General features: G+C 71.7%; 38 protein-coding genes and 2 rRNA genes. 11 read left to right on the top strand and 29 right to left on the bottom strand.

Features of this window, described 5'->3' with window-relative positions; all coding sequences use genetic code 11:
* Nucleotides 1-296: 296 nt before the first annotated feature.
* The 4 genes from smpB to ftsE form a co-directional block, all read right to left on the bottom strand.
* Entirely contained in the window at nt 297-785 is a 489-nt protein-coding gene (gene smpB / locus ACMATS_RS23350; RefSeq protein ID WP_390781981.1) for an SsrA-binding protein SmpB, read from the bottom strand.
* Between the two features lie 18 nt (nt 786-803).
* Entirely contained in the window at nt 804-2,051 is a 1,248-nt protein-coding gene (locus tag ACMATS_RS23345) for a S41 family peptidase (protein WP_414168929.1), read from the bottom strand.
* Nucleotides 2,052-2,129: 78 nt separating this feature from the next.
* Nucleotides 2,130-3,044: a permease-like cell division protein FtsX gene (ftsX, locus tag ACMATS_RS23340; protein ID WP_336416563.1), complete on the bottom strand. Its 915-nt coding sequence runs from the start codon at nt 3,042-3,044 to the stop codon at nt 2,130-2,132.
* A 39-nt stretch (nt 3,045-3,083) separates the two neighbouring features.
* Nucleotides 3,084-3,773: a cell division ATP-binding protein FtsE gene (ftsE, locus tag ACMATS_RS23335; RefSeq protein ID WP_171087956.1), complete on the bottom strand. Its 690-nt coding sequence runs from the start codon at nt 3,771-3,773 to the stop codon at nt 3,084-3,086.
* A 279-nt stretch (nt 3,774-4,052) separates the two neighbouring features.
* Between ftsE and ACMATS_RS23330 the strand changes: the two genes are divergently transcribed.
* Nucleotides 4,053-4,247 (top strand): hypothetical protein, encoded by a 195-nt coding sequence (locus ACMATS_RS23330; protein WP_336416562.1) that lies wholly within the window; start codon nt 4,053-4,055, stop codon nt 4,245-4,247.
* Nucleotides 4,248-4,384: 137 nt separating this feature from the next.
* Here the strand turns inward: ACMATS_RS23330 and ACMATS_RS23325 are convergent, their stop codons facing one another.
* The 4 genes from ACMATS_RS23325 to ACMATS_RS23310 all read right to left on the bottom strand — a co-directional run bounded on the left by ACMATS_RS23325 (nt 4,385) and on the right by ACMATS_RS23310 (nt 10,142).
* Nucleotides 4,385-5,425, bottom strand: a complete 1,041-nt coding sequence (locus tag ACMATS_RS23325; RefSeq protein WP_414168928.1) for a hypothetical protein — start codon at nt 5,423-5,425, stop codon at nt 4,385-4,387.
* A gap of 217 nt (nt 5,426-5,642) precedes the next feature.
* Nucleotides 5,643-6,749: a peptide chain release factor 2 gene (gene prfB, locus ACMATS_RS23320; protein ID WP_390781978.1), complete on the bottom strand. Its 1,107-nt coding sequence runs from the start codon at nt 6,747-6,749 to the stop codon at nt 5,643-5,645.
* Nucleotides 6,750-6,936: 187 nt separating this feature from the next.
* On the bottom strand, nt 6,937-8,208 hold the full coding sequence (locus ACMATS_RS23315) for a serine/threonine-protein kinase (protein WP_414168927.1): 1,272 nt from the start codon (nt 8,206-8,208) through the stop codon (nt 6,937-6,939).
* A 170-nt stretch (nt 8,209-8,378) separates the two neighbouring features.
* Complete coding sequence (locus ACMATS_RS23310; protein WP_414168926.1) at nt 8,379-10,142, bottom strand: serine/threonine-protein kinase; 1,764 nt, start codon at nt 10,140-10,142, stop codon at nt 8,379-8,381.
* A 508-nt stretch (nt 10,143-10,650) separates the two neighbouring features.
* On the opposite strand from ACMATS_RS23310, the gene ACMATS_RS23305 reads away from it, so the two are divergent.
* The 4 genes from ACMATS_RS23305 (at nt 10,651) to ACMATS_RS23290 (ending at nt 18,015) form a co-directional block, all read left to right on the top strand.
* Nucleotides 10,651-14,163 carry an FtsK/SpoIIIE domain-containing protein gene (locus ACMATS_RS23305; RefSeq protein ID WP_414170774.1) on the top strand — a complete coding sequence of 1,171 codons (3,513 nt, stop codon included), beginning with the start codon at nt 10,651-10,653 and terminating at the stop codon, nt 14,161-14,163.
* A gap of 270 nt (nt 14,164-14,433) precedes the next feature.
* A complete protein-coding gene (locus ACMATS_RS23300; protein ID WP_414168925.1) occupies nt 14,434-15,777 on the top strand; it encodes an ABC transporter substrate-binding protein in 1,344 nt (447 codons plus the stop codon).
* 13 nt (nt 15,778-15,790) lie between these two features.
* Nucleotides 15,791-17,131 carry a carbohydrate ABC transporter permease gene (locus ACMATS_RS23295; RefSeq protein ID WP_390781974.1) on the top strand — a complete coding sequence of 447 codons (1,341 nt, stop codon included), beginning with the start codon at nt 15,791-15,793 and terminating at the stop codon, nt 17,129-17,131.
* Nucleotides 17,128-18,015 (top strand): carbohydrate ABC transporter permease, encoded by an 888-nt coding sequence (locus tag ACMATS_RS23290; protein ID WP_390781973.1) that lies wholly within the window; start codon nt 17,128-17,130, stop codon nt 18,013-18,015. The genes ACMATS_RS23295 and ACMATS_RS23290 overlap by 4 nt, the downstream gene beginning before the upstream one ends.
* A gap of 18 nt (nt 18,016-18,033) precedes the next feature.
* Here the strand turns inward: ACMATS_RS23290 and ACMATS_RS23285 are convergent, their stop codons facing one another.
* Complete coding sequence (locus ACMATS_RS23285) at nt 18,034-19,548, bottom strand: glycosyltransferase family 39 protein (protein ID WP_414168924.1); 1,515 nt, start codon at nt 19,546-19,548, stop codon at nt 18,034-18,036.
* Between the two features lie 72 nt (nt 19,549-19,620).
* Between ACMATS_RS23285 and ACMATS_RS23280 the strand changes: the two genes are divergently transcribed.
* The gene (locus ACMATS_RS23280; protein ID WP_414168923.1) at nt 19,621-21,306 is read left to right on the top strand and encodes a glycosyltransferase family 2 protein; all 1,686 of its coding nucleotides are present in this window, start codon (nt 19,621-19,623) and stop codon (nt 21,304-21,306) included.
* 91 nt (nt 21,307-21,397) lie between these two features.
* Here the strand turns inward: ACMATS_RS23280 and ACMATS_RS23275 are convergent, their stop codons facing one another.
* Genes ACMATS_RS23275 through ACMATS_RS23250 form a run of 6 tightly spaced genes read right to left on the bottom strand, consistent with a single transcriptional unit; the run spans nt 21,398 to nt 30,085 of the window.
* The gene (locus tag ACMATS_RS23275; protein ID WP_390781971.1) at nt 21,398-22,537 is read right to left on the bottom strand and encodes a glycosyltransferase; all 1,140 of its coding nucleotides are present in this window, start codon (nt 22,535-22,537) and stop codon (nt 21,398-21,400) included.
* Nucleotides 22,531-25,341: a CDP-glycerol glycerophosphotransferase family protein gene (locus ACMATS_RS23270; protein ID WP_414168922.1), complete on the bottom strand. Its 2,811-nt coding sequence runs from the start codon at nt 25,339-25,341 to the stop codon at nt 22,531-22,533. Before ACMATS_RS23270 ends, ACMATS_RS23275 begins: the two co-directional genes overlap by 7 nt.
* A gap of 3 nt (nt 25,342-25,344) precedes the next feature.
* Entirely contained in the window at nt 25,345-26,619 is a 1,275-nt protein-coding gene (locus ACMATS_RS23265) for a glycosyltransferase family 87 protein (protein ID WP_414168921.1), read from the bottom strand.
* On the bottom strand, nt 26,616-28,130 hold the full coding sequence (locus tag ACMATS_RS23260; RefSeq protein ID WP_390781968.1) for a hypothetical protein: 1,515 nt from the start codon (nt 28,128-28,130) through the stop codon (nt 26,616-26,618). Before ACMATS_RS23260 ends, ACMATS_RS23265 begins: the two co-directional genes overlap by 4 nt.
* A 9-nt stretch (nt 28,131-28,139) precedes the next feature.
* The gene (locus tag ACMATS_RS23255) at nt 28,140-28,961 is read right to left on the bottom strand and encodes a polyprenol monophosphomannose synthase (RefSeq protein ID WP_414168920.1); all 822 of its coding nucleotides are present in this window, start codon (nt 28,959-28,961) and stop codon (nt 28,140-28,142) included.
* A gap of 44 nt (nt 28,962-29,005) precedes the next feature.
* A complete protein-coding gene (locus ACMATS_RS23250) occupies nt 29,006-30,085 on the bottom strand; it encodes a sugar phosphate nucleotidyltransferase (protein ID WP_390781966.1) in 1,080 nt (359 codons plus the stop codon).
* Nucleotides 30,086-30,253: 168 nt separating this feature from the next.
* Between ACMATS_RS23250 and ACMATS_RS23245 the strand changes: the two genes are divergently transcribed.
* On the top strand, nt 30,254-30,805 hold the full coding sequence (locus tag ACMATS_RS23245; RefSeq protein WP_390781965.1) for a GtrA family protein: 552 nt from the start codon (nt 30,254-30,256) through the stop codon (nt 30,803-30,805).
* Here ACMATS_RS23245 and ACMATS_RS23240 read toward each other — a convergent pair.
* The 4 genes from ACMATS_RS23240 to ACMATS_RS23225 all read right to left on the bottom strand — a co-directional run bounded on the left by ACMATS_RS23240 (nt 30,733) and on the right by ACMATS_RS23225 (nt 38,712).
* Nucleotides 30,733-31,890 carry a hypothetical protein gene (locus tag ACMATS_RS23240; protein WP_414168919.1) on the bottom strand — a complete coding sequence of 386 codons (1,158 nt, stop codon included), beginning with the start codon at nt 31,888-31,890 and terminating at the stop codon, nt 30,733-30,735. The genes ACMATS_RS23245 and ACMATS_RS23240 overlap by 73 nt on opposite strands.
* A 116-nt stretch (nt 31,891-32,006) precedes the next feature.
* Nucleotides 32,007-37,013 carry an NAD-glutamate dehydrogenase gene (locus ACMATS_RS23235; protein ID WP_414168918.1) on the bottom strand — a complete coding sequence of 1,669 codons (5,007 nt, stop codon included), beginning with the start codon at nt 37,011-37,013 and terminating at the stop codon, nt 32,007-32,009.
* A gap of 488 nt (nt 37,014-37,501) precedes the next feature.
* On the bottom strand, nt 37,502-38,176 hold the full coding sequence (locus ACMATS_RS23230) for an HAD family hydrolase (RefSeq protein ID WP_414168917.1): 675 nt from the start codon (nt 38,174-38,176) through the stop codon (nt 37,502-37,504).
* A gap of 35 nt (nt 38,177-38,211) precedes the next feature.
* Nucleotides 38,212-38,712 (bottom strand): DUF6912 family protein, encoded by a 501-nt coding sequence (locus ACMATS_RS23225; protein WP_390781961.1) that lies wholly within the window; start codon nt 38,710-38,712, stop codon nt 38,212-38,214.
* A 306-nt stretch (nt 38,713-39,018) separates the two neighbouring features.
* Between ACMATS_RS23225 and ACMATS_RS23220 the strand changes: the two genes are divergently transcribed.
* Nucleotides 39,019-39,474 carry an Rv3235 family protein gene (locus tag ACMATS_RS23220; RefSeq protein WP_414168916.1) on the top strand — a complete coding sequence of 152 codons (456 nt, stop codon included), beginning with the start codon at nt 39,019-39,021 and terminating at the stop codon, nt 39,472-39,474.
* 85 nt (nt 39,475-39,559) lie between these two features.
* On the opposite strand, the gene secA is transcribed toward ACMATS_RS23220, so the two are convergent.
* Nucleotides 39,560-42,391: a preprotein translocase subunit SecA gene (gene secA, locus ACMATS_RS23215; RefSeq protein WP_390781959.1), complete on the bottom strand. Its 2,832-nt coding sequence runs from the start codon at nt 42,389-42,391 to the stop codon at nt 39,560-39,562.
* A 200-nt stretch (nt 42,392-42,591) separates the two neighbouring features.
* Here secA and ACMATS_RS23210 point away from each other — a divergent pair, with 200 nt between their 5' ends.
* Both ACMATS_RS23210 and ACMATS_RS23205 read left to right on the top strand, forming a co-directional pair.
* Nucleotides 42,592-43,185: a GNAT family N-acetyltransferase gene (locus ACMATS_RS23210; protein ID WP_414168915.1), complete on the top strand. Its 594-nt coding sequence runs from the start codon at nt 42,592-42,594 to the stop codon at nt 43,183-43,185.
* A gap of 59 nt (nt 43,186-43,244) precedes the next feature.
* Nucleotides 43,245-44,456 (top strand): winged helix-turn-helix domain-containing protein, encoded by a 1,212-nt coding sequence (locus ACMATS_RS23205; protein ID WP_414168914.1) that lies wholly within the window; start codon nt 43,245-43,247, stop codon nt 44,454-44,456.
* 27 nt (nt 44,457-44,483) lie between these two features.
* Here ACMATS_RS23205 and ACMATS_RS23200 read toward each other — a convergent pair whose 3' ends face one another.
* The 7 genes from ACMATS_RS23200 to mtnA all read right to left on the bottom strand — a co-directional run bounded on the left by ACMATS_RS23200 (nt 44,484) and on the right by mtnA (nt 53,002).
* A complete protein-coding gene (locus tag ACMATS_RS23200; RefSeq protein WP_336416541.1) occupies nt 44,484-45,224 on the bottom strand; it encodes a response regulator transcription factor in 741 nt (246 codons plus the stop codon).
* 232 nt (nt 45,225-45,456) lie between these two features.
* Nucleotides 45,457-46,146 (bottom strand): ribosome hibernation-promoting factor, HPF/YfiA family, encoded by a 690-nt coding sequence (hpf, locus tag ACMATS_RS23195; RefSeq protein WP_336416540.1) that lies wholly within the window; start codon nt 46,144-46,146, stop codon nt 45,457-45,459.
* A 329-nt stretch (nt 46,147-46,475) separates the two neighbouring features.
* Nucleotides 46,476-47,201: a ComF family protein gene (locus tag ACMATS_RS23190; RefSeq protein WP_414168913.1), complete on the bottom strand. Its 726-nt coding sequence runs from the start codon at nt 47,199-47,201 to the stop codon at nt 46,476-46,478.
* Nucleotides 47,202-47,267: 66 nt separating this feature from the next.
* Nucleotides 47,268-49,133 carry an LpqB family beta-propeller domain-containing protein gene (locus ACMATS_RS23185; protein ID WP_391156624.1) on the bottom strand — a complete coding sequence of 622 codons (1,866 nt, stop codon included), beginning with the start codon at nt 49,131-49,133 and terminating at the stop codon, nt 47,268-47,270.
* Nucleotides 49,117-51,141: an MtrAB system histidine kinase MtrB gene (gene mtrB, locus ACMATS_RS23180; RefSeq protein WP_414168912.1), complete on the bottom strand. Its 2,025-nt coding sequence runs from the start codon at nt 51,139-51,141 to the stop codon at nt 49,117-49,119. The genes ACMATS_RS23185 and mtrB overlap by 17 nt, the downstream gene beginning before the upstream one ends.
* Before the next feature lie 2 nt (nt 51,142-51,143).
* Nucleotides 51,144-51,821: a two-component system response regulator MtrA gene (gene mtrA, locus ACMATS_RS23175; protein WP_160505376.1), complete on the bottom strand. Its 678-nt coding sequence runs from the start codon at nt 51,819-51,821 to the stop codon at nt 51,144-51,146.
* Nucleotides 51,818-53,002 (bottom strand): S-methyl-5-thioribose-1-phosphate isomerase, encoded by a 1,185-nt coding sequence (gene mtnA / locus ACMATS_RS23170; RefSeq protein ID WP_414168911.1) that lies wholly within the window; start codon nt 53,000-53,002, stop codon nt 51,818-51,820. The genes mtrA and mtnA overlap by 4 nt, the downstream gene beginning before the upstream one ends.
* 172 nt (nt 53,003-53,174) lie before the next feature.
* On the opposite strand from mtnA, the gene ACMATS_RS23165 reads away from it, so the two are divergent.
* Nucleotides 53,175-54,212, top strand: a complete 1,038-nt coding sequence (locus ACMATS_RS23165; protein WP_414168910.1) for a glycerophosphoryl diester phosphodiesterase membrane domain-containing protein — start codon at nt 53,175-53,177, stop codon at nt 54,210-54,212.
* A 136-nt stretch (nt 54,213-54,348) separates the two neighbouring features.
* Here ACMATS_RS23165 and rrf read toward each other — a convergent pair.
* Together rrf and ACMATS_RS23155 are read right to left on the bottom strand one after the other, a co-directional pair.
* A 5S ribosomal RNA gene (gene rrf, locus ACMATS_RS23160) occupies nt 54,349-54,465 on the bottom strand.
* A gap of 74 nt (nt 54,466-54,539) precedes the next feature.
* Nucleotides 54,540-57,661 (bottom strand): 23S ribosomal RNA (locus tag ACMATS_RS23155).
* Between the last annotated feature and the right edge of the window lie 10 nt (nt 57,662-57,671).

Genomic DNA, 57,671 nt, shown 5'->3' with positions numbered 1-57,671 from the left:
TGCTCAGCCGGTCCCCCGGCTGTGCGAGGCCCATCGTACGTGACCGGGGCCCGGCGGTGCCAGCGAATTCCCGCGGAGCGGGAAGCGCCCCGTCAGGGGCGCGGGGCTGTGACATATGCGGCTCCGCCGCGCGGGCGCGCTCAGCCGCCGACGGTCTGCAGCCGACGCACCACCCCAGGGGTCCGGGGCGCAGCCCCGAGAACCTCGACTGCGGGCGCGTCGTGGCTGGTCGCGCAGTTCCCCGCGCCCCTTCGGGGCGCCGTGGTGCCGCGCGACGGAGATCCGCCGGACAGGCACTACGCCGCGCGGGACCGCTGCCGCCGGCGCGCCGCCGAGATCGCGCGGTCCGACTCGCGCCGGTCCTGCTTCTCGCGGAGCGTCTGCCGCTTGTCGTACTCCTTCTTGCCCTTCGCCAGGGCGATCTCGACCTTGGCCCGGCCGTCCTTGAAGTACAGGGACAGCGGCACGATCGTGTGCCCCGACTCCTGCGCCTTGGACTCGAGCTTGTCGATCTCCATGCGGTGCATGAGCAGCTTCCGCTTGCGGCGGGCGCTGTGATTGGTCCACGTCCCCTGGCTGTACTCGGGGATGTGGACGTTGTGCAGCCACGCCTCGTGGCCGTCGATCTGCACGAAGCCGTCGACCAGGGACGCGCGGCCCTGGCGCAGCGACTTGACCTCGGTGCCGGTGAGCACCAGGCCGCACTCGTAGGTGGTCAGAAGGTGGTAGTCGTGCCGCGCCTTCTTGTTCTGCGCGACCAGCTTGCGCCCTGTCTCTTTAGCCATAGCGCTGTCATTCTCGCACTACGCCCCACCCCCGAGGCCAGCGAATACTGTGCGGGCCCGCTCCTCGGCGTCGCCTTCCTCGATCACGTCGGGCGCGATGCCGACGCCGTCGACGGCGTGCCCGTCTGGAGTGCGGTAGTGGCCCACGGTGAGCTCGGCGACGGAGCCGTCGGCCAGCCGGCTGGGCATCTGCACGGAGCCCTTGCCGAAGGTGCGACTGCCCACCAGGACGGCGCGGCCGCGGTCCTGGAGCGCGCCGGCCAGCAGCTCGGCTGCGCTCATGGTGCCGCCGTCGACGAGGACGACCAGCGGTCTGCGGGTGTCCCCGCCGTGCTCGGCCCGCAGCACGCAGTGGCGGCCGCGCAGGTCGTACGTGGCGATCACCCCGCCGTCGAGGAAGGCGGAGGCGGCCGAGACGGCCTCGGAGACCAGCCCGCCCGGGCTGCCGCGGAGGTCGAGCAGGACCCCCTCCCCCGGCCCGGCCTCCTGCACCGCGTCCCGGATGCGGGCCCCGGCGCCCTTCACCAGGGGGCCGACCCTGATCCGGGTGAGGGGACCGCCGGGCCCGTCCGGCCGGTCCACGGTCACGCTCTCGGTGACCAGACGCTCACGGAGCAGCGTGCGCTCCCACGCACGGCTCCCGCGCTGCAGACCGAGGCGCACGGGCGTGCCCGGGCGCCCCGCGCCCCAGGCTTTGTCGCCGCGCAGCCCGGCGACCACGTCCGTCACCGGACGGCCGGTGACGTCGTCGCCGTCGACGGTGCGCAGCCGGTCGCCGGGGGCGATGCCGGCACGTGCGGCGGGGCTGCCGGGCCGCACCTCCTCGATCTCCATCCGGCCGCCGCTGCCGCGCCGCGCGGAGAGGCCGACGCCGACGTAGGCGCCGTCCAGGGCCCGTTCGAGACCCTCGTACTCGGCGGCCGTGTAGACCGAGCTCCAGCGGTCGCCGCTGCGGCTGACCACCTCGGAGGCCGCCGCGGAGCCGGACTTGCCGTCCTCGACGGCCTGTCGGGCGGCGTCCTCGACGGCCCGGTCGTCCACGGCCCGGTCCGCGGCGGCCCGTTCTGCGGCGGTGCGTGGAGGAGGGTGATCGGCGTCGCTGTCGGAGGAGGCCTCGCGGTGGCGGGCCGGGGTGCGGGCGTCGTGCGGGCCCGTCGCCCAGGAGCCGGCGGCCGCGCCCGTCGCCAGCACTCCCACGAACACGAGGGTCAGTGCCGCCGCACGGCCGGTGCGGCGCTGCGGTACGAACATCGTCGGCCCGGGCATGAGCGGGAGTCTAGGACACCGAAGGGCGCCGTACGGGGAGTTGACCGTACGGCGCCCGTGGCGATCGTCCGGCGCGCGTTACACCTTGAGGTACTTGCGGAGCGCGACGAACGCCGCCAGCGCCGGCATCAGCAGACCGATGGCCAACACAAGCGGAAGCTTGGCCAGGACCGCGTCCCAGCCGATGAACTGGATCACGTCGATGTGGTGCGCGAGCCAGTTGTTCACCAGGAACTCCTGGCCGCAGACCAGCAGCACGCACGCGAAGCCGGCGCCCAGCAGACCGGCGAAGGCGGCCTCCATGATGAACGGAATCTGGATGTAGAAGCTGGACGCGCCGACCAGCCGCATGATCCCGGTCTCCCGGCGGCGGCTGAACGCGGAGACGCGGACCGTGTTGACGATCAGCATCAGCGCGACGACGAGCATCAGGCCCATCACGCCGAGCGCCGCGAAGTTCATGCCGTTGAGGAGATTGAAGAGGTTCTCCAGCAGGGTCTTCTGGTCCTGCACCTCCTGCACGCCCGGCCGCTGCGAGAACGCGCTGGAGATGACCGCATATTTGGACGGGTCCTTGAGTTTGACGCGGAAGGATTCCTGCATCTGGTCCGGGGTCAGCGAACCGGCGATCGGGGAGGATTTCCCGAACTGTTCCTTGTAGTGCTTGTAGGCCTCGTCCGCCGTCTCGAACTGGACTTTCTGGACGACCGGCATCTTCTCCAGGTCGGCCTTGATCTGCTTCTTCTGGTCCTCGGTGACGGCGCCCTTGGCGCAGGCGGGCTGCGACTCGACGTCGTTCTTGTTGCAGAGGAAGATCGAGACGTTGACCTTGTCGTACCAGTAGCCCTTCATCGTGCTGACCTGCTCGCGCATGAGCAGGGAACCGCCGAACAGGGCGAGCGACAGGGCGACGGAGACGATGACCGCGAAGGTCATCGTGAGATTGCGGCGGAGACCGACACCGATCTCCGACAGGACGAACTGGGCGCGCATGGCGTCTTCTCAGTCCCTTTCAGTGCCGTTCAGAGCCGATCAGTGCTGGTAGCCGTAGACGCCGCGCGACTGGTCGCGCACGAGACGGCCCTGCTCGAGTTCGATGACGCGCTTGCGCATCTGGTCGACGATCTGCTGGTCGTGGGTGGCCATGATCACCGTGGTGCCGGTCCGGTTGATCCGGTCCAGCAGCTTCATGATGCCGACGGAGGTCTGCGGGTCCAGGTTGCCGGTCGGCTCGTCGGCGATCAGCAGCAGCGGACGGTTGACGAACGCCCGGGCGATCGCGACGCGCTGCTGCTCACCGCCGGAGAGCTCGCCGGGCATCCGCTCCTCCTTGCCGCCCAGCCCGACCAGCTCCAGCACCTGCGGCACGGCCTTGCGGATCTCGCCGCGCGGCTTGCCGATCACCTCCAGGGCGAAGGCGACGTTCTGGCTGACGGTCTTGTTGGGCAGGAGCCGGAAGTCCTGGAAGACGGTGCCCAACTGGCGCCGCATCTGCGGCACTTTCCAGTTGGAGAGCCGGGAGAGGTCCTTGCCGAGCACATGGACCTGGCCGTGACTGGCCCGCTCCTCCCGCAGCAGCAGCCGCAGAAAAGTGGATTTTCCGGAACCCGAGGACCCGACCAGGAAGACGAACTCACCTTTCTCGATCTCAAGCGAGACGTCGCGGAGCGCCGGACGGTTCTGCTTCGGGTAGGACTTGGAGACGTTGTCGAATCGGATCACGAGTGCACCACGCTGCGACCTGGGGAGAGAGCGGCACGGAACGCCGCGTTCGCGGCTCCGTCGGTGTGCGTGACCATACGCGAACCACCGGTGCACGCGCAGTCGGCATCCGGGTTCGGCGTGAGTTGTCACGTTTCCGACCGACTGGGCGGGCCCCCGAGCGCCGCCGGCGGGCGCTTCACCGGAGCGGACGCGCCGGACGGCGGAAAAGCTGGCAGAGTGGTAAGGGGAACCGCGTGGCCGTCCCGCGCGTTGCACATACCGAAGGAAGGAAATCGCATGACATGCGACCGACTGGTGTGCGCCAACTGCGCGGGCCCCGTCAGCGAGGGCCGCTGTCCGGTCTGCCGGGCCAGCCGTGAGCGGCTGCAGCAGCAGGAGGGCGTCTTCGGCGCGCTGAACCCGGCGGCATTGCTGGTCCTGCTGGTGGCATTGGTCGCAGTGGCCGTACTCGCCCGCAGCTTCGCAGGGTGATAGCGCGATTACGCGCAGACGTTTTCCGGATTCTCCGGCGGTAATTCCCTTGATGTGTGCGCAGGGGCGCATGAACGCACGAAGGCCCGGAGTGCGCGGCGCGCACTCCGGGCCTTCGTGCTGCGGGGAGGCCGTCGTCAGGCCGCCGTACCCCGGTTGATCAGGCGCGGGAGCATCCGGAAGCCGATGCCGCCGGCGATCATCACCGCGGCGCCGGTGACCAGGAAGGCCGTCTGACCGGCACCGGTCTGGGCCAGCTCACCGGTCTGCGCGAGCTCCTCCTTGGGCTTGCTCTGCTGGACCGGCTGGGCGCCGACGTTGTCGGTGCCCGGGTTGTTGTTGCCGCCACCCGTGGCCGCGGCGCCGTTGTTGCAGTTGGCGCTGTCGGTGTCGACGGGGCAGGTGTGGGCGTCGTCGGAGCCGCCGGTGCTGCCGCCACCGGTGGCGGTGCCGCCCGTGGAGCCGTGGTCACCGGAGCCGCCGGTGGTACCGCCACCGGTGGTGGAGCCGCCGGTGGAGCCGGAGGTGCCACCGCCGGTCGTGCTGCCGCCCGTGGTGGAGCCGGAGGTGCTGCCGCCGGTCGTAGTGCCGGACGTGCTGCCACCCGTGGTCGTACCGGACGTGCTGCCGCCGGTCGTGGTGCCCGAGGTGCTGCCACCCGTGGTGGAGCCGCCGGTGCTGTCGCCGCCGGTCGAGCCGGAGGTGCTGCCGCCGGTCGTCGTACCCGACGTGCTGCCACCCGTCGTCGTACCGGACGTGCTGCCACCCGTCGTCGTGCCCGACGTGCTGCCACCCGTCGTGGTGCCGCTGGTGCTGTCGCCGCCGGTCGAGCCGGACGTGCTGCCACCGGTCGTCGTACCCGACGTGCTGCCACCCGTCGTCGTACCGGACGTGCTGCCACCCGTGGTCGTGCCCGACGTGCTGCCACCCGTGGTGGAGCCGCCGGTGGAGCCGGACGTGCTGCCGCCCGTCTGGCCGCCGGTCGGCTGCGGGATGGACGTCGGGTTGCCGGTGGGGTCCGTCGTGGGACCGCCGGTGTGCACGCTCACGTCGATGCCGGGAACGGACACGTCGACCCCGGCGGCTGCGGCCGCACCCGCGGCCGTCAGCGACGCACCCGCGGCCATCACGGCACCGGCCGCTATTCGCGCAACGCGCAGCCGAGTTGTCTTCGTCATCTGCCTGCTACCCCCTGTAGCTGAACTCGTCGATGGAGCAGCTATACACAGGGCCGTGGCCTTCTGGGGGTCGCGTGACCGAACCGGCGACCGAATCGCCGGGACGCTTACCCCCCATCACACGCGCCCCAGTGATACGCATGCCGGGCGCAAGCCTTGCGATTTTCGGGGGCGGCGTCAAGCCGGAACGATCCGGCCGACGCCGTTGCCGCTGCTTCTACTTCTCCTGCTGCTTGCGCCAGCGGATGCCGGCCTCGATGAAGCCGTCGATCTCACCGTCGAGAACGGCCTGCGGGTTGCCGACCTCGAACTCGGTGCGCAGGTCCTTGACCATCTGGTACGGGTGCAGGACGTACGAACGCATCTGGTTGCCCCAGGAGCCGCCGCTGTCGCCCTTGAGGGCGTCCATCTTGGCCTGCTCCTCCTGGCGGCGGCGCTCGAGGAGCTTGGCCTGGAGGACGTTCATCGCGGTCGCCTTGTTCTGGATCTGCGAGCGCTCGTTCTGGCAGGAGACGACGATGCCGGTCGGAATGTGCGTCAGACGCACCGCGGAGTCGGTGGTGTTGACGCCCTGGCCGCCGGGGCCGGAGGAACGGTAGACGTCGACGCGCAGCTCGGACTCGTCGATCTCGACGTGGTCGGTCTGCTCGACGACCGGGAGGACCTCGACGCCGGCGAAGGACGTCTGGCGGCGGCCCTGGTTGTCGAACGGGGAGATGCGCACCAGGCGGTGCGTGCCCTGCTCGACGGAGAGGGTGCCGTAGGCGTAGGGGACCTGGACGGCGAAGGTGGTCGACTTGATGCCGGCCTCTTCGGCGTACGAGGTCTCGTAGATCTCGGTCTTGTAGCCGTGGCGCTCGGCCCAGCGCAGGTACATGCGCTGCAGGCGCTCGGCGAAGTCGGAGGCGTCGACGCCGCCGGCCTCGGCACGGATGTTGACCAGCGCCTCACGGGAGTCGTACTCGCCGGAGAGGAGGGTGCGGACCTCCATCTCGTCGAGCGCCTTGCGGACGGCGGTGAGCTCGGCCTCGGCCTCGGCGAGGGCGTCCGCGTCGTCCTCGGCCTCGGCGAGCTCGAAGAGCACGCCCAGGTCGTCGATGCGGCCGCGCAGCGTCTCCGTCTTGCGGAGCTCCGCCTGGAGGTGCGACAGCTGACTGGTGATCTTCTGTGCCGCCTCGGGGTCGTCCCAGAGGGACGGGGCGGCCGCCTGCTCCTCGAGCACGGCGATGTCGGCCCTCATCTTGTCGAGGTCCAGGACGGCCTCGATCGACCCCATGGTCGAGGAGAGGGACTTCAGCTCTTCGGATACATCAACGACTGCCACGCACCCCAGCGTAACGGCTGCGCCGGGCTGCCAGGTCCTCGCGGTGCGGGCCCACTGCGTGGGGGCCTGCTTTCGCCCTGGTTGTGGGCAGGCGTTCCGCAGGGCTGGGGGCACCTCCCAGCGGTAGCTGGGGGAGGGTGGGCACAACCCGAACCACCGGCCGCAACCACCCCGCGGCACCCCCGGACTACGGCGTCCGCTCCGTCCGGTGCACACCGGGCTTCGCATCGCCCCCGCCATCGTGGTCGGCGGCGAACCAGCCGCCGACCCCGGCCGCGGCGGCCACCGCGACGGCCACGGCGCCCAGCCGGATCCGCTTGCGCCGCGCGGCGAGCTCCGCAGGAGTCCGGTGGCGGGCCGAGCCCGCCCGCGGCTCGCCCGCGGCGCGCGGGGTGCGGGCCGTGCCGTGCGGGCCGCCCGCGAGTTCCTCGGGGGCCGGCACCCGCATGCTGGTGTGCGTGTCCCGGCTGGAGTCGGGCACCCCGCCCGGCACCAGCGGCACCGCGCCCCGCCGCTGCGGCTCGCCGGATGCGGCCGGCGCGGGCACCGCGGCACCCGCATCCGGGCGGGCGGCGGCCGCCGGCTCCTCCGGTTCGTCGATGTCCAGCGGCGGCAGCCCGGCCAGCGACGGCAGCAGCTCCCGCAGCCGCGCCCCCAGCTCGGTGGCCCGCAGCCGTGAGGCGGGGGCCTTGGCGAGGCACTGCACGACGAGCTGCCACAGCTCGTCGGGGATGCCCGGCAGCGGCGCCACCGTCTCCGTCACGTGCCGCCGCAGCACCGCGCCCGGGTGTCCGCCGCCGAACGGCGTGAAGCCGGCCAGGAGCTCGTAGAGGACGGTCGCCAGCGCGTAGACGTCGACGGACGCGCGCGGCGGCAGGCCCTCGATGATCTCGGGGGCGAGGTAGTCCGGGGTCCCGATGATGCTGCGCTGGCCCGTGGAACGGCCGCCGGGGCCGCCGCCCGGGGAGTCGACGAGGCGGGCGATGCCGAAGTCCGTCAGCAGTGCCTGGTGCGCGCCGCCGGGGCCGAGCGGGCCCTGCATGTCCAGCAGGACGTTCTCCGGCTTGACGTCGCGGTGGATGATGCCGGCGGCGTGCGCGGCGGCGAGCCCGTCCGCGACGTCGGCGACGATGGCGACCGCGGCCTCGGGCGCGAGGCGGCGCTCGCGGTCGAGCCGGGTGCGCAGGTCCGTCCCGCGGATGAGGTCCATGACGAGCGCGAGATCGGCGCCGTCGACGACGAGGTCGCGGACGCCGACCACGTTCGGGTGGTCGAGACCGAGGAGGGCCGCGCGCTCCTGGACGAAGCGGCCGACGAGCTCCTGGTCGGAGGCGAGGTCCTCGCGCAGGAGCTTGATCGCGACCGGTCCCTCGGGACCGTCGCCGAGCCACACCGTCCCGGCACTGCCACGGCCCAGAACCTGGTGGGCGGTGTACCGGCTGCCGATCTTCCGTGCCAAGACTGTTCCCCGACTCCTCCGTCATCCGGCCGTCATCCGGCCGTCCTGCCACTGGCGCGCTGGCGACCAAGCTACTGCCAACCGTCACCGGCGATGCAGAAAAACCCCTGCCGGTGTCGACATATCGACGGCGTCACCGGCTGGACCGCCAGGTCGCGGGGCGTGCGGGGCTACCCGTGGGAACCGAGATTCGACACCCAGTCCTTGATGGCGGTGCCCCAGGTCCAGAGCGTGTCCCAGTACCCCTTGCCGTCGGCCACCCACGTCTTGAGCGGGGTGAACTCCCAGAGCAGCCAGGAGCCGACGACCAGCAGGACGATCATGAACAGACAGCCCTTGAGGCAGCCCAGACCCGGGATCCGCATGGGGTTCGCGCTGCGCTGCCGCGGCGGGCGCGGCTCCCGGCGCGGCACCGGCTCGGGGGCCTGCGGCGGGGCGTACGGCTGCGGGGCGGACTGCTGGTAGCGCGGCTGCTGCTGCCGCTGGGACCGCTGCGGCTGAGGCTGCGGCTGCTGCCGCCGGGGCGGACGCTGCTGCTGGGGCTGCGGCGCGTAGGGCTGCGGCTGGGGCGGGTACTGCTGCGCGTAGCCCTGCTGCCCGTACGGCTGCCCCGGCTGCCCGGACCGGCCGCCGTACTGCTGCTGTTGGGCCTCGCGGCGCGTGGGGCGGCGGCGCAGCGGGTCCTCGGCGGGATCGAGGTACTGCAGCTGCGTCTGCTCGTTGCGGTCGCGGGCGGCGGCCATCTGCGTCTGCCACGGGTGCGGGCCGTCGGCCTGCGGGGCCCCGGGCGGGACGGGCGGCATGACGCGGGTGGGGTCGCCGCCCTCCCCGCCGGCGGGGCCGGTGGGCGGCAGCACCTGGGTGGGGTCGGCGTTCGGGCCGGTGCTCGGCAGGACGCTGGTCGCGGCGTTCGGGTCGTAGCCGCCCGGCTGCTGCGCCGACAGCACCTGCGTGGGGTCGGCGTCGCCGGAGCCGGGGAGGCCGGCGCCGGTGCCCAGGCCCGTGCCCGGCACCGTGGCCGGCTGCGGGTCGGGCGCGAGGAGCGCGGCGACCCCGAGGGCCGCCTCGGCCTCGGCCGGGGAGGCGTGCACCCCGACGCCCGAGGCGACGACGCGCAGGGCGCGGGCGAGGTTCTCGGCGCTGGGCCGCACCTCGGGCCGCTTGCTCAGGCAGCGCTCGATGACCGTCCACAGCGGCTCGGGGACGGTGGTGGGGCGGCGCGGCTCGGCGCTGAGGTGCTGGTGCAGGACCTCGAGCGCGGTCGCGCCCGCGAACGGCGGGTGGCCGGTGACCAGTTCGTAGAGCAGGATGCCCGCGCCGTAGATGTCGACGGCGGAGGTCTGCGGACGGCCCTCGGCGGACTCGGGCGCGACGTACGCGGGCGTACCGACGAATTCGTGGGTGCGGGTGAGGCCCGGGGAGTCCGCGAGGCGCGCGATGCCGAAGTCGGTGAGCATCGGGTGCATCTGTCCGCCGTCGCTCCTGAGGAGGACGTTGGCGGGCTTGAGGTCGCGGTGCACGATGCCGTCGGCGTGGCTGGCGGCCAGGGCGTCGGCGATCTGGGCGGTGAGGAGGGCGGCGGCCACGGGGGTGAACGGGCCGTTGTCGCGCAGGTAGCGGTGCAGGTCCGGGCCGTCGATCAGGTCCATGACGAGCGCCAGCAGATCGCCCTCGACGACGAGGTCGCGGGTGCGGACGATATTGGGGTGGGTCAGCCGCAGCAGGACGGAGCGCTCGCGCAGGAACCGCATGACGACGTCGGCGTCATGGGCCAGCTCCTCCTTGAGGACCTTGATCGCAACGGTCTCGCCGGGCTGCCCGGTGACGGCGGCCTCGGCACCGGCCGCCTCCCGCTGGCGGGCTCGCCAGACGGTGCCCGTAGCTCCGCGCCCGAGCGGCTCCTCGAGCAGGTACTTGCTGCCTACCGGCCGCACGTCATGCGCTCCCTGGTCGTGATCTGCTGGATCGGACCGGTTCTCTCGCCCGGCCTTTCGCCCACTGTAGTGCCGGTCCGGGGGCCGTCGGCGGCCGTGATTCGGATGCGACGCCACGGGCTTACGGGGAAGACGCGACGGGAGCGGGGATGGTTGCCGACGGCGTGGCGGACGGCCGGGGCGACCGCACGGTTTCGGCAATAAAGCGCAAGAAACAAGCCTGTCCGCGGACACATGCAGCACACAGGAGAGAACAAATCGGCCACCGGCTGACAGTGGCGCGATAGTGCCTCCATCCTCGGAGGGTCGTTCAAGATCACGAATTGGCTCTCGCCGGGCGCGTTGTCGGCAGCAGGTGCGAGGATGCTCGCAGCACGGATGCGGCGGGGAGGGAGCGGGAGGCCCCGCGCGACGTGGTGACCTGTACGTGCCGACGCGCTCGTGCACGGCCGGAGGGGGAGAGCCGCCCCGCCCGGCCGGCGGGGGCAGGAAGGGACCGTTGACGGCGATGCAGATCCGGCTGACCGTCCTCGGGCCGCTCGGCGGCCACACCCACAGCGCCGCCGCGGCGGCCCACGTCTCGTGCGACGTGCTGGTCACGGCCCCCGTGGGCACCGCCCTCGCCGGTGTCGCGAGCGGCCTCGCGGCCGCCGTCGCCGCGGCCGGCTCCGACCTCGGCACGGGTGCCGTCGCGGTCTACGCCGGCACCGAGCGCCTCGACCCGCAGCGCTGCGCCCTCGGCGAGCCGCCGCTGATCGACGGCGCCGTCCTGTCCCTGAACGCCCCGGCGGACCCCGAGCGGCACGCGGGCGTCCTGCTGTCCGGCGTCCCCGAGTCCGCGGCCCGGCTGCACGTCGTCTCCGGCCCCGACGCGGGCGGTGTGCACCTGCTACACGGGGGCGAGGTGCGGGTGGGCCGCTCCAGCGGGGCGGACGTCCCGCTGGACGATCCGGACGTCTCCCGGCTGCACTGCGCGGTCACCCTGTCCGACGAGGACGGCAGCATCACCCTGCACGACCTGGGCTCGACGAACGGCACGGTCCTCAACGGCGAGCGCGTGGACGGCCGGGCCGTCCCCTTTCCTCCCGGCTCGCTGCTGCGGGTCGGCGAGTCGACCCTGATCCTCCACGCGGGGCCCGGCGGCGACGCACCGGAGGCGACTCCGCGGGTGCTGCCGGCGGTACCGGACGGCGAAGGGCATCTGCGCGTGGGGCAGTTGGCCTCGGCGGAGCAGTCCGTCAAGCTGCCCGGACAGCAGACCGCGACGGAGGGCCGCACGGGAACTCCCCTGCCGCACAGCCCCGTTCCCGCACCGGGCGGGAGAGAAGCACCCCTGACGGCCGCGGCCGTCCCGGGAGTGCCCGCACAGGCGACCGCCGCCGAACCGGCAGCGGTGCCCGCACCGATGCCCGCGCCCGAGGCGCAGCGGCCCCCGGCGGCGGCCAGGGCGACGATCCCCCCGCAGGCCGCCCCGCCCTCCGAACAGCCGCCCCGCACCGGCGACTTCGAGCAGCCCGGCCACCTGCCGTCCACCGCCCCCACCGGCTATGCCACCGGTACTCTCGGCTTCGACGGCGGCACCGTCCGCCGCCCCGCGCCCGCCCACTCCGGCTACGCCGGCCACACGCCCGGCGCCGCCGGGACCGTCCGCGGCGTCGGCTCCGCCTCCTTCACCCCCGGCGGCCACGACGACCCCAGCCCCGAGACCCTCGGCGGCCGCGGCCTGCCCCTCGCCGTCGACGCGGATCCGGACGTGGACGACCCCGCCGAGCCGCGGCGCGGCAAGCTCGGCCGCGGGATAGGGGCCTGGGCCCGGCGGCTCGCCACCGGGCGGGGCACGGCGCAGCGCGGAAGCGGCGAGGACCCCGAGGCGGACGGGCCGGAGAGCGAGGCCGGACAGGCACTCGCCACCGCCGCCGCACTGCGCGGGCGCTGGCCCGATCCGGCCGCCGTGCTGCTGACGGCCCTCGGGCCCGGGCCGCACCTGTGGGAGCGCGGCCCGCACCACCCCGACCTGCTCACCGTCCGGCTGGGCACGGCCGACCGCGGCCTGCTGCCCTCCGTGCCCGTCACCGTCTCGCTGCGTCAGGCCGGCGCCCTCGGCCTCGCCGGGCCGCGCGAGCGGCTGTCCGGGCTCGCCCGGTCCGTGCTGTCCCAGCTGGCCGCCCTGCACCGCCCGGCCACCCTGGAGTACGTGCTGATCAGCGCGGACCGCGCGCGCCCCGCCGAGGAGCGACTGGCCGAGTGGTCCTGGCTCGGCTGGCTGCCGCACACGCGGCCCGCGCACGGGCAGGACTGCCGGCTGCTCCTCGCGTACGACCGCGAGCAGGCCGAGGCCCGCACGGCCGAGCTCGTACGCCGCCTGGACGACGGCCCGCTGGGCCCCGGCTGGGCCACGGCGCCCCCCGAGGCGGTGGCCGCGGCGGCCGTGCAGCACCGCGGCCCGTACACCGTGCTGATCGTCGACGGCGACCCGGGCTCGACGGCGCTGCGGGACACCGTCGCCCGGCTGGCCGGGAGCGGCGCGGCGGCCGGCATCCACGTCGTCTGCCTGGCGGAGGCCCCGGCCACCACGCCCTCCTCCCCCGTGTCGGCCACCCTCGCCACGGCCCAGGCCGCCTCCCCCGCCTTCGCCCAGTGCGGGGCGGTGGCCCTGCTCAGCGGTGACGTGGCCACGGTGGTGCAGGTCATCCAGCGCGCCCCGGCGGGTTCGCAGGGCCCCGTCGTGCCGGCGGTGGTGCCGGCCGTCGCGGGCACGACACTCGTCGCCGCCGTGGACGCGGTGTCGGCCGCGTGGGCCGAGCGGTTCGCCCGGGCGCTGGCCCCGCTGCGCATGGCGGAGGGAGCCGGTGCCGACGGGGGCGCCCGCGTGGCGGCCGTACTGCCGCGCGCGGCACGGCTGTTGGACGAGCTGGGGCTCGCCCGCGCCACGCCCGCCTCGCTCACCGCCCGCTGGGCGGCCGCGACCGACCGCGGGGCCCGGCCCGGCGGCCGGGCCGTCGCCGTGCTCGGCGCCGGGCCGCACGGCCCGCTCGCCGTGGACCTCGCGGGCGACGGCCCGCACCTGCTGGTGGAGGGCGGGCCCGGCAGCGGCAAGACCGAGCTGCTGCGCTCGCTCGCCGCCTCGCTGGCGGCCGCCGACCGCCCCGACCGGCTGTCGCTCGTCCTCGTCGACGGCGCCGCCGCCGAGCGCGGCGAGGGCCTGCGCATGTGTACGGACCTGCCGCACGTGTCCACGTACCTGGCCGCGTCCGACCCGGTGCGCATGCGGGAGTTCGCGCAGGCGCTCGCCTCGGAGCTCAAGCGGCGCGCGGAGCTGCTGGGCACGCTCGACTTCTGCGCATGGCACGACCGGAACCCCGCTCCCCCGGCGCCCGACGCCCCCGGCGTCGTGGGCGCGCGGGGCGGCGACCTGGATTCCCCGCCGAGCGGCACGCTCAAGCTGCGGACGCAGCGCGGCGGTCCGACGCGGACAGCGGAGACGGCGCTGCCCCGGCTCGTCGTCCTCGTGGACGACTTCGACGCCCTGGTCGCCCCCGCCCTGGGCAGCACGGGCCGCCCGGCGGCCGGCTCGGTGGTCCGGGCACTGGAGGCGGTGGCCCGCGACGGCGGGCGACTGGGCGTGCATCTGATCGCCGCGTCCGGGCGTCCGGACCGTACGGCCGAGACGGCCGCGGTCGAACGGGCTGGGCTGCGGGCGACGCTGGAGATCGCCCCGGCGGCGGAAGGCACCGGCTCCGGAGCCGACGGCGAACCGGCGCCCGGCCGGGGCCGGTTGCAGCGGCCGGACGACGGAGGCGTGACACCGTTCCAGGCGGGCCGCGTCACGGGCCGCATCCCGCGCACGGCGACGCTCCGCCCGACGGTGGTGGCCCTGGACTGGCAGCGCATGGGCGACCCGCCGGCCCGCCGCCCGGTACGGGAACTGGGGAACGGCCCGACCGACCTGGCCCTGCTGGCCAGCGCGTTGCAGCGCGCTGCGCAGTCGGCGGGGGTACAGGCGGCTCCGCCGTTGCTGTGAGGGAAGTTGAGGCCCCGGTCCCACCCCTTCGCCGCTTCTCGGGGCTCCGCCCCGAACCCCGGTCCTCACCCCCCAGCCAACGCTGGGAGGTGCCCCCAACGGGCTGATTTCAGCCCGTCCGGCGTTTGAGGACGAGCGGCGGAGCCGCGACAACAGCAACCCCGGGGGCGGCAGCCTCCAGGAGACGGCACCCCGCACGCACTATTGCGGCAACCGCCTCCCCGGCGTACGACTTGTCGCACGGGAGTGCGGTCACGGGGAGGTCCGGTCATGCGTACGGCACCATTACTCGCTCTGGCCACGGCGGTCGTCCTGACCGCCGCCGGCTGCAGTAGCGGCAGCACCGACAAAGACACCAAGGGCGACAAGAGCGCATCCGCCGTCCCCCACACCCTCCAACTCCCCAGGCTCACCGGCCAGAAGCTCAAGGTCACCGCCGTCTGGACCGGCGTCGAGCAGCAGAACTTCACCAAGGTGCTGGACGAGTTCCACCAGCGCACCGGCGCCGACGTCTCCTTCGTGCCCAGTGGCGACGACATGTCGTCGTTCGTCGGCTCCAAGATCGCCGGTGGCGACCCGCCCGACGTCGCGATGCTGCAACAGCCCGGCGTCCTGCGCGAGTTCGCACAGAAGGGCTGGCTCAAGCCGCTCTCCGCCGGCACCACCGCCGAGCTGAACAAGAACTTCGCCAAGGGCTGGCAGGACCTCGGGGCGGATCGGGGCAAGCAGTACGGCGTGTACTTCAAGACCAGCAACAAGTCCCTGGTCTGGTACAACGCCAAGATATTCGGCGCCGCCGGCGCCAAGGAGCCCAGAACGTGGCCGGAGTTCCTGCGCACCGCGCAGGCCATCGCCGACTACGGGGTCTCCCCGGTCTCCGTCGGCGGAGCGGACGGCTGGACGCTCACCGACTGGTTCGAGAACGTCTACCTGTCCCAGGCGGGCCGCGAGAAGTACGACGCCCTGACCACCCACAAGATCAAGTGGACGGACCCGTCCGTCAAGGACGCGCTGACCACGCTGGGCCGGCTGTTCGGCAAGAAGGAGCTGCTCGCCGGCGGCAACGAGGGCGCCTTGCAGACGCAGTTCCCCACGTCCGTCACCCAGGTCTTCGCCGGTGGCGACAAGGCCAAGGCCGCCATGGTCTACGAGGGCGACTTCGCCGCCGCCAACGTCACCGCGGCCAAGGCGTCCATCGGCACCGACGCCAAGGTCTTCCCCTTCCCCGCGGTCGGGGCCGAGCCCCCGGTGGTGACCGGCGGCGACGTGGGCGTGGCGCTCAAGGACGGGCAGGCGGCGCAGGCCCTGCTGACCTTCCTGGCCTCGCCGGACGCGGCCGCCATCTGGGCCCACCAGGGCGGCTTCGTCTCGGCGAACAGGAACCTGGACCTCGCCGTCTACCCGGACGACGTCCAGCGCTCGATCGCGAAGGCCCTCGTCGGCGCCGGCGACGGCTTCCGCTTCGACATGTCCGACCAGGCGCCCGCCGCCTTCGGCGGCAAGCCGGGACAGGGCGAGTGGAAGGACCTCCAGGACTTCCTGAAGAACCCCTCCGACGTCGCGGGCATCCAGCAGAGACTGGAGGACGACGCGGCCAAGGCGTTCAAGAGCTGACGGGAGCGGTCCCGTGGCCTCCACCACGCACGGCACACGCGTCACACGAACCCGCAAGGCCCGCGGAGCGCTCGGCACCCGCCCCTGGGCGGCCGCCTGCTTCCTGCTGCCCGCGCTGGCCCTGCTCGGCGCCCTCGTCGTCTACCCCATCGGCTACTCCGTCTACCGCAGCCTCTTCGACGCCTCGGGCCACGGCTTCGTCGGCCTCGGCAACTACCACGAGGTCTTCTCGGACGACCGGATCCGTACGGCCCTGAAGAACAACGTCATCTGGGTCGTCGTGGCCCCGACCGTCGCCACCGCCCTCGGCCTGGTCTTCGCGGTGCTGACCGAACGGGTGCGCTGGGGAACGGCGTTCAAGCTGGTGGTCTTCATGCCGATGGCCATCTCGATGCTGGCCGCGGGCATCATCTTCCGGCTGGTGTACGAGCAGAACCCCGACCGCGGCGTCGCCAACGCCGTGTGGGTCGGCATCCACGACACCTTCGCCGCGCCCGCGCCCTACCCCGGCGCCCACCCGCGCCCGAACGCGGACCTCGCGGCGAGCAGCGGCGGTGCGTTCACGACGCGGACACCGGCCCACGCCGGCGCCCCCGTGCTGCTGCCCCTCGTGGCCGTCAAGCCGGAGGACGTGGGCGGTGCGCACCAGGCGGCCCCGGCGAAGGCGGTGCCCGGGAAGGTCACCGGGACGGTGTGGATGGACTTCACCCGGGGAGGCGGCGGGACGCCGGGCCGCATCGACCCCGGTGAAAAGGCCCTGTCGGGCATGAAGGTCGAGGCGGTGAAGGGCGCCACGACCGTCGCCTCGGCGACGACCGCCGCCGACGGAACGTTCACCCTGCCCGCCGCCGCGGACGGTGCGCAACTGCGCCTGCCCGCCGCGAACTTCGCCTCCGCCTACGGCGGGGTCGACTGGCTCGGCCCGTCCCTGGTGACGCCGTCCATCATCGGCGCCTACATCTGGATGTGGGCCGGCTTCGCCATGGTGCTGATCGCGGCGGGCCTGGCGAGCGTGCCGCGCGAACTGCTGGAGGCGGCGCGGGTGGACGGCGCCAACGAGTGGCAGGTCTTCCGCCGGGTGACGGTGCCGCTGCTGGCGCCCGTGCTGGCGGTGGTCGTCGTCACGCTCATGATCAACGTTCTGAAGATCTTCGACCTCGTCTACATCATCGCCCCCGGCTCCAGCCTCCACGACGCCAACGTCCTCGCCCTCCAGCTGTACCAGTCGTCGTTCGGCACGGACGTCAACCAGGGCGTGGGCAGCGCGATCGCGGTCTTCCTGCTGCTGCTCGTCCTGCCGGTGATGTACGTCAACCTCCGGCGGATCCGCAGGGAACGGGAGCAGCGCCGATGACCACCACGCACCCGCACACCACCGCGCCCGCCCGGCCGTCGCTGCCGGCCCGGATCGCCGCCCGCGCCGGCGGCGGACTGCTGCGCCTCTTCCTCGTCCTGACCGGCCTGTTGTGGCTGACGCCGACCGTGGGCCTGCTGCTGTCCTCGCTGCGCGACCGCTCGGACATCGCGGCCTCGGGCTGGTGGCAGGTCTTCGTCCACCCGGCACAGTTGACGACGTCCAGCTACAGCACGCTCTTCCACAACTCCAAGGTCATCCACTCCCTGCTGACCACCGCCCTGATCACCGTCCCGGCGACGGTGCTGGTGATCCTGATCGGGGCGCTCGCCGGATACGCCTTCGCCTGGCTGGACTTCCCCGGCCGGGACGGGTGGTTCATGGTGGTCGTGGGACTGCTGGTGGTGCCGGTGCAGGTGGCGCTGATCCCGGTGGCGAAGCTCTTCAACGCGCTGGGCATCTTCGAGACCACCCCCGGAGTGGTCCTCTTCCACACCGCCTTCGGGCTGCCGTTCGCGGTCTTCCTGCTGCGGAACTTCTTCGCCGAGATCCCCCGCGAGCTGCTGGAGGCCGCCCGGCTGGACGGGGCGGGCGAACTGCGGCTGTTCACCCGGGTGGTGCTGCCGCTGGGCGGACCGGCCATCGCCTCGCTGGGGATCTTCCAGTTCCTGTGGGTGTGGAACGACATGCTCGTCGCGCTGATCTTCGCGGACAGCGGCAACCCGCCGATCACCGTCGCCCTGCAGCAGCAGGTACGGCAGTTCGGCGACAACGTCGACATCCTCGCCTCGGGCGCCTTCCTCTCGATGGTCGTTCCGCTGGCGGTCTTCTTCGCCTTCCAGCGCCAGTTCGTCAGCGGCGTCATGGCGGGCGCGGTGAAGTGACGGCGGAGCCGGCCGCGCTCACCGCCGCACGTACAGCGACACCGCGCCGCCGTGCACGTACACCGACGACTCCTCCCGGTACAGCGCGCCCAGCACCCGCGACTTGGCGTACTCCGCGCGCTGGGCGCGGAACCAGCGGGTGCCGACCGTGTTGGTGTCCCACACCACCCACACGCGCTCGCTCGGGGAGAGCCGCGCCAGCCGGGCGCGGAGCTCCCCGCTGCTCACGTCCTCGCCGAAGAGGGTGCCGGAGGCGGCGGCCGAGCGTTTGAGGGTGAGGTCCTTCAGACCGGTGAAGTCGCTCGGGTAGAAGAGCGCTATGCGCCGCTCGTAGTGCGGCAGGAACAGCACCGCGTCGCCCGGCCGGGCCACCGCCCCGACCGCCGTGGCCACCCGGGCCGGCTCGTCGCCCCGGCTCGACGGCAGCCGCTCCCGCTCCTGGAAGGGCAGTTGCCACACGAACGCCCCCGCCACGGCCGCCACTCCCACCGCCACGGCGACGCCCCGCCACGGCAGCAGCACGAGCAGCCGCTCGGCCCCGGCGGCGGCGAGCAGCGGCACCCCCGCCAGGCAGAACAGCAGGTAGCGGTCGAGGAACAACGGCTGCTGCTGGGACGCGGCGTACAGCAGGACGGGCGGGACGACCGCCAGCGGCAGGGCCACCGCGTGCAGCGGGAGCGGCCCGGTGCGGGGCAGGGGGAGAAGGACGCCGACGGCGATCAGCAGGAGCGTCACGGCCAGGACAAGGTCCCCGGGGCCGGCGAAGGCGTAGAGCAGGGCCTTGGCCTGCTCGTAGCCGGGCGTGCGGAGCCAGGAGACCTGCTCGCTCTGGCCCTGCGAGAGCGCCGCCAGCGGCGCGAGCAGCGCGCAGGCGGCCAGGGCCGCGCAGCACCAGCCCCGCCAGACGGACCAGGGCACGCGGGAGACCAGCAGCGTGACGGCGTGTGCGGCCAGCAGCAGGATCGCGAACTCGTGCAGCAGCGCCGTGACCCCGACCACCGCGCCGTAGCCCGCCCACCAGCCGGACGCGCCGCGCTCGACGGCCCTCAGCAGCAGCCACGTCGCCAGCGCCGCGCCCGCCGCGACGAGGGCGTACGACCGGCCCTCCTGCGCGTAGTGGCTGACGAACGGGGTGGCCGCGTAGAGCAGTCCGGCCCACAGCCCGACCCGGGGACCGGCCAGGCGACAGCCGATCGCCGCGGTCAGGGAGGCGGTCGCGGCGGCAGCCGCGACGGACGGCAGCCGCAGGGTGACCTCGTCGGCGTGCAGGGCCAGCACGGCGTGCATGAACAGGTAGTAGAGGCCGTGCACGGCGTCGACGGTGCCGAGCAGGTGCGCGATCTCGGGCAGGGAGCGGCACGCGACCTGGAAGGTGGCGCCCTCGTCCCGCCACATCGTGCCGCGGTCCAGGCCCCACAGGCCGAGGACGGCCATGAGGGCGGCGGGCGCCAGGACGGCGGCGGCCCGGCCCGCCCTCTCCGGGGTCACGGCGGGCAACCGCCCCCGCAGCCGCTGTGCAGTCGTCCGTGCCATGTCCGCCCCTTGCGCGTGCGTCGTTCCCCGATGAGACATATTTGTCGGACCTGTCGGATAAAGATGTATTTCGTGATCGCGAACGTGAACGACGACGGAACTCCCGCCGTCGGCACTCCGGACCCGGCCCCGGACCTGGATTCGGCCCCGGACCTGCCCGCCGCGCGGATCAGCGTGATCGTCATCGGCTTCGACGACGCCCGGCACATCGGCGCGGCGGTGCGCTCCGCCCTGGCACAGGGGCCGGTCGTCGCCGAGGTCGTCGCCGTGGACGACGCCTCCACCGACGGCACCGGCGCCATCCTCGACCGGCTGGCCGCCCGGGAGCCCCGGCTGCGGGTCGTCCACCGCAGCGTCAACAGCGGCGGCTGCGGCACTCCCCGCAACGACGGGCTGCGCGCGGCGACTTCGCCGTACGTGATGTTCCTGGACAGCGACGACGTGCTCCCCGCGGGCGCGGCCGCCGCCCTGCTGCGCGCCGCGCTGCAGCACGACGCACCCGTGGCGGCCGGGTTGTGCGTACGCCGGGAGCTCCCCCAGCGGCGCGACACCCGCTGGCAGCCCGGCCTCTACCGCACGGCCGCCGTCCACGACCGGCCCGAGGCGCACGCGGCCCTGCTGCCCGACACCCTCTGCGTCAACAAGCTCTACGCGCGCGCCTTCCTCACCGGGAACGGCATCGCCTTCCCCGAAGGGCCCTACCGCTACGAGGACTTCGTCTTCACGGCCCGGGTGCTGGCAGCGGGCCCGCGCGTGGCGACCGTCCCCGACGCGGTCTACATCTGGCACGTGCGCCGGAACACGGACCGGCCCTCGCTCTCCCTCGACCGGGACCGCATCGGCAACTGGCAGGCCCGCGTCCTCGCCCACCAGCACGCCGTGGAGATCCTCCGCGGCGCGGGCGGCACGGCGCTCGCGCAGGCCGCGCGGGTGAAGTTCCTCGACCACGACCTGCGCATGTACGTCCGCGAACTGCCCTCCCGCGGACCCGCGTACCGGCGCGCCTGGTGGCGCGTGGCGCGCGGCTGCCTGGCCGCGTACGGGGAGGCCGAGTTCGCGGCGGCCCGCGCTCCCGCGCGCTGGATCGCCCGGGTGCTGCTGGCGGCCGGGGCGCCGCGCGACCTGGAGCGGCTGGCCCAGCTGGCCGCCCGCCCCGCCCGGCTGCTGCCGCCGTACGCGGCGGTCGCCGGGCTGCCGGTATGGGCCCACGACCTGCCGGCGGTCGTCCTCGACGGGCTCACGGGGCCCGGCGCGAAGCCGGTGCGGCGGCTGCCGGTGACGGTGGACGCCGGACTGCGGACCGGCCCGGCACGGGCGGAGCTGCGGCTGCGGGTGCACGACCTCTACGGGCGGCTGGCCCAGGCCGGACCGCGGAAGGTGACGGTGGAACTGCGCCTGCGGGGCGGCGAGCCGGCCGTCGCGTACGCCGCCCCGCTGACGCCCGAGGGCCCGGCCGTGTGGGGAGCGCGCCTGTACTTCGGCCTGGGCGCACTGGCCGCACAGGGCTCCGGGGGCGGGACGCAGGTCTGGGACGTACGGGTGCGCCTCCACTGCGGGCGCGGCGGCGCCCCGCTCCGCACGGCGGTCCGGGCGACGGGCCCCGGGCTGCGGCGGACGATCCTCCCGAGCGCCCGGCACGGCGTCCTCCTGGCCCAGCCGTACGCCACGGCAACAGGCTCCCTGGCCCTGCGCCTTGCACCGGGGGTACGGGGGGCGGTGGGGGTGGTGGTACGGAGGATGCGGGGGTGGTTCCGTTGACGTAGGGGGTCGCGCCCCGCAGGGGCGCGGGGAACTGCGCGACCAGCCGAATCGGACCCGCACCCGAAGAACCGCCCGCCAAACGAAGCGCTCAGCGCCGAATCTCATCGAACAGCCCCTCCCACCGATCCAGCACCGCCCCCAGGCGCAACGGCGCCACATGGGCCCGGGCCGCCTGCCCGTACCGCACCCGCAGCCCCGCATCCGCCATCAGCTCGCGCAACGCGCACGCAAACGCCTCCGCATCCCCCGGAGGGACCAGCGCCCCCGTCCTCCCCTGCACCACCAACTCCCGTACTCCGCCCGACAGATCGAAACTCACGCACGGCACCCCGGCGGCAGCCGCCTCCGCCAGGGCCATCGGCCGGCCCTCGCGCTCGCTCGTCAGGGCCACCAGCGACAGCTCCCGGTAGGCCGCGGCCATGTCGCGCACCGTGCCGCGGAAGCGGACCCGGTCCGCGACGCCCAGGCGCGCGGCCAGCGCCCGCAGCCCCGGCTCCTCCGGGCCGTCGCCGAAGAAGTGGAGCTCCCAGCCCGGGACTTCGGCAGTCGCGGCCGCGAAGGCCTCGATCAGCCGGTCCAGCCGCTTGACCGGATCGAGCCGCCCGACGGCCCCCACGCGCCGCGTGTCCAGCGGCGCGTCCCCGGCCGGCTCGAACGGCAGTGGATTCGGCATCACCCCCGCGTTCGGCAGCCGTCTCCGGCGGAACTCCGCCGCGTCCGCCTCGCTCAGGAAGAGCGCCTTCTCCAGGGCGGGGTAATGCTTCAGGATCAGCCGGAGGTTGGGCGTGTGACACGCCTGGGCGTACGACTCGTGGTACTGCCCGATCCCCTTCAGCCCGGGCGGCCGCGGCACCCCCTCCAGCCACACCGCCGCCCACGGCGAGCCGATGACGACGTACCCCTCCGGCGCCCGGGCGAGCCGCCGCGCCAGCCGCTCCCGCGCCCGGTCGCGCTCCGCTCGGGCGGCCCGTGCCGCCCGCAGCCGGGCCGGGCTGAACCGCTCGGCGAGCGAGCCCGCCTGCCAGGAGGGCGGCGCCGGGGACCGGTACAGCGTGGCGTGCCCGTAGCCGGGGTCGGCGTGGTACGTGTGCGGTTCGGGGCTGGGCCGGATGCCGATCAGCTCCACGCGGTGGCCCCGGCCGGCGAAGCCCTGCGCGAGCGTGTGCAGCACCCGCTGCGAGCCGCCCATGGAGTCGACGTCGATGCCGACGAGGTACAGGTTCAGCACGGCGCGCGCCCTTCGCAGAAGAACTGATCCACCACGTCCTTGCTCGCGCGCCCGGTCTCCAGCGGGTTGAACCGCGCCTGGAACCGGGCGTACGCCCCGGCCCACTCCTCCTGGACGGCCCCCAAGTCCCTCAGTGCGGCCACCAGTTCACCGGTCCGGGAGAACATCGGACCCGGGGCGATCTCCCGGAGGTCGTAGTACGTGCCGCGCACGGCCGTCCGGTACTGCTCGTAGTCGTCGGCGTAGAGCAGGATGGGGCGGCCGAGATTGGCGTAGTCGAACATCACCGACGAGTAGTCCGTGAGCAACGCGTCCGAGGCGAGCAGCAGGTCGTTGAGGTCGGTGAACTCCCGGCCGTCGCGCACCGCGTGCCCCAGTTCGCGCGGCACGGTGTACCGCTCGTAGTAGTGCGGCCGGACGACTACCGTCCACTCCTCGCCCACGGCGCGCACCAGCTCCGCCAGGTCGACGCGGAGCGACGCGCCGCTGTCGCGTGCCCCGTCGCGGAAGGTGGGGGCGTAGAGGAGCACGCGGCGCCCGTCGGGGATCTGGAGGCGCTCCAGGGTGGCGGCGGCCCGGTCGCGCTGGGCGGGGTCGTTCCAGCGGACGAGCGCGTCGTTGCGGGGCAGGCCGGTGTGCAGCAGCCGGCCGGTGTACTCGTTGGCCCGGACGAAGGTGCGCTCGAACTCCTCGCCGGGGCAGATCAGGGCGTCCCAGCGGGCCACCATGGCGCGGTGCTGCTGCTGTCGTGCAGGGCCGGCGAGGCGCAGTTCGGGGACGTCGAAGCCCATGTGCTTGAACGCCTGGCCGTGCCAGGTCTGGAGGTAGCGGGTGCCGGGGCGCTTGGGGAACGGTCTGGGAAACCCGTGCGAGTCCACCCAGTAGCGGGCGCGGGCGACGGCCCGGAGGTACTCCCAGCTGCCCCGTCTGACCAGCTCGACGCCCGGGGGGTAGGAGGCGCGGCTGCCGGTGTACGACCAGACGATGCGCAACGGGAGCCCGCGGCGGCGGAGTTCCTCGTGGAGGTAGCGGGGGCTGTCCGCGTAGCCGCGGCCCTCCAGGGCCTCGAAGACGGCCAGGCCGTCGTCGACGGGGAGCCGGCACAGCTCGTGGTGGGCGAGCTGCTTGGCGCGGGTGCCGGTGACCCGGCGGGCGAGCCTGCGGATGCGGCGCGGCACGGGGCCCAGCCGGGGTGCGGCCGCCTCGGCCCGGGCGAGGGCGCCCGTCCGCTCCCAGGCCACCTGGAGCCGCCCGGCACCGCGCTGCTCGCAGCCCACGCGCACCGTATGACGGCTCAACGCGGCCTGCAGCGGGGCCGTTCCGACGGGGGCCAGCACCGGATCGGTGCGGGTGAGGCCCAGCCTGCCGAGGACGACGACGGGGTGACGCCACCCCCGGAACCCCTTGAGGCCGAGCGGGACGCGCCGCAGGTCGACGTCGAACTCCGCGGTGCGGACGGCTCCGTCGCCGTCGGCCGGTGCGTAGCGGAACGGCACCGCGAGCGGGCCGGCGGTCGTGGTGAGGCGCAGCTTCGCGCTGATGGGCACGGGCCCGTCGAGCAGCCGCCCGGGGTCGTACGTCCGGAGCGCGATCCGCAGGACCGGGCCGCGGAGGCCGAGCCGCTCCGCCTCGTGCCGCAACGGGACGGTGGCGAAGGGCTGTTCGTCCAGGTGCCAGTCGGTGATGTCCAGGGCCGCGGCGGTCGCCTCGTCGCCGGGGAGGGCGGAGCCCCAGTACGTCCGGCCGTCGCCGTCCCGTACGACGTGGCGGGGGGCGATGCGGGGGCGGTCGAGCGTGCGGGCGCATTCGGCGGCCTCGGCGAACCGGCCTGTGCGCAGGAGGTGTTGGCAGATCTGCTGCTCGCGCGGGATCGCTGCGTGCGCCGCGGCGCCGATGCCGTCCAGGCAGGGGGCGACCGCCGCGGCGAACCCCGCGATCCACTGCTCGTCGCGGAACGGCAGGTCGCCGAGGTAGAGGCGCAGGTCGTGGCGGAGGAACTTGGCGTCCTTGGCCGGGCGGAGGTCCGCGTTGCCGGTCTCCTCCAGGAAGGCGTCGGCCAGGCGGGCCACGGTGACGCGGTCCGTCGCGTTGCGGAGGCTGTGGCGGCTGGAGGAGATGGACGGCGCGTCCGGGCCGGCGGCGAGCCGCCAGGTGTAGACGGGCCAGGGCACGACGGCGAAGGTGCGCGCGAGGGTGAAGGCCTGGGCGGTGAAGAGCCCGTCCTCGTAGTGCAGGCCCTCGGGGAAGCGCAGGCCGTGACGGACGAGGAAGTCCGCGCGGTAGAGCTTGTTGGTGGAGAGGGTGTCGAGGAAGTACTCGGGGGCGGCGCGGATGCCCTCGACGAGGCGGACGTCCGCGAAGAGTTCGGGGTACCAGAGGCCCTCGGTGCCGGTCTCCTCGGCGTACCGGGTGACTTCGCCGGTGACGAAGTCCGCGCCGGTCTCCTCGGCCGTGAGCAGCAGTGACTTGCAGGCGTGGTACGGGAGTTCGTCGTCGCTGTCGAGGAACATCAGGTATCCGGCCCGCGCGGCGTCGATGCCCGCGTTGCGCGGGGTGCCGCAGCCGCCGCTGTTGACGGGCAGGCGCAGGAGGCGCACCCGCGGGTCGGCCTGTGCCAGCGCGCGGGCGGCGGCGGGGGTGCCGTCGGTGGAGCAGTCGTCGACGACGATCACTTCGAGGTTGCGCAGCGACTGCCCGAGGACCGAGCGCACGGCGCGGGGCAGCCGCCCGGCGTCGTTGTGGACGATCACGACCACGCTGACGTCGGGGCAGGGCCGGGGCTGTTCAGGCGGAGCAGTGGACACGGGTCACCTCATTTCGGGACGATTCCCTGCAGCGGGATCACTACACAGAGAGTAACCATCGCCACTGACAGTGACCAGACCCCCCTTCCGCCGCCAGGCTCGGAAGGCCGCCAGCCCCAGCACCGCCGCCATCCCCGTGTACATGACGATGTCCTTGAAGGCGTGCCGCCGTGCGCTCTCGACCCCGGGCCACGGCACCCCGCCGAGCTGCGGCACCAGCACCATCCAGAACCACACCGACCGCACCGCCGCCGCGCGCACCACCACCGACGCCGCGAGCGACGGCACCACCACCAGCGCGTAGTTGAGGAAGGACGGCCGCGACCCGAGGAACGCCGCCAGCATCAGCAACGACGCCGTCTCCACCAACCGCAGCCCCTTCTCTCCCCCGCACCTCCAGCGCACCGCGGCACACCCGAGCACCACCAGCGACACCACCACCGCGAGCCCCAGGGCCACCGGGTGCGGCATGCCCACCCGCTCCAGCACCGCGGGCCACGACGCGTCGAACGGTCGCGCGTACGCGTCCTGGCCGTGCAGCAGGAACGGCAGCGTCCGGGTGAAGAACAGCTCCGGGCGCGGCATCGCGACCGCCGCGACCAGGGACACGGAGGCCGGCAGCGTCACCGCCCAGATCAGGGCCCGCCACTTCCGGGCGAGGACGAACAGCAGCAGAACGGGCACGAGCATGGGCTTCAGCGCGATGGACGCGCCCACGACCCCTGCCGCCGCCTCCCACCGCCCGCGCCGCGCCAGCAGCAGCGCCAGAGGAAAGGCCGCCACGGAGACGACCGTCCAGTTGCCGAGCGAGACGATGCTGTGGAACGGCAGGAACAGCGCCGTCCCGGCCGCCAGCGCGGCCGCGAGCCGGCTGTCGGCCCGGACGTCGAAGAGGGCCAGCGCCGGCATCAGCGACAGCGCGACGAACAGCCCGGTCACGGCCGGTACCGCGTAGAACAGCAGACGCTCGCTCAGCAGCGTCTGCGGCAGCGCCGCGAAGGCGGCCCCCGGCAGGTACAGGAACCGCCGGTCCGCGTAGGGCGAGCCGCCCTCCAGCAGGGTCCGGGCGGCACGCACCACCACGTCGTTGTCGATGCCGATGGCCTCCTTCGCGTACGCCCGTACCGTGCTCAGCGCGAGCAGCAGCACCGCGGCGACGGAGACCGGACGCGACGTCCTGGCGCACAGCCAGCGGGAGAAGTCGTCACCGGATGCGGGGACGGCGCCGGCCTCCGGCAGCGGGGCGACGGGATCCGGGACGGCTGCGGGCGCGCTCACCGGGCCACGACCTCCAGCAGCGCGAGCCCGCCCGGCCCCCGGGCGGCCGTGCGCAGGGCCGGGTCGTCCTGCGGCAGGCCCGAGCCGCCGCTCTTCTGCAACACCCAACGCACGTCGAACTCCTTGAGGATGCCGAGCCGTTCGGCCCGGGAGGTGGCAGGGGCGAAATAGCGCCGGGTGGCGTCCCGGCGCTGCTTCTCGTCACGGAGGAAGACATCGGGGTAGGCGGGGGCGACCGTGTAGGGCCCGTAGGCGGGGAGAATGCGGAGGGCGTAGTAGTCGTCCGTCAGCACGGTCGCCCCCGCGGGCAGCCGCCGCGTGGCCCAGGTGAACCGCGGCCACAGCGCGATCGCCGGGGCGCCGCGCAGCACGGGCGGGACGGCCTCGCGGCGCAGCACGTACGAGACCACCCCGGCCTGCGTCCAGGCCCCGGCCAGCAGGGCCGTCGCCGTGACCGCGGCCAGGACCCGGCGCCGGCGCGGGCCGCCGGACTCCACGGCCGCGGCGGTCTCCAGGGCGAGGGCGAGCTGGGCGGGCAGCAGGACGGCGGGCAGGACGCGTCCCCAGGCGTAGTGCCCGGACAGCCAGCCCGCGGCGAAGACCGTCAGGCCCAGGGCGCAGAGCAGCACCAACGGGTCCCGCCGGTCGCGCCGCATGCGCAGCACGAGTGCCGCCCCGCCCAGGGCCACCAGGCAGAACTTCTGCGGCAGTCGGCCGTACAGCGGCCGGTGGACGGCGTCCAGGCCGGACGGTCCCAGCAGCGAGAAGAAGGAGTAGTACGGCCAGAGCAGCAGCACCGCCACCGTCACGGCGCCCCCGACAGCCGCCCGCAGCAGGACCGTACGCCCGGGCCACGGCCGTGCACCCAGCAGCACGGCGGCAACTCCCAGCAGGGCGACGGCTCCTGTGAACGGATGGATCAGCAGCACCAGGGCGAGCAGCAGCCCGAGCGCCGCGAAGGCGGGCAGCCGCCAAGCCTTGGCCACGGCTGTGCGCAACAGGGCCCACAGATGCAGCGCCATACCGAGCGCCAGAGTGCTCGGATAGGCAAGCGTCAGCGCCAGCGAGGTGAGCCCTGGCACCCCGCTCCACGCGAACAGCCGCACCCCGTACAGCAGCAGCACGCACAGCAGCGCAAGCGGCACGGCTGTGCGTGCACGGCTGAACGTGCGGACGAACGCACGGATGCCGCTGCCGAGCACGACGAGACCGGCCAGACCCGCCAGCCGCAGCACCGCGAACGTGCTCCAGCCGGTCACGGAGGCCAGCAGCGCCAGCAGGACCGTCCACGGCGAGTAGTAGGGGCTGGGCGTGTCCGCGTCCACCAGCGGGTTGCCGGGGTGGAACAGGTCGGTACGCAGCCGCTCCAGCACCGCGCCGTGCATCCCCAGGTCGCCGGACCAGGGCAGCCGCACCACCATCAGCAGCAGCAGGACGGCCAGCAGCAGGGCGGCGGCCGTGGCCGCCCGCCGCGGGAGGTCCGCCCGGAGGGCGAGGGGGTGCGGGGTCACGGTGACCGCTCAGCGGGCGCGGTGATGTCCGTGTCCCCCGGGGGCGCGCAGTGCCTTGGAGCGCAGCCGCCAGGGCATGGCGACGGATTCGAGCTGGACCGCGAGGTTCATCTTGGACTCCCCGGCGGTCCGGTCCTCGAAGTGGATCGGCACCTCCATGACGGTGAAACCGGCGCGCAGCGCGCGGTACTTCGTCTCCACCTGGAAGCTGTAGCCCGCGCTGTCGACGGAGGCGAGGTCGATGGTCTGCAGGGCCTCCGCGCTCCACAGGTTGAAGCCGCTGGTGATGTCGCGCACGCGGGTGCCGAGGATGGTGGAGGCGTAGGCGTTGGCCCAGCGGGAGAGCAGCTTGCGGTGCGCCTTCCAGGCGTCGGAGAGGGTGCCCCCGGGCACGTAGCGGCTGCCGACGACGACGTCCGCGCCGGTGGCGAGGGCGACGCCCAGCATCTCGGCGATCTTGTCGGCCGGGTGACTGCCGTCGGCGTCCATCTGCAGCACGTACGCGGCGCCCTCGTCGACGGCGCGGGCCATGCCCGCGGCGTAGGCGCGGCCGAGGCCGTCCTTGGTGGTGCGGTGCAGCACGCCGACGCGGGTGCGGCCGGGCTCGTTGTACTTCTCGGCCAGCTGCTCGGCGATGTCGCCGGTGCCGTCGGGGCTGCTGTCGTCGACGACCAGCAGCCGCAGGCCCTCCAGGGGGAGGGCCATGAGCGCCTCCGCCATGGTGGGCAGGTTCTCCGCCTCGTTGTAGGTGGGCATCACCACGGTCGTCGTGGTGCGGCCCCATTCGCCGGGGAGCGGTCTGCCGGGGTCGGGGATGCGCGGAGCACTCATGGGCCCATCCTTGTCGGTACGCCGGTACGGCTCGGGTTCGGGGTTCAGACGGCGGAGTAGCGGATCGCCGCGTCGGGGATGGCGGTGCCGCACCAGATGCGGGCTCCGTCGCGCAGTTCGTTGTCCGCGCCGACGGTGGAGTGGTCGCCGACGACGGCGCCGTCGAGCACGGTCCGGGCGCCCACCCGGGCGCCCGTGCCGATCATCGAGGCCCGCACCCGTGCCCCCGCCCCGATACGGGCGCCGTCCAGGACGACGGAGCCGTCGATCTCGGCGCCCGCCTCGACGTGGGCCCCGGCGCCGACGACCGTGCCCCCGCCGAGCCGGGCCCCGGGCTCGACGCGGGCGCCGGGCAGCACCAGGCACTCGCCGGGCTCCCCGGGCACGGCCGGCGAGTGCACGATGCCGCGGACGAGGTCCGCGGAGGCCTGGATGAAGGACGCGGGACGGCCCAGGTCCAGCCAGTACGCGGGGTCGACCACCCCGTGCAGCAGGGCGCCGCCGGCCAGCAGCCCGGGGAAGGTCTCCCGTTCGACGGAGACCGGGCGGCCCGCCGGGATGGCGTCGATGACCTCGCGCCGGAAGACGTAGCAGCCCGCGTTGATCTGGTCGGTGACGATCTCCTCGGGGCGCTGCGGCTTCTCGGTGAAGGCGGTCACGCGCCCGTCGGCGCCGGTGGGCACGAGCCCGAAGGCCCGCGGGTCGGCGACCCGGGTCAGGTGCAGGGTGACGTCGGCCTGGGCCCGCTCGTGGCGGCGCAGCAGCTCGCGGGCGTCGAGTCCGGTGAGGATGTCGCCGTTGAGGACGAGGACGGGGTCGCCGGGGCCGGCCTCGAGGGCGGGGGTGGCGGCGCGGATGGCGCCGCCGGTGCCGAGCGGCTCGTCCTCGGTGACGTAGGTCAGCCGCAGTCCGTGGGCGGAGCCGTCGCCGAAGTAGGGCTCGAAGACCTCGGCGAGGTAGCAGGTGGCCAGCACGACGTGGCGGACGCCGGCGGCTCTGGCGCGGGCCAGCTGGTGGGCGAGGAAGGGCACCCCGGCGGCCGGGACCATCGGCTTCGGCGTGTTGATGGTGAGCGGCTGGAGCCGGGTCCCCTTGCCGCCGACGAGCAGTACCGCCTCTGTCATGCCTCGTCCCTCGTCATGCGCTGGCCTCGCTGTCGTCGCCTGCTGTCGCCTGCTGTCGTCGTACCGTCGCACTGCGTCATCTTCCGCGGCAATTTACACTACAATCGGTTGTCTGCGCGCACTGTGCGCAATGTCCGCTATGCGTGGCGACCGTACAGGGAGAGGCCCTTGCGACCGAGGGAACCCGGGAAGAAGAACGCGCCCGCCCGGACGGGGCTGCGGGCGCTCGGTCAGGAATTCGCCAAGTTCGGCACCGTGGGCGGGCTGGGGATCTTCGTCAACCTGGCGGTCTTCAACCTGTGCCGGGGCGTCACCGGCCTGCCGGTGGTGCGCTGCAGCGTGATCGCGACCGTCGTCGCCATCGCCTTCAACTACCTCGGCCTGCGCCACTTCACCTACCGCGACCGCGACCGCGGCCGGCGCAGCCGGGAGATCCTGCTCTTCGCGGCCTTCAGCGCCGCCGGGCTGGTCGTCGAGAACGGCGTCCTGTACGTCGCCACCTACGGCTTCGGGCTGCACACGCCCTTCGAGAGCAACGCGTTCAAGTTCCTCGGCATCGGGACCGCCACGCTGTTCCGCTTCTGGTCCTACCGCGCCTGGGTGTTCCGGGCCCTCCCGGTGCACGGCCTGCCGCACGGCGCCGCCCCTCACGGCGACCCCTCGAACACCACGAGCAGCCCGGCCGCGTACCAACCCGAGACCACCGCACCCCCACCGTAGAGACAGATCTGCACGCCAAGCGGAGCACGCGCGAGCGGCCGGGCCACCAACAGCAGCAGAACCGGCAGGAACGGCAGCATGAAACGTGGCTTGGAGAACGGCGAGCCGGGCGTCCCGACCGTCAGCACCCAGGCCCCCGCGAGCGCCGCCACCAGCGGCCACGGCACCGTGCGGTCCAGCGCCAGGGCCAGCACCCCGACGGCCGTCAGCAGGACCAGCGCGAACACGGCGGCGTGCCGCACGTCGTCGGTGCCGTGGACGTTCCGGTAGAACAGGATGCCCTTCAGGACGTGCGCCGTGCCCCGCCCGAAGTCGAAGCTCTGCCCCCACGCCTTCTCCGCCTCGAACCAGCCGTCCGCACGCCCCACATGACTGCCCAGGAACAGCCAGCTGCCCGCCAGCCCCAGCGGGGCCAGCACCAGCACCGCCCACGGCCGCCACCCGCCGCGGCGCCGCACCAGCGCCCAGCAGGCGGCCAGCAGCACCGTCCCCACCAGCACCGTGGCCGTCGGCCGCACGGTCCCGGCCACCACGCACAGCACCGCGGCCGTCAGCCAGCGGCCCGCCAGCAGCGCCACCAGCGTCCACAGCAGCACCGCGGCGAACACCGCCTCCGAGTACGGCACCCACAGCGCGAAGGCGTAGGGCGAGGCGGCCCACAGCGCCACGCACGCGTACCCCGCGGCCGCGCTCCCGCCCACCACCCGGACCAGCCGGTACGCCCCCGCCCCGGCCAGCGCGGCCGCGCACCAGGAGACCGCCACCCCCGCGTACGCGTACGGCAGGCGCGTCACCACGTGCATGCCCCGGACGAGCGCCGGGACGAGCGGGAAGAAGGCGAGCCGGGTGAACCTGGGCGTCCCGTCGTCGCGCAGCGGGAGCGAGCCGGGATAGCCGCGTTCGGCGATCTTCAGGTACTGCCCGCTGTCCCACCGGTGCAGCAAGTAGCCGACGGAATGGCCGAGATGGTGATTGATCAGCAGACAGACCGCGAACCCCACGCCCGAGACGGCCAGCTGGACCCCCGCCGCGACGACCGTCCCCCGGACCGGCCGACCGCCAACAAGCCGCGAAACGACTCTCATTCGTCTCTCTTAGCACGGCAAAGGGGCGGCCCCGGGAACAATTCCCCAGGACCGCCCCTTTTGTGCAAGGCGTCGAATTCTTGTCAGCCCGCGTTCACCGGAAGACCGGATTCCGGTCAGGTGTGGGTACGGAGCAGCGTGCGCATCGTCCGCATGGCGACCGACAGGTTCGCCAGGTCGAACGCGTCCGAGCTGCGGATCTCGTCCAGCGTCGTCCGCGCGCGGTTGAGGATGGCCGCGTTCTTCTCCTCCCACGCACCGAAGCGCTGCTCCGGCGTCGAGGTGCCGTTGCCCACGGACAGGACGTCGGAGGTGAGCGCCGCATGGGCCGCGTAGAGGTCCTCACGGATGGAGGCGCGGGCCATGGACTGCCAGCGGTCGGACCGCGGCAGATCGATGATCTTGTCCATCAGCTGGCTGATGTGCAGACGGTCGCCCAGGTCGTAGTAGACCTCGGCCACGTCCAGCGGGGCCTTGCCGATGCGCTCGGCGATGGCGACGACGTCCAGCGCGGGGAAGGCGGACGAGAAGCCCGCGACCCGCATCGCCAGCTCGCCCGGCACGCCGGCCTCCACCAGCTCGTCGTTGATCGACTGCCACCAGGTGATGTCGGCGCCGCGCAGCAGCTTGGGCAGCTCGGCCCAGACCGTGTCCACGCCGTCGCGGAAGAACTCGATCGTCTCCGTGAGCTGCAGCGGCTGCGGCCGGTTGTTGAGCAGCCAGCGCGTGCCGCGCTCGACCAGGCGGCGGGAGTGCAGCCGGATCCGGGTCTGCACGTCGGCGGCGACGATGTTGTCGAGCGACTCGACGGCGTCCCACACGGCGTTCAGGCCGAAGATCTCCCGGGCCGCGGTCTGCGCCCGGACGATCTCCTCGATCGAGGCGCCGGTCTCCTCGCGCAGCCGGTGCAGGAAGGTCGAACCGCCGGAGTTGACCGTGTCGTTGACCAGGACGGTCGTCACGATCTCGCGGCGCAGCGGGTGGGTGTCGATCTGCTCGCCGAACGACTGGCGCAGCGCCTGCGGGAAGTAGGCGTACAGCAGCCGCTCGAGGTACGGGTCGTCGGGCAGCTCGGTGCCGAGCAGCTCCTCCGCCGTGGTGATCTTGATGTAGGCGAGCAGGACGGCCAGTTCGGGCTGGGTCAGCCCACGGCCGCCGGAGAGCCGCTCGCGGATCTGCCGGTCGGTGGGCAGGAACTCCAGCGCGCGGTCGAGGTGTCCGTCGCGACCGAGGCGGCGCATGATCCGCTGGTGCGCGTGGAGCAGGCTGGGGGCCTGGTCCACGGCGTTGGCCAGCGCCACGTTCTGCGCGTAGTTGTTGCGCAGAACGAGCTCGCCGACCTCGTCGGTCATCTCGGCGAGCAGCTTGTTGCGCTGCTTGACGGTCATGTCGCCGTCGGTCACCAGGGCGTTGAGCAGGATCTTGATGTTCACCTCGTGGTCGGAGGTGTCCACGCCGGCGCTGTTGTCGATCGCGTCCGTATTGACCCGCCCGCCCGTGGAGTCCGGACCGCCCGCCATGGCGAACTCGATCCGGCCGAGCTGGGTCAGGCCCAGGTTGCCGCCCTCGCCGACCACCTTGACGCGCAGGTCCCGGCCGTCGACGCGGATCGCGTCGTTCGCCTTGTCGCCCACGTCCGCGTTGGACTCGGCGGAGGACTTGACGTAGGTGCCGATGCCGCCGTTCCACAGCAGGTCGACCGGCGAGCTGAGGATGGCCTTCATCAGCTCGGCGGGGGTCATCTTGGTGACGCCCGGCTCGATGCCGAGGGCCTCGCGCACATGGGCGTTCAGCGGGATCGACTTGGCCGTGCGCGGGTGGATGCCGCCGCCCGGGGACAGCAGCTTGGTGTTGTAGTCGGCCCAGGAGGAGCGGGGCAGCTCGAACAGCCGGCGGCGCTCGGCGTAGGAGACGGCCGCGTCCGGCGTCGGGTCGAGGAAGATGTGGCGGTGGTCGAAGGCGGCCACCAGGCGGATGTGCTCGGAGAGCAGCATGCCGTTGCCGAACACGTCGCCGGACATGTCGCCCACGCCGACGACCGTGAAGTCCTGGGTCTGGGTGTTGTGGCCGAGCTCGCGGAAGTGCCGCTTGACGGACTCCCAGGCGCCGCGGGCCGTGATGCCCATGCCCTTGTGGTCGTAGCCGGCCGAGCCGCCGGAGGCGAAGGCGTCGCCCAGCCAGAAGCCGTAGGACTCGGCGACCTCGTTGGCGATGTCCGAGAAGGTCGCGGTGCCCTTGTCGGCGGCGACGACGAGGTAGGTGTCGTCCTCGTCGTGACGCACGACGTCCTTGGGCGGGACGACCTCGCCGCCGACCATGTTGTCGGTGATGTCGAGCAGACCCGAGATGAAGGTCTTGTACGAGGCGATGCCCTCGGCCAGCCACGCGTCACGGTCCACCGACGGGTCCGGCAGCTGCTTGCCGACGAAGCCGCCCTTGGCGCCGACCGGCACGATGACGGTGTTCTTCACCATCTGCGCCTTGACCAGGCCGAGGATCTCGGTGCGGAAGTCCTCACGCCGGTCGGACCAGCGCAGACCACCGCGCGCGACCTTGCCGAAGCGCAGGTGCACGCCCTCGACGCGCGGGGAGTAGACCCAGATCTCGAACGCCGGGCGCGGCGCCGGCAGGTCCGGGATGGCCTGCGGGTCGAGCTTGAGGGACAGGTACGGGTGCGGCTTGCCGTCGACCTTCTGGAAGTGGTTCGTCCGCAGCGTGGCCTTGATGACCGTCAGGAAGGCCCGCAGGATGCGGTCCTCGTCCAGGCTCGCGACCTGGTCCAGGGCGCCGTCCAGCTCCTCCATCAGGCCGTCGGTCAGCTCCGTGCCGGCGCGCTGCAGCGACGGCGACATCCGGGCCTCGAAGAGGTTGACCAGCAGGCGGGTGGTGTGGACGTTGTTGCTGAGGGTGTCCTCCATGTACGCCTGGCTGAACGGCGAACCGGCCTGCCGCAAGTACTTGGCGTAGGCCCGCAGGACCATCGCCTGGCGCCAGTCGAGACCGGCGCGCAGGACGAGGTTGTTGAAGTTGTCGTTCTCCGCGTCACCGGCCCACACGGCGGCGAAGGCGTCCTGGAAGCGGTGGCGGGCGTCGTCGCCCTCGACCCGCTCGGGCATCCGCAGGCCGAAGTCGTAGATCCACGCGGTCGTCCGGTCCGAGCAGCGCAGCTCGTACGGGCGCTCGTCGACGACCTCGACGCCCAGGCGCTGGAGCACCGGCAGCACGGCGGACAGGGAGACCGGCTCGCCCGTGCGGTAGATCTTGAAACGGCGCTCGCCGGGGGCCGCGCCGACCGGCTCGTAGAGGCTGAGCTCGAAGTCGCGGTCGCCGCCGGCCGTGGTCAGCTTCTCCAGGTGACCGAGGTCGGAGACGGCGCCGCGCGGGCTGTGGTCGGCCTTGTAGCCCTCGGGGAAGGCCTGGCCGTAGCGGCGCAGCAGCTCGGCGGCGCGCTCCTCGCCGACCTCGGCGGTCAGCGTCTCGGCGAAGCCGTCGGCCCAGGAGCGGGCGGCCTCCACCAGGCGGGCCTCGATGCGCTCGGCATCGGCGTCGGTGAGGTCCGGCAGGGTCGAGCCGGGCTCGACGCGGACGACGAAGTGCAGCCGGGAGAGGACGGACTCGGTGTTCCAGGCCGTGAAGTCGACGCTGGTGCCGTTGAGTTCTTCCTTGAGGATGTCGATCAGCCGCAGCCGGACGGCCGTGGTGTAGCGGTCGCGCGGCAGGTAGACGAGGGCGGAGAAGTAGCGCCCGTACTCGTCGCGGCGCAGGAACAGCCGCAGCCGGCGGCGCTCCTGGAGGTAGAGCACGCTGGTGGCGATGGAGCGCAGCTGGTCGGGCGGGGTCTGGAAGAGCTCGTCGCGCGGGTAGGTCTCCAGGATCTGGAGCAGGTCGCGCCCGTCGTGGCTGTCGGCGGAGAAGCCCGCGTCGGCCAGCACCTTGGCGACCTTGCGGCGGATGACCGGGACGCGGCGGACGGACTCGGTGTACGCGGCCGAGGAGAACAGGCCCAGGAAGCGGCGCTCGCCGATGACGTTTCCGTCGGCGTCGAACTTCTTCACCCCGACGTAGTCGAGGTAGGAGGGACGGTGCACGGTGGCACGGCTGTTGGCCTTGGTCAGGACGAGCATCTTGTGCTCGCGGGCCTTGGCGCGGGCGTCCGCCGGGAGCCGGCTGAAGGACGGGGAGGTCGGCCGGGAGAGCGGGGCGTGGTGGCCCTCGTGGTGCCCGTCCGGGGTGTGGGCGGGGTCGGAGCGCAGGATGCCCAGACCGGTGCCCGGAACGGCGCTGAGGGTGTCTTCCTCGGCGCCGTCCGTACCGACCTTCGTCAGCTCGTACTCGCGGTACCCCAGGAAGGTGAAGTGGTCGGCGGCGAGCCAGCGCAGCAGCTCGCGGGCCTCGCTGACCTCGGTCTTGGGGACGTCGGAGGCGACGGGCTCGGAGGGCAGGCCGTCGGCGATGCGCAGCGCGGCGTCGCGCATCTTCTCCCAGTCCTCGACGGCCTCGCGGACGTCGGAGAGCACGCGTGCCAGGTCGGCGGCGATCTGCTTGAGGTCGTCGCGGTCGGTCTCGCGGTCGGTCTCGACGTGGATCCAGGACTCGACGAGCGCGTCGTGCGGCAGCTCGGCGCCCTTGCCGGTGCCGTGGGCGTCGCAGGAGGAGCCGAGGACCTCCAGAAGGCGGCCGGTGAGGTCACGGCGGACGACCACCTGCGGGTGGATCACCACGTGGATGCCGCGGTTCTGGCGGGAGAGCTCGTTGGTCACCGAGTCCACCAGGAAGGGCATGTCGTCGGTGACGACCTCGACCACGGAGTGGCTGGACGTCCAGCCGTTCTCCTCGACGGTCGGGGTGTGCACCCGGACGTTCGCGGTGCCCTGGGGGCGGTTCTCCGCAAGCCGGTAGTGCGAGATGGCGGCACCGTAGACGTCGACCGGGTCGCGGCCGGTCAGGTCCTCGGGCGCCGTGTGCAGGTAGTAGCGCTGGAGGAAGGCGACGAGGGCCTCGTGGTCGAGCCCGCCCTCGCCCTTCGGCCCGTTCGTCTGCGGCCCCCCGGCCGGTCCGCTCTCAGCGACGCGGGCTGCCCGCTCGAGCAGCTCGGCCTTGGCTTCGTCCAGCTTGGTCTGCATGTCCTCTGGCTCCTGTCGCGCGCCGTTGCGTGACATAGGTGGTGATGGCATCACGCCGCGACCCGGGGTGTCCGGTCGTCTTCGACGGTATGCCTGGATGAGGGGTGACCGGGCCGTTCCTGGCCAACTGCGTCAGTCGCGCCCGGTTCCGGGGACCAGCGCCGGCCGGGGCGCTGTGGCGCTCCGGGTGCAGGACAGGAGCGTCCACGCCCCTGACTGGATATCGCGCTGATCACCTGGTAAGGCTATCGCTCTTCCCCTGGAACACGTCACGAGGCGTTTGTGCACAAAACATGGGCCTCAACTTTGACACTCTGCACAGCGACGCGGAGGTTCCTCTTCCTCTTGGTCTCCGCCCGGTCTCCGCACATCCACGTATCCCAGCATCCCGCACAACCCGGGGTACGCACCCGGTGGATGGGCCGTTCAGCCGCCGCCCGGATCCGCCCGCCGCACCTTGCCCAGCAAGCACACGTTTTCGGCCAGACTCAGCCGACTGCGGCGGCCACCAGCCGCTCCGCCTCCGCGACCGCCTCCGCCAGGCTGTCCACCACCGGAGCGCCCGCCCCGACGAGGCTCGCGCGGCTGTGGGAGCCGCCCGTGTAGAGCACGGCGTGGGCGCCGACGTGCCGCGCCGCGACCGCATCGTCCGCGGCGTCGCCGATGACCACGGTGTGCTGCGCACGCACTCCGTCGAGACCGGCGAGGTGGCGGACCATGTGCTCGGCCTTGCTGCCGCCCGAGGGGCCCGTGCGCCCGTCGACCCGGACGAACCGGCGCTCGATGCCGAAGCCGCGCACCAGCGGCAGCAGTTCCTCGTGCCCGTACATCGACATGATCGACTGGGTGCGGCCGGCCTCCTGCCAGTGCTCCAGCAGCGACTCCGCGCCGTCCGCGAGACCGCAGCGTATGTGCTGGTCCCGGTAGTGCCGGTGGAAGACGACGTCCATGTGGTCCCACTCGGACCGGGTGGGCAGCCGGCCCATCAGCCGCTCGTAGAACCGCGGGATCGGCACGCAGTACAGCTCGCGGTACCTGGCCAGCGTGATGGGCGCCAGGCCCACCTCGGCGAAGGCGGCGTTCGTCGCCGCGATCACCGCATCGGTGTCGTGGAAGAGCGTGCCGTTCCAGTCCCAGACGATGTGCGCCCTGTGCTTCCCCATGCCCCCGAAGGTACCCGGCGGGTACGACAACGGGCTCAGACGAGGTTGGGGATCTCCTGGACCCCGAACCACATCAGCTCGTGGTCGTCGGCGCCGTCGACCGTGAAGCGGGCGTCGTCGTCGCCCCCGTCCGCGGCGTCCAGCGCCGCGGCCGCGGCCGCCACGTCCTCCTCTGCGTCGTCGGAGTCGACGTGCACCGCGGCCGCCTTGCGCAGCAGCACCGGCGCCGCCAGCCGCACCTCGCCGAACCCGGCCTGGTCCGGCCCCTGGTCCACGGCGGTCACGGCGCCGTCGGCCACGTCCACCGCCACGACCACCCGGCGGCGCGGGGCGCCGGGGTCGGCGGCGAGCAGCCGCAGCGAACCCTGGGCGGCGCGGCCCAGCGCGGCGTACTCCAGCTCCTCCAGGTCGTCGGAGACGTACCACTCGCGCAGGGCGGGAGTGACGGCGTAGGCGGCCAGGGGGGCCGGGCCGAGCTCGCCCGCCTTGTGCACCTCGGCGAGACCGGGGAGGGTCAGGGGGACGTAGACGCGCATGACCGCCGCTTTCCTGTTCTGCCGCTGCTGATTCTCACGATGCTGATTCTCGCGATTGTGCAGCCAATATACGGGCGGGAGTCCCCCTTCGAAGTGCGGGTGGCCCCTGGGGCGGATGTGCCGTGCCCCGGACCGCCATGCGCCCGACCTGCGACGGAGCGGAGCCTGTCGCCCGGATAGGTGAAGAACGCGGTGCCTCCGGGGTCCCGCGGGCGTCCTTGCCGCTCCTGGAAAAGCGCCGGTAAAAGATCCACCACGCGGCTACCGCCCGGTACTCACCGGGCCCGGCACCCCGGGGGGACGACCATGCACCTGCACAGGACCAAGAGCATCACGGGCACCAGGAGCACCACTGCCAGGACGGCACCACCCCGGCGCACCGACCCGCGCCGCCCCGGCGCGGACGCCGCGGCCCGGCGCCACGAGCGCGAGAAGCTCCCGCACTACTGGTTCGCCGAGCGGCTGCTGCTGACCCTCAGCGGCCAGCGCCCGGTGCACTCGATGCTCGGCCACACCCTCGGCGAGGCCTACGAGCAACTGACCGCGCTGGCGCCCCGGACGCCCCTGCGCCCCGCCCCGCCGGGCGGCCGCACCCCCGTCGTACGCCACTGCGGGCAGTTCCGCCCCCGGCCCGGGGTGATCGAGGCCTTCGCCCGCATCGCTTCCGGCGACCGGCTCCAGGCCCTGGCCTTCCGCCTGGAGAAGTGCCCGGACCTGCGCTGGCGCTGCTCGGCGGTGGAATTGGGCGGGGCCCGTGCCTGACACGGCGAGGGGCGGGCACACCCGGGAACACCCCGGGCGGCCCGCCCCTCGCGGTCACGCTCCTACCGGCACCCGGCCGGCACGGTCACTTCTTGCGGCGGCGGCCGCCGACGCCGTTCTTCTGGGCCTTGCGGCGCTCGGCGCGGGTCATGCCGTCCGCCTCGGAGCGGAACTCGCCCCCGTCGTCGTCGCTGGCGAAGTCGCCCTCGACCACGCCGCCCTCGCCGTCCACGGTCGGAGCGGAGAAGTGCAGCTGCGCCGGGCGCTGCGGGGCCGAGAGGCCCTTGGCACGGATCTCCGGACGGGCGGCCGGCACGCTGTCCTGGACCGCCTCCGCCGGGGCCGGGCGCTCGGCGCCCTCCTCGACCGGGACCTCCTCGAGCTGCTGGTCGACCTGGACCTCCAGGTTGAACAGGTAGCCGACGGACTCCTCCTTGATGCCCTCCATCATCGCGGTGAACATGTCGAAGCCCTCGCGCTGGTACTCGACGAGCGGGTCCTTCTGGGCCATCGCGCGCAGGCCGATGCCCTCCTGGAGGTAGTCCATCTCGTAGAGGTGCTCACGCCACTTGCGGTCCAGGACGGACAGCACCACGCGGCGCTCCAGCTCGCGCATGATCTCGGAGCCCAGCTCCTCCTCACGGGCGGCGTACTGCTCGTGGATGTCGTCCTTGACGGACTCGGCGATGAACTCGGCGGTGATGCCCGCGCGGTCGCCGGCCGCGTCCTCCAGCTCCTCGATGGTGACCTTCACCGGGTAGAGCTGCTTGAAGGCGCCCCACAGCCGCTCCAGGTCCCACTCCTCGGCGAAGCCCTCGACGGTCTCCGCCTGGATGTAGGCGTCGATGGTGTCGTCCATGAAGTGCTGGACGTGCTCGTGCAGGTCCTCGCCCTCCAGGACGCGGCGGCGCTCGCCGTAGATGACCTCGCGCTGGCGGTTGAGGACCTCGTCGTACTTCAGGACGTTCTTGCGGGTCTCGAAGTTCTGCTGCTCGACCTGCGACTGGGCGGAGGCGATGGCCCGGGTGACCATCTTGTTCTCGATCGGCACGTCGTCCGGGACGTTGGCCATGGCCATCACGCGCTCGACCATCTGGGCCTTGAACAGGCGCATCAGGTCGTCGCCGAGCGACAGGTAGAAGCGGGACTCGCCCGGGTCGCCCTGGCGGCCGGAGCGGCCGCGCAGCTGGTTGTCGATGCGGCGCGACTCGTGCCGCTCGGTGCCCAGCACGTACAGGCCGCCGAGCTCCTCGACCTCTTCCTTCTCCGCCTTGACCGCGTGCTCGGCCTTCTCCAGGGCGGCGGGCAGGGCCGCGGCCCACTCCTCGATGTGCTCCTCGGGGTCGAGGCCGTGCTGGCGCAGCTCGGCCTCGGCGAGGTCCTCGGGGTTGCCGCCGAGCTTGATGTCCGTACCGCGGCCGGCCATGTTGGTGGCGACGGTGACGGCGCCCTTGCGGCCGGCCTGGGCGACGATCGAGGCCTCGCGCTCGTGGTGCTTGGCGTTGAGCACCTCGTGCGGGATGCCGCGCTTGGCGAGCTGCTGCGAGAGGTACTCGGACTTCTCGACCGAGGTGGTGCCGACGAGGATCGGCTGGCCCTTCTCGTGCTTCTCCGCGATGTCCTCGACGACGGCGGCGAACTTGGCGACCTCGGTGCGGTAGATGAGGTCGGACTGGTCCTTGCGGACCATGGGCTTGTTCGTCGGGATCGGGACGACGCCGAGCTTGTAGATCTGATGGAACTCGGCGGCCTCGGTCATCGCCGTACCGGTCATGCCGGAGAGCTTGCTGTAGAGGCGGAAGAAGTTCTGCAGGGTGATCGTGGCGAGCGTCTGGTTCTCGTCCTTGATGTCCACCCCCTCCTTCGCCTCGATCGCCTGGTGCATGCCCTCGTTGTAGCGGCGGCCGGCGAGGATACGGCCGGTGTGCTCGTCGACGATCATGACTTCGCCGTCCATGACGACGTAGTCCTTGTCCTTCTTGAAGAGTTCCTTCGCCTTGATGGCGTTGTTGAGGTAGCCGACGAGCGGGGTGTTGACCGACTCGTAGAGGTTGTCGATGCCCAGCCAGTCCTCGACCTTGGCGACGCCGGCCTCGTGGATGGCGACCGTGCGCTTCTTCTCGTCGACCTCGTAGTCGCCGGTCTCGTCGATGCCCTTCTGCGGGTTGGCGGGCTCGCCCTTGGTGAGCCGGGTGACGAGCTTGGCGAAGTCGCCGTACCACTTGGTGGCCTGGTCGGCCGGGCCGGAGATGATCAGCGGCGTACGGGCCTCGTCGACGAGGATCGAGTCGACCTCGTCGACCACGGCGAAGTTGTGGCCGCGCTGCACCAGTTCGTCCTGCGACCACGCCATGTTGTCGCGCAGGTAGTCGAAGCCGAACTCGTTGTTCGTGCCGTAGGTGATGTCGCAGCCGTACTGCTCGCGGCGCTGCGCCGGCGTCATGTTGGCGAGGATGCAGCCGACCGTCAGACCGAGGAACCGGTGGACGCGGCCCATCATCTCGGAGTCGCGCTCGGCCAGGTAGTCGTTGACCGTGATGAGGTGGACGCCCTTGCCCGACAGCGCGTTCAGATACGTGGGCAGGGTGCCGACGAGGGTCTTGCCCTCACCGGTCTTCATCTCCGCGACGTAGCCCAGGTGCAGCGCGGCGCCGCCCATGAGCTGCACGTCGTAGTGCCGCTGGCCGAGGACGCGCTTGGCGGCCTCGCGGACGGTGGCGAACGCCTCGGGGAGCAGGTCGTCCAGGCTCTCGCCGTCGGCGTAGCGCTGCTTGTACTCGTCGGTCAGGGCGCGCAGCTCGGCGTCGGAGAGGTTGACGAAGTCCTCTTCGATGGAATTGACCTGGTCCGCGATGCGGTGCAGCTTGCGCAGGATCTTGCCTTCTCCTGCACGCATGATCTTGCCGAAGACGGACACGTAGGCTGGCTCCTTGCCGGTCGGGCCTGGGCACGGCGGGGTGCGCGGGCACGACGGGACAGTCCCCGCCGCAACGGCCATCGTAAGCGAGGACCCCGCCGCGCCGGGAGGTCCGTCATCACCGAGGCCGAGTGTCACCCGTACATCCAACGAACGGATATTCCCGGGAGTGCCCGGCCCCGGGTCCCTACACTCCGTTCATGGAGCCGATAACCCTCACCACGGAACGCCTGGTCCTGCGCCCCTTCGCGCCCTCCGACGTGCCCGATGTGCACGCGGCCTGCCAGGACCCCGACATCCCGCGCTACACCAACGTGCCCGACCCGTACCGGATCGAGGACGCCCGGCTCTTCGTCGAGGAGACCTGCCCCGAGGGTTGGCGGAACGACACGATGTACACGTTCGGTGTCTTTTCCGGCGAAACCGGGCAATTGGTGGGAGCCATGTGCCTCGTACGGCTCGCGCAGCTGCGCACGGCGGAGCGCCAGGCCGAGCTGGGGTACTGGACGGCCAAGGAGCACCGCGGCCGCGGCTGCACCGCGGAGGCGGCGCGCGAGACGATCCGCTGGGCCTTCGAGGACCTGGGCGTCGAGCGGCTGGAGTGGTACGCGGAGGCGGGCAACGAGGGCTCCCGCGCCGTGGCCCTGAAGGCCGGCTTCCGGATGGAGGGCACCATGCGCGCGAAGATCATCCACCAGGGCACCCGGCGCGACGCCTGGATCGGCTCGCTGCTCCCCTCGGACCTCGGCCGGCCCTCGGAGACGCCGTACCTGCCCTGGCCCGAGCGCGGCTGAGGCCCGGGAACGGGGCCCGGGAACGGGGCGTTGTCAGTGGCCGGCCCTAGGGTGCCGTCATGACAACTTCCGCTGCCGCACGGGGCCGTAGGGCCGAGACCGGGTTGTCCGCCGACGAGGCCCGGCGCCTGGCCCTGCACGCCCAGGCCCTGCTCGGCGCCCCGGACCGCCGCGCGGGCGCGCGCGGGGTGCTGCGCCGGCTGGGCGCGGTCCAGCTGGACACGATCTCCGTGCTGGCCCGCTCGCACGAGCTGGTGCCGTACGCCCGGCTGGGCGCGATCGGACGCGATGCCGTCGAGCAGGCGTACTGGGCACCGCGGGCGGCGGGAGCGGCCCCGCACGGCTTCGAGTACTGGTCGCACGCGGCCTGCATCCTGCCCGTCGAGGAGTGGCCGCTCTTCGCCTTCCGCCGCCGGGCGTTCGTCGCCCGCGGCCGCCGCTGGCACGTCCTGGAGGACGCCGAGCGCTCCTGCGCGGCGGTCCGCGACCGCCTCAAGGCCGACGGCCCGCTGACGGCCGCCGATTTGGGCGGCGCGAAGAACGGGGGCGAGTGGTACGACTGGTCCGAGACGAAGATCGCGGTGGAGTGGCTGCTCGACACGGGCGAGGTCGTCTGCACCGAACGGCGCGGCTGGAAGCGGGTCTACGAGCTGGCGGAGCGCGCCATTCCGGACGCCCTTTTCCACGACGACCTCGACGACGCCGCGTGCATACGGCAGTTGGTCGCCCAGGCGGGCGCCGCCATGGGCGTGGCCACGCGCGCGGACCTCGCGGACTACCACCGTCTCAAGGGCGAGCAGGTGGATGCGGTCATCGGGGACACGGGCCTGGTGCCGGTCGACGTGGCGGGCTGGGGCAAGCCTGCGTGGGCCGACCCGCAGGCGCTGGCGGGCCTCTCCGCACTGAAGGGCAGGCGCCACCGGACCACGCTGCTCTCCCCGTTCGACTCCCTGATCTGGGACCGGCCGCGCACGGAGCGGATGTTCGGCTTCACCCACCGCCTGGAGGCGTATGTGCCCCGGCAGAAGCGGGTGCACGGCTACTTCGCCATGCCGCTGCTGACCGGCGGCCGTCTGGCGGGCCGGGTGGACCCGGCCCGCGAGGGCAGCACCCTGGTGGCCCGGCAGGTCTCGCTGGACGGCCCGGCCGCGGTCGCCCCGATGGCGCGGGCGCTGCGCGAGGCCGCGGAGTGGGTCGGCTGCGACGCGGTGCGCATCGAACGCTGCGACGATCGGGAGCTGGCCACGGCACTGACCCGTGCCGTGGGCTGAGTCCCCTTACCGGATCTCCGGGCTGCGTCAGCGGATCTCCAGGATCTTCTCCCGCATCGCGTAGACCACGGCCTCCATCCTGGAGTGCAGCTGCAGCTTCTCCAGGATGTTCCGCACGTGGTTCTTGACCGTGTTCTCGCTGATGAACAACTCCTTGGCGATATCACGGTTGTTCATCCCCGTCGCCACCAGCTTCAGCACCTCCAGCTCCCGGTCCGTGAGCCGCGGCGCCGGCACCAGCCGGCGCTCGTCGGTGCGCTGGATCATCGACTTGAACTCGGTCAGCAGTTTGGACGCCATCGACGGGCTGATCTGCGACTGCCCGTCCGCGACGGCCCGGATCGCGGTGGCCACCTCGTCCGTGGAGATCTCCTTGAGGAGGTAGCCCGTCGCCCCGGCCTTGATCGCGTCGTAGAGGTCCGCCTCCTCGTCGCTGATCGTCAGCATGATGATCTTCGCGCTGGGGGCCACCTCCTTGATAGAGGTGCAGGCCTCGATGCCGCCCCGCTTGGGCATCCGCACGTCCATCAGCACAATGTCCGGCAGCAGATCGGCCGCCTTGTCCACCGCCTCCGCGCCGTCCCCGGCCTCCCCCACGACCAGGATGTCCTCCTCCTGGGCCAGGACGATCTCCAACCCCCGGCGGAAGAGCGCGTGGTCGTCCACGACCAGCACCCGGATCGGCTCCTCGCACCTGGCGCCCCGGCCCACGCGGGCGCCCTCCTCGTCCTCGCCGGGCACGAGTACGGGCCCGAACCTGTCCGCCATCGTTCCTCCCCCTGAAGGCCATGGCCCCTCGCGGTCGCACACTGCTGCTGCCGCCCGTCCCAACCGGTTCCGGCGCACCGGCGGTTGGCCCGGCCATGATTTCATGCCGGAGGGCCCGGGCGGTGCTTCCCGGCCGCACGACCACACGGGGGTGCCCCGGGAGCGCGAACGCTCCAAGGGCACCGTCACGGTTGGATGGGCTCACTCCGGGCGAGGCCCCGGGCCTGCCGGGTCAGCCGCCGAGCGCTCCGCCCGCACCGCCGGGCTCCGCCTCGAAGAGGGGATCGGCGTTCAGGTGGATGACGCCGTAGTCGTACGCGTGCCGCCGGTAGACGACACTGGGCATCTTGGTCTCGGAGTCGACGAACAGATAGAAGTCGTGGCCGACCAACTCCATTTCGTAGAGAGCCTGGTCGAGCGTCATGGGAGCTGCGGTGTGGGTCTTCTCGCGGACCACCAGCGGGCCCTCGCCCTGGATCTCCAGCGACCCCATACGGGTGACCGGAACGCCGTTCGCCTCCTGGATCGCGGCGAGTTGACCGCTGTCGTTGAGCTCCGCGGCACCGATGACGGCCGCCGACACCTCACTGGCCGGGATGCGGCCGTTGCCGCGACGCGTGAAACGCTTGTCGTGCTGCTTGCGCAGCCGCGCCTCGAGCTTGGCCGTGGCCAGGTCCAGCGCGGCATAGGGATCGGTCGCCGCCGCCTCGGCCCGGATCACCGGGCCCCGCCCGCGAACGGTGATCTCCACGCGGTCGGAGCGGTCTGCCTGCCGCGGGTTGGGCTCCTTGGACACCTCCACGTCGAGGCTGATCACCTTGCTGTCGAGCTTCTGGACCTTGTCCAGCTTCAGCTTCTCGGCCACGTGCTTGCGAAACCGCTCGGGCACCTCTGTCTTGCGGCCCTTGACGACGATGTCCACGCAGAACTCCGTTCCCGGATCGCTCCGCCGAAGGTTGCGGAGCGCATCCCTCTTGCATCAGGCCCCGGGGCCGGCCCGGAGCCACCGACTAGGCGGTTTTCACCTCCTCCTCCCCCACCGGGAAGATCGACACCCCACCGGGCCGAAGCTTCTTTCCAGCTTCGACCACGGCGCAGGAAGTGCGCCATTCGGAGATATGAGGCATAGCTCCTGCCATTCCTCACAACCGAACATATCTCGCTCGGAAGCCTGTCGGTACCCCCTACCGCGACGTACCTCCATTCAGGTGTTTTCCTGCCGTTTCCCTCAGGAACGCCGCTCGTTCCGCATCAGTTCCGGTTGTTTTCGAAAGCGCGCGGTGCCGCAGCGACCACCGCGGCGGCCACGGTCCGCCCGCCCGAGACTCCGACCGCCCGGGCCGCCTCGGCCAGCGAGGCACCGGTCGTCATCAGGTCGTCCACCAGCACCACCGGGCCGCCGTCGCGCCACACACGCCCCGCGTCGCGCACAGCCCCCATCGCCCCCGCCACGTTCGCCCACCGCTCACGGGCGTCCAGCTCCGCCTGGTCGGCCACCGCCCGGCGCAACCGCAGCACGGCGGCCATCCGGGCCGGAACGCCCGCACCCCGCAGCGCCCGCGCTGCGGCCAGCGCGACGCGCCGGCACGCATCGTGCCCGCGCCCCGCCACCGCCCGCCGCGCCGAAGGCACCGGCACGAGCAGCAACGGGCCTCTCCCGGCCCATCCGTCCCGTCCCCCTCCGGGTATACCGGCCGCCTGCACCGCGCCCGCCAGCGCGGCGCCCAGCGGCTCCGCCAGCCCCAGCGCACCCCGCTCCTTGTGCGCGAGCAGCACGGAACGCACCCCGGCCGCGTACGGCGCCGCCGCGAACACCGGCGGCAGCCCGGGCGGCACCGGGTCAGGCCGCACCTGCCGGGGCCGCCGCCCGCACAACCGCGCCCGGCACTCCTCGCACAGCACGGACCGGCCGAGACCGCACCCCGTACACGGAGACGGCAGCACCAGCCCCGCGATCTCCTGCCACCACCCCCGCACGGCACCACTGTCCCGCCGCGGAAGGCCGGCCGCCACCCCTGTGGAAAACTCCCGGCATATGCCCGGCTACCCCGGGTAGACCGGCGCCGTCCCCTCCTTGGCCACCAGCTTCCAGTTCGCGTCCGGCAGCAGCCGGACGATGCCGCCGTCGCCCTCGGCGACCAGCGCCTGGGACTTGCCCGTGCTCTCGGGGGCCGCAATGGCGCGCACGCCGGTGATCCCCGGCAGGGCCGCGGTGTTCGACAGCGAACCGTCGGTCTCGATGTACTGCAGCTGTTGCAGGCCGCCCTGCTCGCTCCCGGCGACCAGCAGCCTGCTGGCACCGGCCCAGGAGACGGCGTCGACGTTCTCCAGCCGCGGCGCCACGGAACGCAGCTCCTGCACCGACAGCACCGGCTTCCCGGTGCTCGTCCTGCGCTCGACCCGGCCGAGCTTCAGGGACGTACGGTCGCCCTTCGTCACCAGCAGGGCGATGCGCACCCCGTCGGCCGCGACCCGCAGCCCGGTGATCCGCCCGCCGTCCAGCGCGGGCACCTGGACCTCCTCCGGCGTGCCCGTACCGCCCGGCAGCCGCAGCAGCCGCGGGTGTTCCTGGTCCTGGTCGGCGACCCACAGATCGCCCAGTCCGTCCCAGCTGGGCGCCGTCAGGCCCGCCTTCGGGCCGCTCCCGCGGGCGGTCACCCGGGCCTCGCCCAGGGGGACGCCGGACTGCAGGGCGGCGACGTACAGCATCTGCCCGTTCGCGGAGACGCCCGCGGCCCGGCGCTCGGACCGGTCGACGGCCACCGAGCGCAGCGGCACGGCACCGTCCGCGCCGAACGGCCCCGGCACCCGGCGCGGCTCCTCGTCGCCGTCGGCCAGGCCCACCAGGCGGTGCTGGGCGTCGACGAAGAACTGCCGGTCGGCCTGCCCCGCCGTCTGGTCCGGCGCATACCACTTGGCCTGTTCGCGCCCGAGCACGCACAGCCGCGACCCGTCCTTGCGCTCCAGCGTCACATCGGTGACCTTGGCCGAGTCCTGCACGGTGTAGAGCACCTGGGCGGCCATCCGCAGGCACTGGTCCTGGCCGGCACCCGCCGCCTGATCGCTCAGCCGGACCTTCAGCGCGTTGGAGTCGTCCAGCGAGAGCCGGTCGTCCAACAGGCGCGTACCGGTCGGGAAGGCCGTCCCCGCCACCGGGTCCAGCCAGGTCGTCGGACCGTCCAGCAGGGCCTTCACCGAAGACGTCACCGGGTCTATCCGCTTGCGCAGATACACCGGGTCGGCGACGAGCACGTCCCGGCCGCGACCCGGGCTGCTGCCGCCCGGCCCCGTCTCGGCGAAGTAGTACTTGTTGGCAGAGCGGTAGATGCGCTGGAAGTCGGAGATCCCGAGCACCAGCCCGTCCGGCGGGGCGTCGATGCGCCACTCGCCGTCCTCCCGCGTCATGTGCATCTGCGCCTGGTAGTCGCCCGCGTCCGGCTTGTAGGCGTGCCGGGCGTCCACCTTCGCGACCTGCTTGCCGGTCAGCGTGATGGTGACCGTCTGCTCGCGGTCGCCCCCGCTGTGCTCCACCCGCACCTGGGGCACCGACGACAGCACGGTGATCGAGGTCGACGGGTCCCACTGACGCTTCACACTCTTCGCCAGGTACATGCGCGCCGTCGCATAGTCCGCTTCGTCGCTCGTGGTGGCCTCCAAGAAGCCCGCCACGAGTTCCTGCGGCTGCTCGTTCTTGCGCGGCGGGACACCGTAGACGCGGACCTGCGAATCGGCATCCGCACGCTGCGAGGCGTCGACCGACATCACGTCCCCGCCGTCCGGCATCGACGCACAGCCCGCCAGCAGCACCCCGCTGACGGCCACGCCGCACACGCCCGCCAGCGAGCGTGCACCCCGACGCGTGCGCCCTCTGCGGAGGCGGCCGCCGACGCCCTCAGTCCTGAGCGTCATGGTCGCCTCCACTGCCGATGCTGCTGTCGTTCCCTTCGGCCACCGGCCGTCCGGTCCTGCCGTCCGGTGCACCGCCCTGGCGCGCAACCACTCGGGCACCGTTTCCCGGCAGCGCCGTCGGGTCGGCGGACGGCCGGACGTTCCTCGTCTGCGCCGGCACGGATGCCGGCAGCGGGGGCGCACCCCGGCCCACGGCCGCCATCGGCACCCCGGCCTCGTTCAGCCCACGGTTGCGCCGCGAGTCCTCCGGCTCCAGCGGAATCGGCGAACCGCGCAGCGTGTCACCGGCCGTCCGCGGCAGCGTCAGCCGGAACTGCGAACCGCCGCCCGGCTCGCCCCACGCCTGCAGCCAGCCGCCGTGCAGCCGCGCGTCCTCCACCGCGATCGACAGCCCCAGGCCCGTGCCGCCGGTCGTCCGCGCACGAGCCGGATCGGCCCGCCAGAAACGGTTGAACACCCGTGTCGCCTCACCGGGTTTGAGGCCCACGCCGTAGTCGCGCACCGCGACCGCGACCGCACCGCCGGCCACCGCCAGCCGGACGACCACATCCCGGCCGTCGCCGTGCTCCACGGCGTTGACCACCAGGTTCCGCAGCACCCGCTCCACGCGCCTGGCGTCCGCCTCGGCGATGACCGGCTGCTCGGCACCGCGCACGACGATCCGGCTGCCCTTGCGGTCCGCCAGCGGCAGCGCCCCCTCCACCACGCGGCCGACCACGTCGCGCAGGTCGATCGGCTCGGCCTCCAGGGCCGCGGCCCCTGCGTCGAACCGGCTGATCTCCAGCAGGTCGGCCAGCAGCGACTCGAACCGGTCCAGCTGCCCGAACAGCAGCTCGGCCGAGCGCGCGGTCACCGGGTCGAAGTCCTCGCGCGCCTCGTGGATGACGTCCGCCGCCATCCGCACGGTCGTCAGCGGCGTCCGCAGCTCATGCGACACGTCCGAGACGAACCGCCGCTGCATCCGCGACAGCTCCTCCAACTGCTGGATCTTGACCTGCAGGTTCTGTGCCATCTTGTTGAAGGCTTCACCCAGACGAGCGATGTCGTCCTCGCCGGTGACCTTCATTCGCTCATGCAGCACACCGGCTGCGAGCCGCTCCGAGATCCCGGCGGCCATCCGCACCGGCGTCACGATCTGCCGCACGACCAGCCAGGCAATGGCCCCCAGCAGCACGACGACGAACACCCCGGCCGTCGCCAGCGTCGTCTTCACCAGCGTCAGCGACTTCTCCTCCTGAGTGAACGGGAAGAGGTAGTACAGCTGGTAGGCCTTGCCGTTGATGTCGTACATCCGCTTGCCGACCACCAGCGCCGGCTGCCCCTCGTCCGAGGCACTGCGCTTGACCGACCCGGGCTTCTCGAACGTGCCCGTCTTGGTGTCCAGCTGCCTGCGCAGGTCGACGGGCACACTGTGCTCGGGATCGATGTCCCCCGAGGCCCGCGGCCCGCGCCCGATGAACGAGCCCGTGGCCATCGCATCGCTGTCGCCCGCGCTGAGCGCCACAACGTAGTAGACGCCCTGCCCGCCACTGGCGAGCTGCTGCACCAGCTGCGTCAGCCACGCACCCGGATCCGGGGTCCCCCGGCCGCCGGACTGCTGCCCGCCGTCCTGGCTGCGGCCGTCGGCCACGGCCCCGGCAGCATCCTGCGCCGCCTTGAAACCGCCCGCGGCCTGGCTCTGCGAGGCATGCCGCTTGGCGTCCAGCAGACCGTTGCGCACCTGGCCGATCACGACCACGCCGAGCAACAGCACCACACCGAGCGACATCAACAGCGTGGTGGCGACCACCCGCAGCTGGATGTTGCGCCGCCACAGCCGCATCGCCGGCAGCAGCGGACGCCGCACCCAGCGCACGTACAGCCGCAGCACGGGATGCACCGACCCCGCCGCGGCACCGTCGGGCAGCATCTGCCCGGCACGCCACAGGCGGCGGAGAAGAGATATGCCGCCCGTCGAACCGACGGGCCGCCCCACGCCCCGCTCCGGGGCGGCACCGTTTCCCGTCATGCTCAGCTCGGCCCGGCCTTGTAGCCCACGCCGCGCACGGTCACCACGATCTCGGGGCGCTCGGGGTCACGCTCGACCTTGGAGCGCAGCCGCTGCACATGCACGTTGACCAGCCGCGTGTCCGCCGCGTGCCGGTAACCCCACACCTGCTCCAGCAGCACCTCACGGGTGAACACCTGCCAGGGCTTGCGGGCCAGGGCGACCAACAGGTCGAACTCCAGCGGCGTCAGCGCGATGGACTGGCCTTCGCGCTTGACCGAGTGCCCGGCGACGTCGATGACCAGATCGCCGATCGTCAGCTGCTCCGGAGCCGGCTCCTCCGACCTGCGCAGCCGCGCCCGGATCCGGGCCACCAGCTCCTTGGGCTTGAACGGCTTGACGATGTAGTCGTCGGCGCCGGACTCCAGCCCGACCACCACGTCGACCGTGTCGCTCTTCGCGGTGAGCATCACGATCGGCACTCCGGACTCGGCCCGGATCAGCCTGCACACCTCAATGCCATCCCGCCCGGGCAGCATGAGATCGAGCAATACAAGATCCGGTTTGGCCTCGCGAAATGCAGCAAGTGCCTTGTCACCGTCGGCAACAAACGACGGCTCGAAACCCTCGCCACGCAGAACGATTCCGAGCATCTCGGCCAGTGCGGTGTCGTCGTCGACGACAAGGACGCGTCCCTTCATATCGACATCATCCCATTACCCGATCGTGACCTGGCACACAGCTCCGCCAGACCGGCCTCCGTCACGGGCGAAACAACCCCGTTTTCCGTGATAATCGCGGTCACCAACTCGGGCGGTGTGATATCGAACGCAGGGTTGTAGGCCTGCGTTCCGAGCGGCGCCACCGGCACCCCCGACCCCGCCTCCGTGCCCGCCCCGGGCACCGACGGGGCCGCCAGCTCCGTCACCTCGCGCCCCGGCCGCTGCTCCACCTCGATGGCCGCGCCCTCGGCCGTCCCGAGGTCCACCGTGGTGGTCGGCGCCACGACCACGAACGGCACGTGGTGATAGCGGGCCAGCACCGCCAGCGGATAGCTCCCCACCTTGTTGGCCACCGACCCGTCCGCGGCTATCCGGTCGGCGCCGATCAGGACCGCGTCCACCTCCCCCGCCGCGAACAGCGACCCCGCGGCGTTGTCCGTCAGCAGCGTGTACGCCATGCCGGCCCGCGCGGCCTCGTACGCGGTCAGCCGCGCGCCCTGCAGCAAGGGCCGTGTCTCGTCCACCCACAGCCGCCGCAGCTCACCCGCGCGGTGCGCCGCACCGGCCACCGCCAGCGCCGTCCCCTCACCGCCCGAGACCAGGGCACCCGTATTGCAGTGCGTCAGGATCCGGTAGCCGCCGCCCGGCAGCAGCTCCTCCAGCAGCGCCAGACCGTGCGCCGCCATACGGGCACTCGCCTCGGCGTCCTCGCGGTGCAGCGCCCGCGCCTCCGCGAGGGCAGCCGCAGCAGCCTCTGAGGCATCGGCGCCGCCCCGCAGCGCACTGCGGTGAGCCGCCAGGGCACGCTGCACCCCGTACCCCAGATTCACCGCCGTGGGGCGGGCGTACGCGAGCATCTGGGCGGACTCCTCCACATCGAAGCCGCGCACCGCCGCCAGAGCCAGGCCGTACGCCCCCGCCATCCCCAGCAGGGGCGCCCCGCGCACGGCGAGCACGTGTATGGCCTCCACCAGCGCGGGAACGTCCGTGCAGACCAGCTCCACCTCCTCGACCGGCAGTCTCCGCTGGTCCAGCAGGACGACCACCGGGCCCTCGGGCCGCTCCTCCCAACGCAGCGCAGGTACGAGGTCGGAGACACCGGGAGACCCGGGACCGCACGGAACAGCAGAAGCCGCAGATGCCGCGTACTGATCAGCCATTCGTCCAGTCTGCCCCGCACACACCAACTATTGAAGGTCTCCCTGCGTCTCTCCCCCTTACGAGCCCGGTCGTGCGCTTCGAGCGCCGTGACACGATGGCTGACCGGGCAATGGCCCGTACCTGCGGCCGTACCCGGCAACCGGTACGGGCAGTGAAAAGGAGCAAGAGACGATGAACAACTCTCCGCCGGGCGGTCCCCAGGGATGGGGAGGCCAGCAGGGCTGGGGCGGGAACGGCTGGGGTGGCGGCAGCTGGGTGCCTCCGGTCCCCCCGGCCCCCAAGCCGGGCGTGGTCCCGCTGCGCCCGCTCTCCCTGGGCGAGCTCCTGGAGGGGGCTTTCGCCACGATGCGCAGGTACTGGCGCACCTTCATCGGGGTCTCGCTGGCCGTGGCGGCCGGCACCCAGGTCGTGGAGACCGCGATCACCCGGCCGTGGCTCGGCAAGCTGCAGGACCTGCAGTCCCTGCAGGAGCAGGGCAAGACGGTCAGCGTCAAGGAACTGCTCAACGCTCTGGGCGGCACCTTCGGCGGCCTGGCGGTGACCGGGCTGATAGGCCTGGCCGGCTCGATCGTGGCGACGGCGATGTTCACGGCCGTGGTCAGCCGCGCGGTACTGGGCCGCCCGATGACGGCGCGCGAGGCTTGGCAGGAGGCCCGGCCGAGGCTGGCCGGCATGGCCGGGCTCCTCGTCGTCGTGCCGCTCCTCATCGGCGGAGTTGTCCTGGCTTGCCTGCTGCCGGGGCTGATCATCGCCGCGGCCGGCACGGAAGCGGCCGGGGTCCCGTTCATTCTTCTCGGCCTCCTTGCCGGAGCAGTGCTGGCCGTCATGCTCTGGATTCGCTACAGCCTTGCGACACCCGTGCTGATGCTGGAGAAGCAGGGCGTAATCGATTCCATGCGGCGCTCGGCGAAGCTGGTGCGGGGTTCATGGGGACGAATCTTCGGCGTGACGATCGTGAGCAGTTTCCTGGTATTCGTTTTCTCGTCGATGGTGCAGATTCCGGGTGGACTCATTCAAACGATCTTCACCAAGGACGCCACGAGCTGGCCAGCCATGATCATTACCGGTATCGGTGCCATCGTCGCCTCCACGATCGCACTGCCTTTTATGGCCTCGGTGACCACGCTGCTTTATACGGATCAGCGCATCCGGCGTGAGTCCCTCGACCTCGAACTCGCCCGTGCGGCGGGTGCAGGCGGCAACGCTTAGGACTTCAGCCTCCGGGCCGCCCTGGAAAGGGCGGCCCGGAGCAGAGCGGGGACGAGACGGCGAAGAAGGTGCAGGTAAACGCAAGAAAGCCCTGACAGGGAACCGGAGTTCCCCGTCAGGGCTTTCTTCAACATTAGTTCGGCGGCGTCCTACTCTCCCACACGGTCCCCCATGCAGTACCATCGGCGCTGAAAGGCTTAGCTTCCGGGTTCGGAATGTAACCGGGCGTTTCCCTAACGCTATGACCACCGAAACACTATGAAGATATCGAACCGGATGTTCACACGGGTCGTTACTTCAGAACCTACACAGTGGACGCGAGCAACTGAGGACAAGCCCTCGGCCTATTAGTACCAGTCAGCTCCAACCGTTACCGGTCTTCCACACCTGGCCTATCAACCCAGTCGTCTACTGGGAGCCTTACCCCATCAAGTGGGTGGGAGTCCTCATCTCGAAGCAGGCTTCCCGCTTAGATGCTTTCAGCGGTTATCCCTCCCGAACGTAGCCAACCAGCCATGCCCTTGGCAGAACAACTGGCACACCAGAGGTTCGTCCGTCCCGGTCCTCTCGTACTAGGGACAGCCCTTCTCAAGACTCCTACGCGCGCAGCGGATAGGGACCGAACTGTCTCACGACGTTCTAAACCCAGCTCGCGTACCGCTTTAATGGGCGAACAGCCCAACCCTTGGGACCGACTCCAGCCCCAGGATGCGACGAGCCGACATCGAGGTGCCAAACCATCCCGTCGATATGGACTCTTGGGGAAGATCAGCCTGTTATCCCCGGGGTACCTTTTATCCGTTGAGCGACGGCGCTTCCACAAGCCACCGCCGGATCACTAGTCCCGACTTTCGTCCCTGCTCGACCCGTCGGTCTCACAGTCAAGCTCCCTTGTGCACTTACACTCAACACCTGATTGCCAACCAGGCTGAGGGAACCTTTGGGCGCCTCCGTTACCCTTTAGGAGGCAACCGCCCCAGTTAAACTACCCACCAGACACTGTCCCTGATCCGGATCACGGACCCAGGTTAGACATCCAGCACGACCAGAGTGGTATTTCAACAACGACTCCACACACACTGGCGTGCATGCTTCACAGTCTCCCACCTATCCTACACAAGCCGAACCGAACACCAATATCAAGCTATAGTAAAGGTCCCGGGGTCTTTCCGTCCTGCTGCGCGAAACGAGCATCTTTACTCGTAGTGCAATTTCACCGGGCCTATGGTTGAGACAGTCGAGAAGTCGTTACGCCATTCGTGCAGGTCGGAACTTACCCGACAAGGAATTTCGCTACCTTAGGATGGTTATAGTTACCACCGCCGTTTACTGGCGCTTAAGTTCTCAGCTTCGCACACCCGAAGATGCGCTAACCGGTCCCCTTAACGTTCCAGCACCGGGCAGGCGTCAGTCCGTATACATCGCCTTACGGCTTCGCACGGACCTGTGTTTTTAGTAAACAGTCGCTTCTCGCTGGTCTCTGCGGCCACACCCAGCTCACACTGCAAGAGTGATCACCGGACATGGCCCCCCTTCTCCCGAAGTTACGGGGGCATTTTGCCGAGTTCCTTAACCATAGTTCACCCGAACGCCTCGGTATTCTCTACCTGACCACCTGAGTCGGTTTAGGGTACGGGCCGCCATGAAACTCGCTAGAGGCTTTTCTCGACAGCATAGGATCATCCACTTCACCACAATCGGCTCGGCATCAGGTCTCAGCCTCAACGTGTGACGGATTTGCCTATCACACGGCCTACACCCTTACCCCGGGACTACCACCGCCCGGGCTGGACTACCTTCCTGCGTCACCCCATCGCTTACCTACTACAAGTCTGGGTCGTCGGCTCCACCACTTTCCTTCACCCGAAGGATCCAGAACGGCTTCACGGACTTAGCATCGCCTGATTCGATATTGGGCGTTTCAAAGCGGGTACCGGAATATCAACCGGTTGTCCATCGACTACGCCTGTCGGCCTCGCCTTAGGTCCCGACTTACCCTGGGCAGATCAGCTTGACCCAGGAACCCTTAGTCAATCGGCGCACACGTTTCCCACGTGTGTATCGCTACTCATGCCTGCATTCTCACTCGTGAACCGTCCACAACTCGTTTCCACGGCTGCTTCACCCGGCACACGACGCTCCCCTACCCATCACAGCAGACGTTGGTCCTTATGCTGCAATGACACGACTTCGGCGGTACGCTTGAGCCCCGCTACATTGTCGGCGCGGAATCACTTGACCAGTGAGCTATTACGCACTCTTTCAAGGGTGGCTGCTTCTAAGCCAACCTCCTGGTTGTCTCTGCGACTCCACATCCTTTCCCACTTAGCGTACGCTTAGGGGCCTTAGTCGATGCTCTGGGCTGTTTCCCTCTCGACCATGGAGCTTATCCCCCACAGTCTCACTGCCGCGCTCTCACTTACCGGCATTCGGAGTTTGGCTAAGGTCAGTAACCCGGTAGGGCCCATCGCCTATCCAGTGCTCTACCTCCGGCAAGAAACACACGACGCTGCACCTAAATGCATTTCGGGGAGAACCAGCTATCACGGAGTTTGATTGGCCTTTCACCCCTAACCACAGGTCATCCCCCAGGTTTTCAACCCTGGTGGGTTCGGTCCTCCACGAAGTCTTACCTCCGCTTCAACCTGCCCATGGCTAGATCACTCCGCTTCGGGTCTAGAGCGTGCAACTCTGGTCGCCCTGTTCGGACTCGCTTTCGCTACGGCTTCCCCACACGGGTTAACCTCGCTACACACCGCTAACTCGCAGGCTCATTCTTCAAAAGGCACGCAGTCACGACCGCCAAGCAAGCTTGACGGCGACGCTCCCACGGCTTGTAGGCACACGGTTTCAGGTACTATTTCACTCCGCTCCCGCGGTACTTTTCACCATTCCCTCACGGTACTATCCGCTATCGGTCACCAGGGAATATTTAGGCTTAACGGGTGGTCCCGCCAGATTCACACGGGATTTCTCGGGCCCCGTGCTACTTGGGTGTCGCACAAGCAAGCCGCATAGATTTCAGCTACGGGGGTCTTACCCTCTACGCCGGACCTTTCGCATGTCCTTCGCCTATCCATACGGTTTCTGACTCGCCCAACAGCCGGCAGACTGTTGAAGTGCGATCCCACAACCCCGCATGCGCAACCCCTGCCGGGTATCACACACATACGGTTTGGCCTCATCCAGTTTCGCTCGCCACTACTCCCGGAATCACGGTTGTTTTCTCTTCCTGCGGGTACTGAGATGTTTCACTTCCCCGCGTTCCCTCCACACTGCCTATGTGTTCAGCAGCGGGTGACAGCCCATGACGACTGCCGGGTTTCCCCATTCGGACACCCCCGGATCACAGCTCGGTTGACAGCTCCCCGGGGCCTATCGCGGCCTCCCACGTCCTTCATCGGTTCCTGGTGCCAAGGCATCCACCGTGCGCCCTTAAAAACTTGGCCACAGATGCTC

This window comes from Streptoverticillium reticulum, from assembly GCF_047456005.1.
Lineage (GTDB): Bacteria > Actinomycetota > Actinomycetes > Streptomycetales > Streptomycetaceae > Streptomyces > Streptomyces reticulum.
Note: the sequence above shows the minus strand (reverse complement) of the source record. Positions and strands in the feature narration are given on the sequence as shown.

Coding starts and splice junctions, on each gene's coding strand:
- smpB (WP_390781981.1), bottom strand. CDS start 785: ATGGCTAAAGAGACAGGGCGCAAGCTGGTCGCGCAGAACAAGAAGGCG.
- ACMATS_RS23345 (WP_414168929.1), bottom strand. CDS start 2,051: ATGCCCGGGCCGACGATGTTCGTACCGCAGCGCCGCACCGGCCGTGCG.
- ftsX (WP_336416563.1), bottom strand. CDS start 3,044: ATGCGCGCCCAGTTCGTCCTGTCGGAGATCGGTGTCGGTCTCCGCCGC.
- ACMATS_RS23330 (WP_336416562.1), top strand. CDS start 4,053: ATGACATGCGACCGACTGGTGTGCGCCAACTGCGCGGGCCCCGTCAGC.
- ACMATS_RS23325 (WP_414168928.1), bottom strand. CDS start 5,425: ATGACGAAGACAACTCGGCTGCGCGTTGCGCGAATAGCGGCCGGTGCC.
- ACMATS_RS23305 (WP_414170774.1), top strand. CDS start 10,651: ATGCAGATCCGGCTGACCGTCCTCGGGCCGCTCGGCGGCCACACCCAC.
- ACMATS_RS23300 (WP_414168925.1), top strand. CDS start 14,434: ATGCGTACGGCACCATTACTCGCTCTGGCCACGGCGGTCGTCCTGACC.
- ACMATS_RS23290 (WP_390781973.1), top strand. CDS start 17,128: ATGACCACCACGCACCCGCACACCACCGCGCCCGCCCGGCCGTCGCTG.
- ACMATS_RS23285 (WP_414168924.1), bottom strand. CDS start 19,548: ATGGCACGGACGACTGCACAGCGGCTGCGGGGGCGGTTGCCCGCCGTG.
- ACMATS_RS23255 (WP_414168920.1), bottom strand. CDS start 28,961: ATGAGTGCTCCGCGCATCCCCGACCCCGGCAGACCGCTCCCCGGCGAA.
- ACMATS_RS23250 (WP_390781966.1), bottom strand. CDS start 30,085: ATGACAGAGGCGGTACTGCTCGTCGGCGGCAAGGGGACCCGGCTCCAG.
- ACMATS_RS23240 (WP_414168919.1), bottom strand. CDS start 31,890: ATGAGAGTCGTTTCGCGGCTTGTTGGCGGTCGGCCGGTCCGGGGGACG.
- ACMATS_RS23235 (WP_414168918.1), bottom strand. CDS start 37,013: ATGCAGACCAAGCTGGACGAAGCCAAGGCCGAGCTGCTCGAGCGGGCA.
- ACMATS_RS23230 (WP_414168917.1), bottom strand. CDS start 38,176: ATGGGGAAGCACAGGGCGCACATCGTCTGGGACTGGAACGGCACGCTC.
- ACMATS_RS23225 (WP_390781961.1), bottom strand. CDS start 38,712: ATGCGCGTCTACGTCCCCCTGACCCTCCCCGGTCTCGCCGAGGTGCAC.
- ACMATS_RS23220 (WP_414168916.1), top strand. CDS start 39,019: ATGCACCTGCACAGGACCAAGAGCATCACGGGCACCAGGAGCACCACT.
- ACMATS_RS23210 (WP_414168915.1), top strand. CDS start 42,592: ATGGAGCCGATAACCCTCACCACGGAACGCCTGGTCCTGCGCCCCTTC.
- ACMATS_RS23205 (WP_414168914.1), top strand. CDS start 43,245: ATGACAACTTCCGCTGCCGCACGGGGCCGTAGGGCCGAGACCGGGTTG.
- ACMATS_RS23200 (WP_336416541.1), bottom strand. CDS start 45,224: ATGGCGGACAGGTTCGGGCCCGTACTCGTGCCCGGCGAGGACGAGGAG.
- ACMATS_RS23185 (WP_391156624.1), bottom strand. CDS start 49,133: ATGACGCTCAGGACTGAGGGCGTCGGCGGCCGCCTCCGCAGAGGGCGC.
- mtrB (WP_414168912.1), bottom strand. CDS start 51,141: ATGACGGGAAACGGTGCCGCCCCGGAGCGGGGCGTGGGGCGGCCCGTC.
- mtrA (WP_160505376.1), bottom strand. CDS start 51,821: ATGAAGGGACGCGTCCTTGTCGTCGACGACGACACCGCACTGGCCGAG.
- mtnA (WP_414168911.1), bottom strand. CDS start 53,002: ATGGCTGATCAGTACGCGGCATCTGCGGCTTCTGCTGTTCCGTGCGGT.
- ACMATS_RS23165 (WP_414168910.1), top strand. CDS start 53,175: ATGAACAACTCTCCGCCGGGCGGTCCCCAGGGATGGGGAGGCCAGCAG.